Source organism: Streptomyces sp. NPDC001828 (genome assembly GCF_042892175.1).
Lineage (GTDB): Bacteria > Actinomycetota > Actinomycetes > Streptomycetales > Streptomycetaceae > Streptomyces.
The window spans coordinates 111,375-166,339 of sequence record NZ_JBIATV010000009.1 but is presented as its reverse complement, the minus strand read 5'-3'; the positions used below and the strand labels follow the sequence as shown (position 1 = coordinate 166,339).

52 protein-coding genes and 1 tRNA gene (2 of these 53 cut by a window edge) are annotated in these 54,965 nt (G+C 72.2%); 25 read left to right on the top strand and 28 right to left on the bottom strand.

What is annotated here, in order from left to right; translation table 11 throughout:
• Positions 1-447 carry the end of a magnesium/cobalt transporter CorA gene (corA, locus tag ACFYZA_RS24795; RefSeq protein ID WP_382599189.1) on the top strand. 552 nt of this gene lie to the left of the window's left edge, so only the last 447 of its 999 coding nucleotides appear in the window; its start codon lies off the left edge, out of view; its stop codon occupies positions 445-447.
• Here the strand turns inward: corA and ACFYZA_RS24790 are convergent, their stop codons facing one another.
• Together ACFYZA_RS24790 and ACFYZA_RS24785 are read right to left on the bottom strand one after the other, a co-directional pair.
• On the bottom strand, positions 448-1,236 hold the full coding sequence (locus ACFYZA_RS24790; protein ID WP_382599191.1) for a ferritin-like domain-containing protein: 789 nt from the start codon (positions 1,234-1,236) through the stop codon (positions 448-450). It abuts the gene before it with no gap.
• Between the two features lie 220 nt (positions 1,237-1,456).
• The gene (locus ACFYZA_RS24785; RefSeq protein WP_382599197.1) at positions 1,457-2,512 is read right to left on the bottom strand and encodes an LLM class F420-dependent oxidoreductase; all 1,056 of its coding nucleotides are present in this window, start codon (positions 2,510-2,512) and stop codon (positions 1,457-1,459) included.
• A 169-nt stretch (positions 2,513-2,681) separates the two neighbouring features.
• On the opposite strand from ACFYZA_RS24785, the gene ACFYZA_RS24780 reads away from it, so the two are divergent.
• Positions 2,682-3,665: an aldo/keto reductase gene (locus ACFYZA_RS24780; protein ID WP_382599193.1), complete on the top strand. Its 984-nt coding sequence runs from the start codon at positions 2,682-2,684 to the stop codon at positions 3,663-3,665.
• Positions 3,662-5,977 (top strand): helix-hairpin-helix domain-containing protein, encoded by a 2,316-nt coding sequence (locus ACFYZA_RS24775; protein WP_388492839.1) that lies wholly within the window; start codon positions 3,662-3,664, stop codon positions 5,975-5,977. The genes ACFYZA_RS24780 and ACFYZA_RS24775 overlap by 4 nt, the downstream gene beginning before the upstream one ends.
• A gap of 63 nt (positions 5,978-6,040) precedes the next feature.
• Here ACFYZA_RS24775 and ACFYZA_RS24770 read toward each other — a convergent pair whose 3' ends face one another.
• A complete protein-coding gene (locus ACFYZA_RS24770) occupies positions 6,041-6,709 on the bottom strand; it encodes a hypothetical protein (protein ID WP_382592809.1) in 669 nt (222 codons plus the stop codon).
• A 47-nt stretch (positions 6,710-6,756) separates the two neighbouring features.
• Between ACFYZA_RS24770 and ACFYZA_RS24765 the strand changes: the two genes are divergently transcribed.
• The gene (locus ACFYZA_RS24765) at positions 6,757-6,945 is read left to right on the top strand and encodes a DUF5703 family protein (RefSeq protein WP_005319466.1); all 189 of its coding nucleotides are present in this window, start codon (positions 6,757-6,759) and stop codon (positions 6,943-6,945) included.
• Positions 6,946-7,034: 89 nt separating this feature from the next.
• On the opposite strand, the gene ACFYZA_RS24760 is transcribed toward ACFYZA_RS24765, so the two are convergent.
• From ACFYZA_RS24760 to ACFYZA_RS24750, 3 genes are all read right to left on the bottom strand, one after another.
• Positions 7,035-7,967, bottom strand: a complete 933-nt coding sequence (locus tag ACFYZA_RS24760; protein WP_388492837.1) for a chaplin — start codon at positions 7,965-7,967, stop codon at positions 7,035-7,037.
• A gap of 139 nt (positions 7,968-8,106) precedes the next feature.
• Complete coding sequence (gene chpH / locus ACFYZA_RS24755) at positions 8,107-8,340, bottom strand: chaplin ChpH (RefSeq protein WP_161252022.1); 234 nt, start codon at positions 8,338-8,340, stop codon at positions 8,107-8,109.
• A 224-nt stretch (positions 8,341-8,564) separates the two neighbouring features.
• The gene (locus ACFYZA_RS24750; RefSeq protein ID WP_382592803.1) at positions 8,565-9,896 is read right to left on the bottom strand and encodes a M20/M25/M40 family metallo-hydrolase; all 1,332 of its coding nucleotides are present in this window, start codon (positions 9,894-9,896) and stop codon (positions 8,565-8,567) included.
• A 187-nt stretch (positions 9,897-10,083) separates the two neighbouring features.
• Here ACFYZA_RS24750 and ACFYZA_RS24745 point away from each other — a divergent pair.
• Positions 10,084-10,171: transfer RNA gene (locus ACFYZA_RS24745), tRNA-Leu, on the top strand.
• 49 nt (positions 10,172-10,220) lie between these two features.
• On the opposite strand, the gene ACFYZA_RS24740 is transcribed toward ACFYZA_RS24745, so the two are convergent.
• Positions 10,221-11,747, bottom strand: coding sequence for a beta-ketoacyl-[acyl-carrier-protein] synthase family protein (locus tag ACFYZA_RS24740; protein WP_388492836.1), 1,527 nt, complete (start codon positions 11,745-11,747; stop codon positions 10,221-10,223).
• A gap of 199 nt (positions 11,748-11,946) precedes the next feature.
• On the opposite strand from ACFYZA_RS24740, the gene ACFYZA_RS24735 reads away from it, so the two are divergent.
• Complete coding sequence (locus ACFYZA_RS24735) at positions 11,947-12,897, top strand: pseudouridine synthase (RefSeq protein ID WP_388492834.1); 951 nt, start codon at positions 11,947-11,949, stop codon at positions 12,895-12,897.
• 261 nt (positions 12,898-13,158) lie between these two features.
• Here the strand turns inward: ACFYZA_RS24735 and ACFYZA_RS24730 are convergent, their stop codons facing one another.
• From ACFYZA_RS24730 to ACFYZA_RS24715, 4 genes are all read right to left on the bottom strand, one after another.
• Positions 13,159-13,794 carry an MBL fold metallo-hydrolase gene (locus tag ACFYZA_RS24730; protein WP_388492832.1) on the bottom strand — a complete coding sequence of 212 codons (636 nt, stop codon included), beginning with the start codon at positions 13,792-13,794 and terminating at the stop codon, positions 13,159-13,161.
• The gene (locus ACFYZA_RS24725; RefSeq protein WP_382592790.1) at positions 13,794-14,879 is read right to left on the bottom strand and encodes an S-(hydroxymethyl)mycothiol dehydrogenase; all 1,086 of its coding nucleotides are present in this window, start codon (positions 14,877-14,879) and stop codon (positions 13,794-13,796) included. The genes ACFYZA_RS24730 and ACFYZA_RS24725 overlap by 1 nt, the downstream gene beginning before the upstream one ends.
• A 56-nt stretch (positions 14,880-14,935) precedes the next feature.
• Positions 14,936-16,579: an amidohydrolase gene (locus tag ACFYZA_RS24720; protein ID WP_388492829.1), complete on the bottom strand. Its 1,644-nt coding sequence runs from the start codon at positions 16,577-16,579 to the stop codon at positions 14,936-14,938.
• A 114-nt stretch (positions 16,580-16,693) separates the two neighbouring features.
• A complete protein-coding gene (locus ACFYZA_RS24715) occupies positions 16,694-18,241 on the bottom strand; it encodes an APC family permease (RefSeq protein ID WP_388492827.1) in 1,548 nt (515 codons plus the stop codon).
• A gap of 68 nt (positions 18,242-18,309) precedes the next feature.
• Between ACFYZA_RS24715 and ACFYZA_RS24710 the strand changes: the two genes are divergently transcribed.
• Entirely contained in the window at positions 18,310-19,017 is a 708-nt protein-coding gene (locus tag ACFYZA_RS24710; RefSeq protein WP_382592781.1) for a TetR/AcrR family transcriptional regulator, read from the top strand.
• A gap of 87 nt (positions 19,018-19,104) precedes the next feature.
• Here ACFYZA_RS24710 and ACFYZA_RS24705 read toward each other — a convergent pair whose 3' ends face one another.
• Positions 19,105-20,568 carry an amino acid permease gene (locus ACFYZA_RS24705; protein WP_388492825.1) on the bottom strand — a complete coding sequence of 488 codons (1,464 nt, stop codon included), beginning with the start codon at positions 20,566-20,568 and terminating at the stop codon, positions 19,105-19,107.
• Positions 20,569-20,797: 229 nt separating this feature from the next.
• Positions 20,798-21,499, bottom strand: coding sequence for a FadR/GntR family transcriptional regulator (locus ACFYZA_RS24700; protein WP_382592775.1), 702 nt, complete (start codon positions 21,497-21,499; stop codon positions 20,798-20,800).
• A gap of 138 nt (positions 21,500-21,637) precedes the next feature.
• Between ACFYZA_RS24700 and ACFYZA_RS24695 the strand changes: the two genes are divergently transcribed.
• Entirely contained in the window at positions 21,638-22,147 is a 510-nt protein-coding gene (locus tag ACFYZA_RS24695; protein WP_388492968.1) for a gluconokinase, read from the top strand.
• Between the two features lie 12 nt (positions 22,148-22,159).
• Positions 22,160-23,566, top strand: coding sequence for a gluconate:H+ symporter (locus ACFYZA_RS24690; RefSeq protein ID WP_382592769.1), 1,407 nt, complete (start codon positions 22,160-22,162; stop codon positions 23,564-23,566).
• Here ACFYZA_RS24690 and ACFYZA_RS24685 read toward each other — a convergent pair.
• The 3 genes from ACFYZA_RS24685 to ACFYZA_RS24675 form a co-directional block, all read right to left on the bottom strand.
• Positions 23,563-24,258 carry a cytochrome b/b6 domain-containing protein gene (locus tag ACFYZA_RS24685; RefSeq protein WP_388492823.1) on the bottom strand — a complete coding sequence of 232 codons (696 nt, stop codon included), beginning with the start codon at positions 24,256-24,258 and terminating at the stop codon, positions 23,563-23,565. The genes ACFYZA_RS24690 and ACFYZA_RS24685 overlap by 4 nt on opposite strands.
• Positions 24,200-24,865: a molybdopterin-dependent oxidoreductase gene (locus ACFYZA_RS24680; RefSeq protein ID WP_382592821.1), complete on the bottom strand. Its 666-nt coding sequence runs from the start codon at positions 24,863-24,865 to the stop codon at positions 24,200-24,202. Before ACFYZA_RS24680 ends, ACFYZA_RS24685 begins: the two co-directional genes overlap by 59 nt.
• A 149-nt stretch (positions 24,866-25,014) precedes the next feature.
• Complete coding sequence (locus tag ACFYZA_RS24675) at positions 25,015-26,505, bottom strand: APC family permease (RefSeq protein WP_388492821.1); 1,491 nt, start codon at positions 26,503-26,505, stop codon at positions 25,015-25,017.
• Between the two features lie 208 nt (positions 26,506-26,713).
• Between ACFYZA_RS24675 and ACFYZA_RS24670 the strand changes: the two genes are divergently transcribed.
• Positions 26,714-27,184, top strand: coding sequence for an ASCH domain-containing protein (locus ACFYZA_RS24670; RefSeq protein WP_382592760.1), 471 nt, complete (start codon positions 26,714-26,716; stop codon positions 27,182-27,184).
• Here ACFYZA_RS24670 and ACFYZA_RS24665 read toward each other — a convergent pair.
• Positions 27,181-28,836 carry an FAD-binding dehydrogenase gene (locus ACFYZA_RS24665; protein ID WP_388492819.1) on the bottom strand — a complete coding sequence of 552 codons (1,656 nt, stop codon included), beginning with the start codon at positions 28,834-28,836 and terminating at the stop codon, positions 27,181-27,183. The two genes, ACFYZA_RS24670 and ACFYZA_RS24665, sit on opposite strands and share 4 nt — an antisense overlap.
• 168 nt (positions 28,837-29,004) lie before the next feature.
• Here ACFYZA_RS24665 and ACFYZA_RS24660 point away from each other — a divergent pair, with 168 nt between their 5' ends.
• From ACFYZA_RS24660 to ACFYZA_RS24625, 8 genes are all read left to right on the top strand, one after another.
• Positions 29,005-29,901 carry a DMT family transporter gene (locus ACFYZA_RS24660; protein WP_388492817.1) on the top strand — a complete coding sequence of 299 codons (897 nt, stop codon included), beginning with the start codon at positions 29,005-29,007 and terminating at the stop codon, positions 29,899-29,901.
• Positions 29,902-29,975: 74 nt separating this feature from the next.
• Positions 29,976-30,722: a TetR family transcriptional regulator gene (locus ACFYZA_RS24655; RefSeq protein ID WP_388492815.1), complete on the top strand. Its 747-nt coding sequence runs from the start codon at positions 29,976-29,978 to the stop codon at positions 30,720-30,722.
• The gene (locus tag ACFYZA_RS24650; RefSeq protein WP_382592748.1) at positions 30,719-31,483 is read left to right on the top strand and encodes a glucose 1-dehydrogenase; all 765 of its coding nucleotides are present in this window, start codon (positions 30,719-30,721) and stop codon (positions 31,481-31,483) included. The genes ACFYZA_RS24655 and ACFYZA_RS24650 overlap by 4 nt, the downstream gene beginning before the upstream one ends.
• A gap of 131 nt (positions 31,484-31,614) precedes the next feature.
• The gene (locus tag ACFYZA_RS24645; RefSeq protein WP_388492813.1) at positions 31,615-32,130 is read left to right on the top strand and encodes an NUDIX hydrolase; all 516 of its coding nucleotides are present in this window, start codon (positions 31,615-31,617) and stop codon (positions 32,128-32,130) included.
• 25 nt (positions 32,131-32,155) lie between these two features.
• Positions 32,156-32,548: a YidH family protein gene (locus ACFYZA_RS24640; protein WP_100577397.1), complete on the top strand. Its 393-nt coding sequence runs from the start codon at positions 32,156-32,158 to the stop codon at positions 32,546-32,548.
• Positions 32,548-32,868: a DUF202 domain-containing protein gene (locus ACFYZA_RS24635; RefSeq protein ID WP_388492811.1), complete on the top strand. Its 321-nt coding sequence runs from the start codon at positions 32,548-32,550 to the stop codon at positions 32,866-32,868. Before ACFYZA_RS24640 ends, ACFYZA_RS24635 begins: the two co-directional genes overlap by 1 nt.
• A 128-nt stretch (positions 32,869-32,996) precedes the next feature.
• Entirely contained in the window at positions 32,997-34,019 is a 1,023-nt protein-coding gene (locus ACFYZA_RS24630) for a phosphotransferase family protein (protein ID WP_382592737.1), read from the top strand.
• Positions 34,020-34,028: 9 nt separating this feature from the next.
• Positions 34,029-35,243, top strand: coding sequence for an acyl-CoA dehydrogenase family protein (locus ACFYZA_RS24625; RefSeq protein ID WP_388492810.1), 1,215 nt, complete (start codon positions 34,029-34,031; stop codon positions 35,241-35,243).
• A gap of 18 nt (positions 35,244-35,261) precedes the next feature.
• Here ACFYZA_RS24625 and ACFYZA_RS24620 read toward each other — a convergent pair whose 3' ends face one another.
• The 3 genes from ACFYZA_RS24620 to ACFYZA_RS24610 all read right to left on the bottom strand — a co-directional run bounded on the left by ACFYZA_RS24620 (position 35,262) and on the right by ACFYZA_RS24610 (position 38,376).
• A complete protein-coding gene (locus ACFYZA_RS24620) occupies positions 35,262-35,858 on the bottom strand; it encodes a TetR/AcrR family transcriptional regulator (RefSeq protein WP_100577030.1) in 597 nt (198 codons plus the stop codon).
• 92 nt (positions 35,859-35,950) lie between these two features.
• Positions 35,951-37,606, bottom strand: a complete 1,656-nt coding sequence (locus ACFYZA_RS24615) for a class I adenylate-forming enzyme family protein (protein WP_388492808.1) — start codon at positions 37,604-37,606, stop codon at positions 35,951-35,953.
• On the bottom strand, positions 37,603-38,376 hold the full coding sequence (locus ACFYZA_RS24610; RefSeq protein ID WP_382592727.1) for an SDR family oxidoreductase: 774 nt from the start codon (positions 38,374-38,376) through the stop codon (positions 37,603-37,605). Before ACFYZA_RS24610 ends, ACFYZA_RS24615 begins: the two co-directional genes overlap by 4 nt.
• A gap of 361 nt (positions 38,377-38,737) precedes the next feature.
• Between ACFYZA_RS24610 and ACFYZA_RS24605 the strand changes: the two genes are divergently transcribed.
• Positions 38,738-39,970: an exo-beta-N-acetylmuramidase NamZ domain-containing protein gene (locus ACFYZA_RS24605; RefSeq protein ID WP_388492806.1), complete on the top strand. Its 1,233-nt coding sequence runs from the start codon at positions 38,738-38,740 to the stop codon at positions 39,968-39,970.
• A 106-nt stretch (positions 39,971-40,076) separates the two neighbouring features.
• Positions 40,077-41,387 carry a serine-threonine protein kinase gene (locus ACFYZA_RS24600; RefSeq protein ID WP_388492805.1) on the top strand — a complete coding sequence of 437 codons (1,311 nt, stop codon included), beginning with the start codon at positions 40,077-40,079 and terminating at the stop codon, positions 41,385-41,387.
• Between the two features lie 18 nt (positions 41,388-41,405).
• Here ACFYZA_RS24600 and ACFYZA_RS24595 read toward each other — a convergent pair whose 3' ends face one another.
• The gene (locus ACFYZA_RS24595; RefSeq protein ID WP_388492803.1) at positions 41,406-44,240 is read right to left on the bottom strand and encodes a penicillin acylase family protein; all 2,835 of its coding nucleotides are present in this window, start codon (positions 44,238-44,240) and stop codon (positions 41,406-41,408) included.
• A 540-nt stretch (positions 44,241-44,780) separates the two neighbouring features.
• On the opposite strand from ACFYZA_RS24595, the gene ACFYZA_RS24590 reads away from it, so the two are divergent.
• Both ACFYZA_RS24590 and ACFYZA_RS24585 read left to right on the top strand, forming a co-directional pair.
• Positions 44,781-45,392 carry a hypothetical protein gene (locus tag ACFYZA_RS24590; protein ID WP_382592715.1) on the top strand — a complete coding sequence of 204 codons (612 nt, stop codon included), beginning with the start codon at positions 44,781-44,783 and terminating at the stop codon, positions 45,390-45,392.
• A 101-nt stretch (positions 45,393-45,493) separates the two neighbouring features.
• Entirely contained in the window at positions 45,494-46,201 is a 708-nt protein-coding gene (locus ACFYZA_RS24585; RefSeq protein WP_388492801.1) for a 3-keto-5-aminohexanoate cleavage protein, read from the top strand.
• A gap of 144 nt (positions 46,202-46,345) precedes the next feature.
• Here ACFYZA_RS24585 and soxR read toward each other — a convergent pair whose 3' ends face one another.
• Positions 46,346-46,807: a redox-sensitive transcriptional activator SoxR gene (gene soxR, locus ACFYZA_RS24580; RefSeq protein ID WP_382592708.1), complete on the bottom strand. Its 462-nt coding sequence runs from the start codon at positions 46,805-46,807 to the stop codon at positions 46,346-46,348.
• A 197-nt stretch (positions 46,808-47,004) separates the two neighbouring features.
• Between soxR and ACFYZA_RS24575 the strand changes: the two genes are divergently transcribed.
• Positions 47,005-47,466, top strand: coding sequence for a MaoC family dehydratase (locus tag ACFYZA_RS24575; RefSeq protein ID WP_100577022.1), 462 nt, complete (start codon positions 47,005-47,007; stop codon positions 47,464-47,466).
• Between the two features lie 89 nt (positions 47,467-47,555).
• On the opposite strand, the gene ACFYZA_RS24570 is transcribed toward ACFYZA_RS24575, so the two are convergent.
• The 3 genes from ACFYZA_RS24570 to ACFYZA_RS24560 form a co-directional block, all read right to left on the bottom strand.
• Complete coding sequence (locus tag ACFYZA_RS24570; RefSeq protein ID WP_382592702.1) at positions 47,556-48,191, bottom strand: TetR/AcrR family transcriptional regulator; 636 nt, start codon at positions 48,189-48,191, stop codon at positions 47,556-47,558.
• A 72-nt stretch (positions 48,192-48,263) separates the two neighbouring features.
• Entirely contained in the window at positions 48,264-48,596 is a 333-nt protein-coding gene (locus ACFYZA_RS24565) for a YiaA/YiaB family inner membrane protein (RefSeq protein WP_388492800.1), read from the bottom strand.
• A 102-nt stretch (positions 48,597-48,698) separates the two neighbouring features.
• Complete coding sequence (locus ACFYZA_RS24560; protein WP_382592696.1) at positions 48,699-49,850, bottom strand: acyl-CoA dehydrogenase family protein; 1,152 nt, start codon at positions 49,848-49,850, stop codon at positions 48,699-48,701.
• 66 nt (positions 49,851-49,916) lie between these two features.
• Between ACFYZA_RS24560 and ACFYZA_RS24555 the strand changes: the two genes are divergently transcribed.
• Positions 49,917-50,597 (top strand): TetR/AcrR family transcriptional regulator, encoded by a 681-nt coding sequence (locus tag ACFYZA_RS24555; RefSeq protein ID WP_388492798.1) that lies wholly within the window; start codon positions 49,917-49,919, stop codon positions 50,595-50,597.
• Positions 50,598-50,663: 66 nt separating this feature from the next.
• On the top strand, positions 50,664-51,674 hold the full coding sequence (locus ACFYZA_RS24550; protein WP_388492796.1) for a DMT family transporter: 1,011 nt from the start codon (positions 50,664-50,666) through the stop codon (positions 51,672-51,674).
• 128 nt (positions 51,675-51,802) lie between these two features.
• Here the strand turns inward: ACFYZA_RS24550 and ACFYZA_RS24545 are convergent, their stop codons facing one another.
• The 3 genes from ACFYZA_RS24545 to ACFYZA_RS24535 form a co-directional block, all read right to left on the bottom strand.
• Positions 51,803-52,882, bottom strand: a complete 1,080-nt coding sequence (locus ACFYZA_RS24545) for a Zn-dependent alcohol dehydrogenase (RefSeq protein WP_388492795.1) — start codon at positions 52,880-52,882, stop codon at positions 51,803-51,805.
• 44 nt (positions 52,883-52,926) lie between these two features.
• Entirely contained in the window at positions 52,927-54,321 is a 1,395-nt protein-coding gene (locus ACFYZA_RS24540) for an aldehyde dehydrogenase family protein (protein WP_388492794.1), read from the bottom strand.
• Positions 54,322-54,413: 92 nt separating this feature from the next.
• A protein-coding gene (locus ACFYZA_RS24535) for a CitMHS family transporter (protein ID WP_388492793.1) crosses the window boundary here: on the bottom strand, positions 54,414-54,965 show its 3' portion. The gene runs 831 nt beyond the window's last position; the window shows 552 of its 1,383 coding nt (coding positions 832-1,383); the start codon falls outside the window, past its right edge; its stop codon occupies positions 54,414-54,416.

Here is a 54,965-nt window from a genome sequence, read left to right as displayed (position 1 = left end):
ACCAAGGACACCGCGTCGCGGATCTACACCTTCAAGCGGCAGCTGCTGGAGTTCCGCCGGGCGACCGGCCCGCTGGCGCAGCCCGTGCAGCGTCTCGCGAGCGCGGGCGTGCCGTTCGTGAACGCCAAGTCCCAGCCGTTCTTCCGGGACGTGGACGACCATCTGATGCGGGCCAACGAGGCCGTGGAGGGTCTGGACCGGCTGCTCTCGGACATTCTCTCGGCGCATCTGGCGCAGGTCAGCGTCCGCCAGAACGACGACATGCGGAAGATCTCGGCGTGGGCGGCGATGGCGGCGGTCCCCACCATGCTGGCCGGCGTCTACGGCATGAACTTCGACCACATGCCGGAACTCCACTGGGCGTGGAGCTACCCGGCGCTGATCGTCCTGATGGTGCTCCTGGAGTTCGGCCTCTACCGCCTGTTCAAGCGGCGCGGCTGGCTGTAGTCAGGCGAACCCGGGCGCGGGGACGGCGGGGCCGCCGAGCGCGTCGCGCCGCTCGGGCATGGTGAGGCCGACCATCCGCCGCCACCCCCCGAGCCGTTCGTAGGCGTACACGGCGTGGATGCCGGCGGCGAGGACGGCCCTCTTGGAGTCCGGCCAGCGCAGGATCCGCCCCATGTGGGCCGTCACGGCGAGGCTGACGTCGCGGTAGACGCGGATCTCGGCGAGCGCGCTCCGGCGCAGTTCGCGCTGGATGGCGGGCCCGTGTCCGGCGCGGGCCAGCCGCAGCAACTCCTCGTGGCAGTAGGCGAGATGGTTGTCCTCGTCGGCGGAGATCATCCGCACCGCCCGCCCCAGGTCGGGGTGGCCGCCGAAGTGCTTGCGCAGCAGCTCCATCTGTTCGGAGGCGCGCTGTTCGGTGACCCGGCTGTGCGCGAGGTAGACCACGACGTCCCGCTGGGTGAGCGGCTCCTCGCCCCTCAGCTGGGCATGGCCGAGGCCGATGCCCTGCCGTTCGAGCAGCATCGTGTAGTCGGTGTCGTGCGGTACGTCGACGGGGCGCAGGCCGCGTTTCTTGAGGAGCGCGTTGAAGATCCGCCCGTGCTTGTCCTCATCGGCGCCGTGCCGGGCCACCTTGGGGGCGAGGGCACGGCACTCGGCCGGCAGGAGCGCCGCGATCCGGCCGTTCTCCCAGCCACCCTGGGCCTCGCCGCTGGCCGCGATGGAGCAGAAGAGCCGGAACGACTCGTCGTCGTCGAGGATCTCCTGGAACAGGCTCTTGGCCGAGAGCATCGCCGTACCTCCGGGGTGCGCACAGGACTCTGCCGAACCGAGTCAAATGCGGCACAACGACCCCGGCAACAGGGATCGGGCCCCGCTGGGCCGAACGAAGGAATGTGCGGTGCCCCCACCGCCGTAACCGGGTGGTGCGGCCGGGCGTTGTCCGTCACGACGGCCGTGGCGGGGAAGACCCCCGAGCCCCCACCACGGCCGCGGAAACCCTTCGGTCCCCTTACGCGAGCCCGGCGCGCTCCAGCGCCTCGGTGCCCGCGCGCAGCGAGGCGAGCCGCTCGTCGAGCGTGAAGCCGGCCGGGGCCAGGGTCAGCGTGGTGACGCCGGCGGCGGCGTACGCCTGCATCCGGTCGGCGATCCGCTCCACCGAACCGAGCAGCGTGGTCGAGTCGATGAGCTGCTGTGGCACCGCGGCCCCCGCGCCCGCCTTGTCGCCGGCCAGGTACTTGTCCTGGATCTCGGCGGCCTCCTTCTCGTACCCCATGCGCTGCGCCAGCTGGTTGTAGAAGTTCTGCTTGCGGCTGCCCATGCCGCCGACGTACAGCGCGGTGTACGGGCGGAACATGTCGGCGAGCGCGGAGACGTCCGCGTCGGCGCCGAGCGAGATCGGCAGCGTCGGACAGACGTCGAAGCCGTCCATGGTGAGGCCGGCCTTCTCGCGGCCCGCGCGGATGTGGGAGATCGCGGTGGCCTCGATGTGCTCGGCGGCGGGGAAGATCAGCAGCGCGCCGTCGGCGATCTCGCCGGTCTGCTCCAGGTTCTTCGGGCCGATCGCGGCGATGTAGAGCGGGATGTGCTCGCGCTCGGGGTGCACGGTCAGCTTGATGGGCTTGCCGGGGCCGCCGGGCAGCGGCAGCGTCCAGTGCTCGCCCTCGTAGGAGAGCCGCTCGCGCGTCATCGCCTTGCGGACGATCTCGACGTACTCGCGGGTGCGGGCCAGCGGCTTGTCGAACTTGACGCCGTACCAGCCCTCGGAGACCTGCGGTCCCGAGACGCCGAGGCCGAGGCGGAAGCGGCCGCCGGACAGCGAGTCGAGGGTGGCGGCCGTCATCGCGGTCATCGCGGGCTGGCGGGCCGGGATCTGGAGGATCGCCGAGCCGACGTCGATGCGCTCGGTCTGCGCGGCGACCCAGGCGAGCACCGTCGGCGCGTCCGAACCGTAGGCCTCGGCCGCCCAGCAGACGTCGTAACCGAGCTTGTCCGCCTCCTTGGCGACGGCGAGGTTGTCGCCGTCCATTCCGGCGCCCCAGTAGCCGAGGTTGATGCCGAGCCGCATGGCCGATCCCCTTACTCGTCGGGACGCGCACGCACGCGTCCACTCCCGCGTCTTACTCATGAGTAACGTTCCTGTGCCGGGGACTCTAGCGCGCGCGGGCGGGATGCGGCAGGGTCGAGTTGTCCACAGGCTCTCTCCCCGCAGGCCCTTGGCCAGTAATCTCGCGCCCATGGAGCAGAGGCATCTCGGCCGCACGGGCCTGCGCGTATCCCGGATCGGGCTCGGCACCCTGACATGGGGCCGGGACGTCGGCGAGCAGGACGCCGCCGATCTCCTGAAGGGGTTCTGGGACGCGGGCGGCACCCTGATCGACACGGCGGACGTGTACGGAGGCGGGGATTCCGAGTACCTGCTCGGCCAGTTGATGGAACGGCTCGTGCCGCGCAGGGACTTGGTCGTCGCGACCAAGGCGGGCAGCGTGCCCGATCCCGACCGCCGCTTCGACGGCTCGCGCGGCCACCTCCTGAACGCCCTGGACGCCTCGCTCGAACGGCTTCGCACCGACTACGTGGACCTGTGGCAGGTGCACGCCTTCGACCGCGGTACGCCGCTGGAGGAGACCCTCCAGGCCCTCGACATCGCGGTCAGCAGCGGGCGGGCGCGCTATGCGGGCATCTCCAACTTCAGCGGCTGGCAGCTCGCCAAGGCCGCGACCTGGCAGCTCGCCGCGCCCGGTGTGCGCACCCGCCTGGCCAGCACCCAGATGGAGTACTCGCTGCTCCAGCGCGGCGTGGAGCGGGAGGTGCTGCCCGCCGCGCTGGACCTGGGCCTGGGGCTCCTCCCGTCGTCGCCGCTGGGCCGGGGCGTGCTGACCGGCAAGTACCGGCACGGGACGCCCGCGGACTCGCGGGGGGCGTCCGACGGGTTCTCGGCGTTCGTCGCGCCCTATCTCGACGACGCGGCGAGCCGGATCGTCGAGGCGGTCTCCATAGCGGCGGACGGACTCGCCGCGACACCCCTTCAGGTGGCGCTGGCCTGGGTGAGGGACCGGCCGGGAGTGGTGGCGCCGATCGTCGGCGCGCGCAACGCGCAGCAGCTCGCGGCGGCATTGTCAGTGGAGGCCCTTAGTCTTCCTGACGAGATCTGCCAGGCGCTCGACGACGTGTCGGCGCCCGTGCACCGCTATCCCGATCAGGACTGGAGCACGCTGTGACTGCGCTTCCCCAGGGCTCGGCCCCTGGATCCACGGCCGACGAATCCGCCGAGGCGGAGGTGGCGCCCGAGACCGTTCAGGCGCCCGCCGAGGAGCCCGAGGGCGCGGAGCCTGCCGACGGAGCGGGGGCCGGAGCCGAGGGTGCCGGGCCCGACGGCGAGGCCGACGGCGAGGACGGGGGTGCCGAGACCGCCGGGGCCGACGGCGAGGCCGAGGACGACGGCGAGGCCGACAGCGCCGACGCGGGCATCGAAGGGGCCGAGCCGGCAGCCGGGTCCGAGGCCGCCGAGGCGAAGACGGCCGAGGCGGCCCAGGTCTCCGAGGCGGCGGCCGAGCTCGCGGCCCAGCGGGAGTTGCGGGCCAGGATCGAGCAGCGCAAGGCGGAGAAGGAGGCGCCGATCCCGGCCGGCACCAAGCTGAGCGGGCAGGCGGCCGATCTCCTCGCGGCGGTACGGGCCGTGGAGAGCGGCGCGAAGTCGGGGACCGCGTTCTTCTCGGGCCCCCCGCCGGCCCCGCGCAAGCCGGCCCCCGGCCCCGCCCAGGAGGCGGCCCCGGCACGGCCCCGCGCCCCCGAGCCCGCCCAGGCGCCCGCCACTTCGGCCGAGGCCCTCTCCTCCGTACGGGAGGTGCTGACCCGGGGCGGCGCCCCTGAGGCGCTGGCCGCCCAGGTCACCGGCGCCCTCGGCGAGCAGGCGGCCGAGTGGCTCGGCGCGGACCCCTGGCAGCTCCTGGCCGTGCCCGGGGTGCGCCCCGAGCAGGCCGACGGCTTCGCGCGGGCGCTGCTCGGCGCCGAGTGCCGGCCGGACGACGAGCGCAGGGCGGCCGCCCTCGTCGGCTGGATCCTCGAACAGGCGGCGGTGCGGGGCCACACGGCGCTCGCCGCCGACGACGTCCGCAAGGCGCTGGCCGGGCGTTCCGTGCCGGATCCCGACGAGGCGGTCCACCAGGCCGTCGCCGAGGGCGTGGTGCTGGTCTTCCAGGACGGCCTGGCGGACGAGCCGGAAGCCGCCGACGACGGCGTGGACACCGAGGAGGCCGAGGAGGCGGCGGAGCCCGCCGAGCCGGTCGAGGTGCTGCTCGGGCTCGACCGGTACGCGCTCGCCGAGGAGAGCCTGGCCGACGGCCTGGCCCGGCTGCTCAACTCCCCGGTGGGGGACGACGGTTCGGTGTGGCCCGAGGGCGGCGAGCTGATCCGCGCGGTCGCGGGCAGCGGCCTGGTGGCGCACACCGGCGGCGAAGCCGCGCGCGCCGAGTCGGCGGCGGTGGTGACGGCGGCCGCCGCGGCCGGACTGCGAGCGGCAGGCGCGGCCCACACCGACGACGGACAGCGCCGACTGGCCGAACTGACCGGCCCACTGGCCGCGTTCACCCTCGCCGGGCTGCTGTCGGGCGAGGGCCCCGGCCGGGACGCGGACGGCGCGCTCGCGCTCGACGTCCTGGTGGTGCAGGACGCGGCGCAGCTCGACGTGGAGAGCGCGGCGATCCTGGTGGAGTCGCTGGCCGACGGCTGCCGTCTGGTGCTGAGCGGGGATCCGGGGGTGCTCGGCCCGGCGGGCGCGGGCCAGGTCTTCCAGGATGTGCTTTCCGCCCGCGTCTGCCCCGTCGTGGCATCGCGGCTGCCCGACCCCGGCCCGGTCGGCGAGCTGGTCTCGGGCATCGGCATCGGCGAGCTGAACCAGGTGGAGGCGCCCGGCAAGGAGGTCGTGATCGTCCCGGTGCGGGACGCGGGCGAGGCCGTGCACCGCTGTGTGCAGCTCCTGGCCGACTCGATTCCCCGGGCGTTCGGCATCCCGGCCGAGCAGGTCCAGGTCATCACGGTGGGCCACGGCGGCTCGGCGGGCACCCGCGCCCTCAACGCGGCAGTGAAGCAGCGCCTCAACCCCGGCCCCGGCCGCTTCGGCGGCTTCGACCCGGGCGACCGGGCGGCGTACGCCCAGGCCCCGGGGCGTACGGTCCTGGGCACCGTCGTGGAGGCGGACGCGGAGGGCCTGCGCCTCGACTGTGCCGGCACGCCCGTGCTGGTACCGAAGGAGCGGGTCGAGTCCGCGCTGCGGCACGGCTGGGCGCTGACCGCGCACCAGGCGATCGGGATGCGCTGGCCCGCCGTGGTCGCGGTGCTGCCGGGTGACGCGGCGCAGGGGCTCAACCGGGCCTGGGTGTATACCGCGTTCGGCCGCGCCGAGCGGCATCTGTCCGTCGTCCACGGGGTGGACCAGGCACTGCCCCGGGCCGTGGCGGAGGTCCTTCAGGCGCCGCGTACGACCCGGCTCGTCCCGCTCCTGCACGGCCTGATGAAGCCCGCGGAGCAGTAGGCGCATACGGCGGAGGCCGCGCACCCCGCTCGGGGTGCGCGGCCTCCGCCGTGTGCGGCCGGGTCAGGGGGTGGTCCGCAGGCCGTCCTCCTCGTCGAGGTCGTCCTCCAGCTCCTCCTCGTCGAAGACCGCGCTCACGTCGAAGCGGCACACCACGTGCTCCGGGTCGGCGTGGTCGAACGGCGTGCTCAGCCACTCGCCGGGTTCGGGGAGCTCCTCGGAGGCCGACACCCACAGCGTGGAGTCACCCTCCTCCAGGCCGAACTCCTTGTGCCGGGAGGCGATTTCATCGGGCTCGTACTCGCCGAAGAGCACCCCGAGCGCGGCGTGCACGCTGCTGCCGACGACCGGGGCCGTCCGCTCGCCCTCGTCCGTCTCGGGATCGAGGTCGGTGATCCGCTGGGCCTGGGCGAGCAGCCGCTGGGGCTCGGCCACCGCGTAGTCGCGGCGGATGAGGACGCTCAGGGCGTTGGGCTCCTCGGGGCCCGCGTAGGGCGGCAGCGAGTCGTCGGCGCCGGGGATCTCGAAGGGGGTCACCTCGTCGTAGCGGTCGTAGAGCCGCTCGTCGTACGCCTCGGCGGCCGCCGCGAGCGCGTTGAAGGCCTCGTACACATCGGGATCGTCGTCCCCCGTGCGGCGTTCCACCGCATCGAGGTGACGGTCCAGCGCGGCTTTGACCGCCTCGGCGGCGGCACGTACCTCGGCAGCGGTGGGCTGCGCAGCATCAGACATAGTGCAGACGCTATCCGTACCGGGCCTCTGCCCGCACAATAGATGCGATGCCGGAATACGAATTTGTCGACGTGTACGTCCCCCGCGGGGTGTCCCGCAAGGAGGCGACGCGTCTGCTGACCGACCACGCCGAGTACGGACACTGGGAGTTGGACCGACTGAGTCTGCACCGGGACGGCAGCCGCAGAGTGCGGCTGCGCAGGCGGATCATCCGCCAGGTGCGAGCCACGTGGTGAACGTGGACACATGACGGAGCGGGCCCCGCACGCCCGGGGCCCGCTCCGTCATGACAGCCGTACGGGACGGCCTGCCGGGACCGCTGCGGCTACTGCGCGGCGCGTCCGCGGCGGTAGAGCACCGCTCCGCCGAGCAGCAGACCCGCGGCGGCCGGAACGGCGAAGCCGATGCCCTCGGAGCCGGTGTGCGCGAGCTGCGGGGCCCCGGCCGGGACGGCCTGCGCCGCGGCGGCCACCGTGCCCGTGACCGGGGTGCCGGGCGTACCAGGCAGACCGGGCGCGGCAGGCTGCCCGGGCTTGGCCGGGTGGTGCGCGATCGGGCCGACCGGGTGCTGCGGAACACCGGGGTGCTGCGGCTGACCGGGCTGCCCCGGGTGCTGCGGCTGACCGGGGTGGCCCGGGTGCCCGGGGTGGCCGGGCTGACCCGGGTGGTGCGACTGCCCGGGGTGGTGCGGCGGGCAGGGCTGCTGGTGGCCGCCCGGGTGGCCGGGGTGCCCCGGGTGCTGCGGGGTGCCCGGGTGGTGGGGCTGACCGGGGTGGTGGGGCTGACCCGGGTGCTGCGGCTGGCCGGGGTGGCCCGGGTGCTGCGGGGTGCCGGGGCGGCCGCCCTCGACGTTGGCGCAGTCGTTGCCGAACGCGGGGTTGCCGATGCCGATCACGCTCACGCTGTTCCCGCAGAGGTTCACGGGTGCGTCGATGGGCGCCTGGATGTGGTTGCCGGAGCCCACGCCGGGCGAGTTGACGGCATGGCCGTTCGCGGCCGCCCCGCCGCCCTGGTGCCCCTTGTTGGCGCAGCCGTTGGCGAACGCCGGGCTGAGGGCGCCGATCACGTTCACCGTGTTGCCGCAGATGTTCACCGGCGCGTGCACCGGGAGCTGGACGGCGTTGCCGGACAGCACGCCCGGCGAGTTCGCGGCGCCGCCCCGGGCCGCCGAGTCGGCGTGTGCCGCGCCGCTGCCCATCGCGATGACGCCGCTGGCGGCCGCCATGGTGATCAGTCCCTTGCGGGTGACCTGTCGCATAGATTCGTTCCCTGCCTTCTGCCTTCCGGAAAGCCCGGCTGCGCCGTTGCGCCCGGGCTGAAATGCCCGGCGGCCCCGGAGTGCATGGCGCGCACTCCGGGGCCGCCCGGCTCAGACCCTCACGGGTTGAGGCACAACGTCACTTGTTGACGCAGGTGTTGCCGAAGGCGGGGTTCAGCAGCCCGATCACGGAGACCGTGTTGCCGCACAGGTTCACGGGGATGTGCACGGGGACCTGGATGACATTGCCGGAAGCGACACCCGGGGAGTGCACGGCGGCACCCTGGGCACCCGCGTCCGCGACAGCCAGACCCGCACCCGCCAGAACCAGACCACCAGTGACAGCCGCAGCAGCGACGACCTTCTTGATCATTACTTCCTCCTTGTTGGCATATGTGCGGTCCCAGCCGCGGACCGCACACCCTGTAACGAGGGGGAAGTTATGGGGCTACGAGCATATGAGTGCATTCACTCTTTTCAGTCGGATACGTACGTTCAAACGATTAGCGGAGCGCCACCCCGGCACGTGGTGACCGCTGCTCGCGGGCCCGGCCGCGCCCCAGGAGGCACCTGTGGCCCCAGGAGGCGTCCATGACCTCAGGAGGCGTCGATGAACCGGTCCAGGACCCGCACGCCGAACTTCAGGCCGTCGACCGGAACCCGCTCGTCCACGCCGTGGAACATTCCGGCGAAGTCCAGCTCCGGCGGCAGCTTCAGCGGCGCGAAGCCGAAGCCGCGGATGCCCAGGTCGTCGAAGGACTTGGCGTCGGTGCCGGCCGACAGCATGTACGGCACGGCACGGGCGATCGGGTCCTCGGCCTGCAGCGCGGTCTGCATCGCGTCCACCAGGGCGCCGTCGAACGTGGTCTCCAGGGCCTTGTCCGCGTGGACGTCCTCGCGCCTGACGCGCGGGCCCAGGATCCGGTCCAGGTCGGCGAGGAACTCCTCCTCGTACCCCGGCAGGAACCGCCCGTCGACGTGCGCGGTGGCCTGACCCGGGATGACGTTGACCTTGTAACCGGCGCCCAGCTGCGTCGGGTTGGCGGTGTTCTGCAGGGAGGCGCCGATGAGCTTGGCGATGCCGCCGAGCTTGGCGAGGGTCTCGTCCATGTTCTCGGGGTCGAGCTCGGTGCCGAGCGCGTCGCCGAGCTCGTCGAGGAAGTGGCGCAGCGTCTTGGTCACCCGCACCGGGAACTTGTGCCGGCCGAGGCGCCCCACCGCCTCGGACAGCTCGGTGATGGCGTTGTCCTTGTGGATCATCGAGCCGTGTCCGGCGGTGCCGTCCACGGTCAGCTTCATCCAGTGCATGCCCTTCTGGGCCGTCTCGACGAGGTAGAGCCGCAGCTTCTCGTTGACGGTGAAGGAGAAGCCGCCGACCTCGCTGATCGCCTCGGTGACGCCCTCGAAGAGCTCGGGGTGCTTGTCGACGAGGAAGCGGGCCCCATAGGTGCCGCCGGCCTCCTCGTCCGCGAGGAAGGCGAGGACGATGTCGCGCGGGGGCTTGCGGCCGCTGCGCAGCCGGTCGCGCACGACCGCGAGGGTCATCGCGTCCATGTCCTTCATGTCGACCGCGCCGCGTCCCCACACACAGCCGTCGGCGATCTCGCCGGCGAAGGGGTCGTGGGTCCAGTCGTCGGCGTTAGCCGGCACGACGTCGGTGTGGCCGTGGATGAGCAGCGCGGGCCGCGACGGGTCCTCGCCCGCGATCCGGGCCACCGTGGAGGCGCGGCCCTTGTGGGACTCGAAGATCTTCGGCTCAAGGCCGACCTCCGCGAGCTTCTCCGCGACGTACTCCGCGGCCGCACGTTCGCCGGGGCCGGAGTGGTCGCCGTAGTTGCTGGTGTCGATCCGGATGAGGTCGCGACAGAGGTCGACGACCTCGTCCTCACCGGTCACGCCGCCGGTCCGGGTCGTGCTCGACTCGCTCACGCTGCTTCCTCCCGCTGTCGCTCCGCTTGGTCCTCCCCCATCCTCCCCCCGCGCCCCCTCGGCACCCAAGGGCGGCTTCCCGCCGACATCCGGAGTTCACGCAGGCCAGGGGGGTGATCGAGCACCCCCGGATGTTTGCTATTGTTTTCCACGTCGGAACGGGCACGGCCCGCGAGACAGACACCTTGTCCGGGTGGCGGAATGGCAGACGCGCTAGCTTGAGGTGCTAGTGCCCTTTATCGGGCGTGGGGGTTCAAGTCCCCCCTCGGACACCAGCGAGAACCCCACTTCGGTGGGGTTCTTTCGCGTTTCCGGCAGGGCTGATCACATCCTGCGGAGGGCCAGCACCGCGTTGTGGCCGCCGAAACCGAAGGAGTTGCTGAGGACCAGGTCGCCGCACGGCGGCAGGGGGCGGGGGGTGTCGCGGACTATGTCCAGGCCCAGGCCCTCCTCGGGGTGGTCGCAGCCGACGGTCGGGGGGATCAGGCCGTCCCGCAGGGTGAGGACCGAGGCGACGGCCTCCACGCCGCCCGCGCCGCCCTGGAGGTGGCCCAGGGCGCCCTTGTTCGCGGTGACGGGGATGTCCCGGATCTGGCTGCCGAAGAGGCGGCCGAGCGCGACGGCCTCCGTGCGGTCGCCCTCGACGGTCGCCGTGGCGTGTGCGTTGACATGGGCCACGTCGTCGGGCGTCGCCCCGGCGTCGGTGAGGGCCGAGCGCAGCGCGGCCTCGATGCCGCGCCCGTGGGGTTCGGGCGCGGCCATGTTGAAGGCGTCCGCCGACAGGCCCCAGCCGGCCGCCTCGCAGTAGATGCGGGCGCCCCGGGCCCGGGCGTGCTCCTCGTCCTCCAGGACCAGTACGCCGGCGCCCTCGCCCAGGACGAACCCGTCGCGGGCGTCGTCGAACGGCCTCGACGCGTGCTCGGGCTGGTCGTTGCGCGTCGAGACGGCCCGCATCGCGGCGAAGGCGGCGAGGATCTCCGGTGTGATCACGGCCTCGGTGCCGCCCGCGAGCACGAGGTCGAGGCGCCCGCCGCGGATGGCGTCGACGGCCTGCCCGATCGCCTCCGTACCGGAGGCGCAGGCGGACACGAAGGTTCGCGCCTCGCCGCGGATGTCCAGGTCCTTGGATATCTGGGCGGCGGAGGCGGACGGCACGGTCATGGGCGTGGTGTGCGGGGAGACCGCTCTCGGCCCGCGTGCGATGAGCGTGAGCCGGCTCTCGACCATGACGGGCGCGCCGCCGATGATCGTGCCCATCGAGACTCCGGTACGGGTCGGCCGCAGCCCGGCGGCGACCGTTCCCCCGGGGTCGAGCCCCGCGTCCCGCCAGGCTTCGCGGGCGGCGAGGAGCGCGAACTGGGCGGACCGGTTCATCCGCCGCGCCAGCGGCCTGGGCAGCAGCTCCGCGGGTTCGAGGGCGGCCCGGGCGGCAAGGCGTACCGGAAGCCCGTCGAAGTCGGGTCCCTCCATGAGGGAGACCCCGCAACGGCCTTCGAGCAGGCCCTGCCACAGTTCGGGCACGTCGGCGCCGAGCGGGCTGACCGCGCCCAGGCCGGTCACCACGACCCGGCGTCGCCGGGGGACGGCCCACTGCGCGGGGTCGGGCAGCTGGGCCGGGTCCACCCGTGTGGTGCGCACGACCTGACGTTCGTAGCGGGGCAGCACGCGTTCCACGTCGGGGCCGCCGGTCAGGGGGCGCAGGTGCAGCCGGGTCTTCGTCTCGGTCGCGGGCGCGGTGCGCACCACCACGAGCCAGGGGCCGTCCGGGTCCGTCGCGATGACGTCTCCGGGCACCAGTTCACCCGTGGTGAGCAGACAGCACTTGCCTCCCATGACCGACTCGTCGCTCATCCTGGATCCTTGCTCCTCATTCACGACAGAAGCGGAGATCTCGTACGCAACCTCCTCAGGCAGCATGCCTCCCGGTGGGGACACCCGCAGGCCAGGGCGGTCGGCGGCACTGGCCGACTCCCCCAGGGCCCGGCATACCTACGGGCTCTGACCTGGGATTCTCTTGCCCCGGACGGGTTCGGTGGGGTTCTCTTGTTGCGTGAGACGCAGATCCAGGACCCCGGACGCCCCGCTCGCGCAGCGCGACGGCATCGATCCGGTGCGTGTGCGGCTGCCCGCCGACCCGGCGGGGGCCTGGGCCACCGTCGGCGATCACCTGCGGGGGCGGTTCGAGGGGGCGATCGGCGCGGAGCGCGTGGCCGCGATGCTCGGCGAGGGGCGGTTCGTCGGGGCCGAGGGGGCGCTGAGCGGGGCGGAGGCGTACCGGGCGGGGATGTACGTGTGGTTCCACCGGGACTTCGCGCCGGAGGTGGCGGTGCCGTTCGGGATCGGGATCGTGTACCGCGACGAGCGGATCGTGATCGCGGACAAGCCGCACTTCCTCGCGACCACACCGCGCGGCCGGCACATCACCGAGACCGCGGTGGCGCGGCTGCGACGGGACCTGGCCCTGCCCGCGCTCCAGCCCGCCCACCGCCTCGACCGTCTGACGGCGGGTCTGGCCCTGTTCGTCGTGCGGCCCGAGGACAGGGGCGCGTACCAGAACCTGTTCAGCGGGCGCCGGGTGCGCAAGGAGTACGAGGCGGTGGCGCCGTACGACCCCGGGGTCGCCCTGCCCGTGACCGTACGCAGCCGGATCGTCAAGGAGCGCGGGGTGATCGCCGCCCGTGAGGAGGCGGGCGAGCCCAATGCGGAGAGCCGGATCGAGCTGGCCGAACGGCGCGGCTCCCTCGGCCGCTACCGCCTGCTGCCCGCGACCGGCCGGACCCATCAGCTGCGGGTCCACATGAACCGGCTCGGTCTGCCGATCCTCAACGATCCGGTGTATCCGGTGGTCCTGCCGGAAGCCGATGCGGACCACTTCGAGAGGCCCCTCCAACTGCTCGCCAGGGTGCTTGAGTTCACCGATCCGGTGGACGGACGGCTGCGCGGGTTCGAGAGCCGGCTTCGACTGGAGTCCTGGCCGAGCCCGCAGACATGGGACCAATAGGGCCTCTACGTACGGAAATTGCGGCTCCGAGGTGCCCAGGGCCAGCAAAGGTCCGATAGGCCACCTCGCTGGGTGCGGGCCGCTCCCCGGTGACCGCCCCGTACCCGGTGCCGCCAAGGGGCGCGGGGAACTGCGCGACCAGCCACGCACGGTGGACGGACGAAGGGGGCCGGGGCCGGGGCCCCGGAGCGGGCGGCGCCTCGGCCCCGAGGGGCCGAGGCGCGGGGCCCCAGAGGGGCGGCCCGCGCCCGGGGCGGGGGCTCAGTGGCCGCGGGTGATCCACTCTGCCAAGTGAGGGGCCTCCGCCGCGACCGTCGTCGCGTCGCCATGCCCCGTACGCACCACCGTGTCCCCCGGCAGCGTCAGCACCCGGTCCCTGATCGAGTCGATGATCGTCGGGAAGTCCGAGAAGGAGCGGCCCGTCGCGCCGGGGCCGCCGGCGAACAGGGTGTCGCCGGTGAAGACCGTGCCGAGGGCCGGCGCGTGGAGGCAGACCGCTCCCGGCGCGTGGCCCGGGGTGTGGATGACCTCGAACTCCACGTCCGCGACCGACACCCGCTCCCCGTCGGTGAGTTCACCGTCCGGCAGCCGGTCGGGGTGCGTCTGCTTCCACAGCGGGAGGTCGTCCCGGTGCAGCAGGATCGGCGCGCCCGTGGCCTCCGCCAGGGCCGGCGCCGCGTCGATGTGGTCGTTGTGGGCGTGCGTGCACAGGATGGCCCGCAGGGTGCGGCCGCCCAGGGCCGCCAGGATCGCCCGCGCGTCGTGCGCCGCGTCGATGACGACGGCCTCCTCGTCGTCCCCGACGATCCACACGTTGTTGTCGACGTCCCACTCGCCCCCGTCGAGAGCGAACGTGCCGGACGTGACCAGATGGTCAATGCGTGCGCGAACGGTCATCAGAACTCCACCACCGAACGCAGCACGTCACCCTCGTGCATCCGCTCGAAGGCCTTCTCGACCTCGTCGAGCGCGATCGTCTCGGTGACGAACGCCCCGAGGTCGATCCGCCCCTGCTGGTGCAGGTCGACCAGCATCGGGAAGTCCCGCGAGGGCAGGCAGTCGCCGTACCAGGAGGACTTCAGGGCGCCGCCCCGGCCGAAGACGTCCAGGAGCGGGAGTTCCAGGGTCATGTCGGGGGTCGGCACGCCGACCAGGACGACCGTGCCGGCCAGATCTCGGGCGTAGAACGCCTGCTTGTACGTCTCGGGGTGGCCCACCGCCTCGATGACGACGTCCGCGCCGTTGCCGCCGGTCAGCTCGCGGATCGCCTCGACGGCGTCCTGGCTGCGGGAGTTGACGGTGTGCGTGGCGCCCATCGTCTTGGCCGTGGCCAGCTTGCGGTCGTCGATGTCCACCGCGATGATCTTCGCCGCGCCCGCGAGCCGGGCGCCGACGACCGCCGCGTCGCCGACGCCGCCGCAGCCGATGACGGCGACGGAGTCGCCCCGGCCGACGTTGCCGGTGTTGATGGCCGCGCCGATGCCGGCCATGACCCCGCAGCCGAGCAGCCCCGCCACCGCCGGGGAGACCGCCGGGTCGACCTTGGTGCACTGGCCCGCAGCGACCAGGGTCTTCTCGGCGAACGCCCCGATGCCGAGCGCCGGGGACAGCTCCGTACCGTCGAGCAGCGTCATCTTCTGCTGCGCGTTGTGCGTGTTGAAGCAGTACTGCGGGCGGCCCCTCAGACAGGCGCGGCAACTGCCGCACACCGCACGCCAGTTGAGGATCACGAAGTCGCCGGGCGCGACATCGGTGACGCCCTCGCCGACCGACTCCACGATGCCGGACGCCTCGTGGCCGAGCAGGAACGGGAAGTCGTCGTTGATGCCGCCCTGCTTGTAGTGCAGATCGGTGTGGCAGACGCCGCAGGCCTGGATCTTCACCACGGCCTCACCGGGGCCCGGGTCGGGCACCACGATGGTCTCCACCCGTACGGGCTGGTTCTTCCCCGGTGCGATGACCCCTTGGACCTGCTGCGACATGCCGCCACTCCCTGCTTCGTACCGTCGGCTGTATGCGGGTGTATCAGGAATACACCTTATGAGGTGGCTTCGTGCACCCGTCGACCGCCGACATAGGTCGCGAGCACCCGGGTCGCGCCGATCTCCTCCGGCGGCCCCGCGTACGGGTCGCGGTCGAGCACCGCGAGGTCCGCGAGCGCACCCGCCCGGATCGAGCCCGTGTCGTCGAGGTGGTTCACGTACGCGGTCCCCGCGGTGTACGCGGCGAAGGCCGCGGTCAGGGTGATGCGCTGCTCCGGCAGGAAGGCGGGCCCCTTCTCGCCGGGGGCGACCCGGTTGACCGCCGTGTGGATGCCCCGCATCGGGTCGGGGCTGCTGACCGGCCAGTCGGAGCCCGCGGCCACCGTCGCCCCGGAGCGGAGCAGCGCCGCGAACGGGTACTGCCATCCGGCCCGCTCGGCGCCGAGGAAGGGGATGGTCAGCTCGTCCATCTGGGGTTCGTGGGAAGCCCACAGGGGCTGGATGTTGGCGGTGGCGCCGAGCGCGCGGAAGCGGTCGATGTCGTCGGGGTGGACGATCTGGAGGTGGGCCAGGTGCGGCCGGGTGTCGGTCCACCCGTTGGCCTCGCGGGCGGCCGCCACCGCGTCGAGCGCCTCGCGCACCGCCCGGTCGCCGAGCGCGTGGAAGTGGGCCTGGAAGCCGAGGGCGTCCAACTGTGTGACGTAGCCGCGCAGTTCGGCCGGGTCGACGAAGCTGGTGCCGGTGTTGGCGGTGGCGCAGCCGCAGGCGTCGAGGTAGGGCCCGAGCAGCGCCGCGGTGCCGGTCTCCGCGACCCCGTCCTGCATGATCTTCACCGATCCGGCGGTGAACCGGCCTCGGCTCAACTGCCGTCGGCGCTCGACCAGTTCGGGGATCTGCTCGGCGCCGCGCTCGCGGTCCCACCACAGCGCGCCGGCCACCCGGGCGGTCAGCGAACCGTCGCGGGCGGCGGTCACATAGGCGTCGGCGGGATCGTCCATCGAGCCGAAGTTCCCGACGATCGCGTCCTGCCAGGCGGTGATGCCGTACGAGTGGAGGTGGGCCTGGGCGCGCAGCAGGGCCGCGAGGCGTTCGGCCGGGGTCGAGCGGGGCGTGAGCCGGCCCACCAAATCCATGGCGCCCTCCTGGAGCAGCCCGGTCGGCTCGCCGGAGGCGTCGCGTTCGATGCGGCCGTCGGCCGGGTCGGGGGTGTCCCGGGTGAGGCCGGCGAGGGCCAGGGCCCGGGAGTTGACCCAGGCCCCGTGGTGGTCCCGGTTGGGGAGGTAGACGGGCCGGTCGGGCACGACCCGGTCCAGGAGTTCCCGGGTGGGGCTGCCGCCCTCGAAGGCCTCCATCGACCAGCCTCCCCCGGTGATCCACTCCTGTCCGGGGTGGGCGTCGGCGTAGGCGCGTACCGCGGCCAGCGTGTCGGTCGCCGTCCGCAGGCCCGTGAGGTCGCAGCGGGCCAGTTCGATGCCCGCCGAGACCGGGTGGACATGGGCGTCCTGGAAGCCGGGGATCAGCAACTTGCCCGCCAGGTCCACGACTTGGGTCTTCGGGCCGATCAGTTCGCGCACCTCGTCGTGGCCGACGGCGGTGACGCGGTCCCCGGTGACGGCCACGGTGGTGGCGCGGGAGCGGGCGGCGTCCAGGGTGAGGACCGGGCCGCCGGTGAAGACGAGGTCGGCGGGGTCGTGACGCATGGGTGGATCCGTTCTGTGAGGAGTGGCGCAGGGTGGGTCGGTCGTCCCGGACGGCTTCGGGGGCCACGCGGGTGCGGTGCGGGTGCCCAGCCGGCTTCGGGCGGTGCGGGTCGCTCAGACGGCTTCGGGTGAGGCACCGAGCGGTGCCGGTTCGGTGTCCGTGGTGGACAGGCCGGTGACGAAGTACGGTGATTTCCTTACCCACTTGGCCCAGGCCGCCGCGACGAAGCCGCTGAGCAGCATCGCGGCGGGGCAGGCGAGCATGAACCAGCCGTTGTCCGGGCTGACTTCGAAGTGGTCGGCGGAGGTGTAGAAGGTCCAGGCGAGGTAGCCGCCGAGGCCGAGCAGGAACAGGGCGCTCAGGACCGGGATCACCACGGCACGCACCGCCTCGACCACGCTCTCCCGCAACGCCCCCCGGAAGCGGCTCGCGGCGGCGAGGGCGGTCAGCGCGTAGTAGAGGGACACGACGATGCCGATGGCATTGACGGAGGCGAGGATCAGGTCGCCGATCTTGGGGATGAGCAGCGAGAGCACGGCGATGGCCACCGCGACGGCGCCGATGGCGATGGTGCCCGCCGCCGGGGTCCCGTACCGGGGGCTGACCCTGAGCCAGAGCGGGCCGAGGGTGCGGTCGCGGCTCATCGCGAACATGCCGCGCACGGTGGGGATGACACCGGACTGGAGCGAGGCGACGGCCGAGAAGGTCAGCGCGACCAGGGGCAGTGCGGCGAGCGGCCGGGTGGCGAGCCGGTCCCCGAAGAAGGTGAGGCCCTGGGCTCCGTGGCCCACCAACTCGTCGGCGGAGAGCACCCGTTGGAAGGCGAACGAGCCGAGCAGGAAGAGGCCGAGCATGGTGAACAGGGTGATGAGTCCGGCCTTGGAGGCGTCCTCGGGGTCCTTGACCTCCTCGTTCACGCTGAAGGTCGACTCGAATCCCCAGTAGCAGAAGACGGAGAGCAGCAGCCCCTGGGCGAGTGCCTGGCCGGAGGGGATGGTGAACGGGTTCAGCCAGTCCAGGCTGAAGGGGTGCGGGCCCGCGAAGAGGCCGTAGCCGCAGAAGCCGAGCAGCACCGCGTACTCGAAGACCAGGAGCCACTTCTGGAGGGCGGCCGCCGAGCGGGTGCCGACGACCGCGGTGAAGGTGACGGCGGCCAGGATCACGATGCCGATGGCGGTGGACTGGGCCGTGGAGTCGGGGTCAAGGCGCAGCCCGCCGACGCTCACCAGGCCTGCCTCGCCCGCCAGTTGGAGCAGGGCGGAGCCGGTGACGGCGGTGGTGTAGGCGAGGAAGACGACGGTGGAGACGATGCCGATCCAGCCGGTCAGGAAGCCCAGCCAGGGGCTGAGCGAGCGGCCCACCCACACATAGCCGCTGCCCATGTTGGGCTCGACCTTGTTGAGCCGGGTGTACGCGCTCGCGATGCCGAGGATCGGGATGAACGCGAGCAGCATCACGATCGGGAGGTGCAGTCCCACGGCGCCCGCCGTGACGCCGAGTCCGATGCCGATGCTGGTGGTGGCCGCCGTGGAGGAGGCGGCGATGGCGACGCCGTCGAGGACGCCGAGGCTCTTGCGCAGCACGGGTGGGTCACTGCCGTAGGGAGTGCGCACGGACTCTCCTTCGCCGAGGGGCGCTTTTCGGCCCCGATGGCGGCACATCGAACTCCGGGTGGAGCCAGTGCGTCAACGCCGTTGTCATAAGGTGCGCCGGTCCGTAGGGTGCGGCCATGAGCGAGCGAGTCGTGGCGGACGGGGAGCGGCGCCGGCGCCGGCCCACCAAGCGGGGCACGGTGCTTTCCGAGGAGCTGATCGTCGAGACCGCACTGCGGCTGATCGGCGAGCACGGGGCGGCGGCGCTGACCGTGCGCCGGCTCGGCACGGCGCTCGGCGCGGACCCGAGCGCGCTGTACCGGTACTTCCAGGACACCGACGACCTGCTGCTCGCGGTGGCGGACGAGCTGATCGGGCGCACCCTGCGCTCCTGGCGGGCGACCGGCGAGTGGCGGGCCGACCTGCGCTCGCTCGGCCTGCGCATCCACGCCGACTACCAGGCCCACCCGCAGGCGGCGGTGCTGACGTGTACGCGGGTGACCGGCCGGGTGCACGAGATGCGCTCGGTGGAGACGATCCTGGGGATCCTGCGCGGGGCCGGGTTCCCGGACGCCGAGGCGGTGCGGATCTACCACGTGTTCGTGGACCAGACCCTGGCGTTCGCGGCCCTCGACGCGACCGTGCTCACCCTGCCGAAGGAGTCCCGGGTCCTGGAGGAGCGGGCCTGGCGGGAGAAGTACGCGCGGCTCGGTGCGGACACCCATCCGCATGTGGCCGCGACGGCGCCGACCCTGGTGGCGGAGATGGGCCGCAGCGCCTATCCGGCCGCCCTGGAGATGATGCTGGCGGCGGCCGAGGCCCGGCTGCGGCACGTGCGGGCCTGAGCCGTACGGGGACGGCCTGGCGCGGCAGGACGTGAAGAAGGGCGGCGCCCCCGTGGTCCGGGGTGCCGCCCTTTCGCAGATCCGGGGTTACGGCTGGGGCTTGGCCGCGGCGATCGCGCCGACCCGCTTGCGGACGACGTACCAGCCGCCGACGAGCAGCGCCGCGATGACCGGGAGGCAGTAGATCGTGGTGCGGCCGACGCCGCCGCCGTACCACATCAGGAAGGCGACGGTCGCGAGGAAGACCAGCGTCACGATCTGCGTGTAGGGCGCCCAGGGCAGCTTGTAGGAGGGGCGCTCCAGGTGGCCCTGCTGTGCGCGGCGCCAGAAGAGCAGCGAGCAGACCATGATCATCGCCCAGGTGCCGAGGATGCCGATGGAGGCGAAGTTCAGCACGATCTCGAAGGCGTCGTCCGGCACGACCTTGTTCAGGGCGACGCCGAGGACGCCGAAGAAGGCGGTGAACAGGACGCCGCCGTACGGCACCTTGCCCTTGTTCATGACGCCGACGAACTTGGGCGCCGAGCCCGCGAGGGACATCGAGCGCAGGATGCGGCCGGTGGAGTACAGGCCGGAGTTGAGGCTGGAGAGGGCCGCGGTGAGGACCACCAGGTTCATCACGCCGGCCGCGCCCGGCACGCCGATCTTGTCGAGGACGGTGACGAACGGGCTCTGGTTCTCGGAGTACTCGGTGTACGGCAGCAGCAGCGCGAGCAGCACCACGGAACCGACGTAGAAGATGCCGACCCGCCACATGATCGAGTTGATCGCCTTGGGCAGGATCTTCTGCGGGTTCTCCGTCTCGCCGGCGGCGACGCCGCACAGCTCGACCGAGGCGTAGGCGAAGACGACGCCCTGGATGACGAGCAGCATGGGCAGCATGCCCATCGGGAAGATGCCGCCGTGGCTGGTGATGTTGGCGAAGCCCGGCGTGGAGCCGTCCACGTCGTGCTGGGTCACCACCAGGTAGATGCCGACCAGCATGAAGGCGACGAGCGCGACGACCTTGATGATCGCGAACCAGAACTCCATCTCGCCGAAGTACTTCACGGAGATGAGGTTGGCGGCGAGGACGACCGAGAGGGCGACGAGCGCGCAGACCCACTGCGGGACGTCGCTGAACATGGCCCAGAAGTGGGCGTAGGTCGCGGCCGCGGTGATGTCGGCGACGGCCGTGGTCGACCAGTTCAGGAAGTACAGCCAGCCCGCCGTGTAGGCGCCCTTCTCTCCCATGAACTCACGGGCGTAGGAGACGAAGGCGCCCGAGGAGGGGCGGTAGAGCACGAGCTCACCGAGGGCCCGTACGACGAAGAAGGCGAAGACGCCGCAGACCGCGTACGCGATCGCGAGGGAGGGTCCCGCGCCCGCCATCCGGCCGCCGGCACCGAGGAAGAGACCGGTGCCTATCGCGCCGCCGATGGCGATCATGTTGATGTGGCGGGACTTGAGGTCCTTGCTGTAACCGGCGTCACCGGCGTCGATGTGGGGGGTGCCCGTCGTCGCCCCCGCGGGGGCACTCTGGGTCTCGGCCGCAGGCATGCGGTCACTCATGGAGTAGTTCGCCTTTGTGAGGGGTCATGCGGTCGTGCGGGACCGGTCGTGCCGGTGACGCAGGTCGTCACCGTGGCGGGGACTAGCGTCACCATGGCACGGACCAGCGGCCCATAGTTCCGCCTGGCGGCACAGTTTGGCAGTGGCCAATGTCACGTAGAGACAGATTTGAGGTGTTTCTGAGGTAACTGAAAGGTATCCGGCGAGCGGAATTCGTTGCTCAGGGTACCTATGGTGCGAGGACGTCCAGCTCCTGGAGTGCGCCCACGGCGATCTCCCGGGTCAGCCGCTCGGCCTCCGCCGCGTCCCGCGCGCGGACCGCCTCGGCGACCCGCACATGCAAAGTGACGGCGGCGGGATCGGGGTCGGGGAACATCACCTGGTGGTGGGTGCGGCCGGCCAGGACCTCGGCCACCACATCGCCGAGCCGGGCGAACATCTCGTTGCCGGAGGCGTTGAGCACGATCCGGTGGAAGGCCACGTCGTGCACGAGGTACGCCTCCAGTTGCCGCCCGCGCGAGGTGGCGACCATGCCGAGGGCCTGCTCGGTGAGGTCCGCGCACTGGGCGGGGGTGGCCCGCAGGGCCGCGAGGCCCGCGGCGACCGGCTCCACGGCGGAGCGCAGCACGGTCAGCGAGCGCAGCTGGCGCGGGCGGTCGGCGCCCGCCAGGCGCCAGCGGATGACCTGCGGGTCGTACACGTTCCACTGCTCGGCCGGCTGCACGGTCACGCCGACCCGGCGCCGGGACTCGACCAGGTACATGGACTCCAGGACCCGGATCACCTCGCGCACCACCGTGCGCGAGACGTCGAAGCGCTGGGCCAGCTCATCGGTGCGCAGCACGCTGCCGGGCGGGTACTCGCCCGCGGTGATCGCCAGACCCAGGCTTTCGAGCACATGCGTGTGGAGCCCCCGGGCCTGAGTCGTCATGGCCCAAGCCTACGGGCCGCCAATGAGGCTTCAAAAGTATGACTTTTAAATCACGAACTCTTGAATATGTCGTACCTAATGAGTTTGAGTGTGCGCGAGGACATCGATGTCGAAGAGGACAGCGAGGCACCACCCGCAATGAACACTCCCCTGACCATCGTCGTGATGGGCGTTGCCGGGACCGGCAAGACCACCATCGGGCCGCTGGTCGCAGAACGGCTCGGCGTCCCCTACGCCGAGGGCGACGACTTCCACCCCGCGGCCAACGTCGCCAAGATGTCCGCGGGCATCCCCCTGGACGACGACGACCGCCTGCCCTGGCTGGACGCCATCGGCGCCTGGGCACACGGCCGGGCCGGGCTCGGCGGGGTGGTGAGCAGCTCCGCGCTCAAGCGGAGCTACCGCGACCGGCTGCGCGCGGCCGCCCCCGGAGCCGTCTTCCTGCACCTGACCGGCGACCGGGCGCTCATCGAGCACCGGATGGCCGAGCGCAAGGGCCACTTCATGCCGGCCGCGCTGCTCGACTCGCAGTTCGCCACCCTCCAGCCGCTGGGCCCCGACGAGGCGGGCGTCGCCGTCGACGTGTCCGGCACCCCCGAGGACATCGCGGAGCGGGCCGCCGCCGCGCTGCGCACGCTCACCAAGTAAGGAATCCCCACCGTGACCAGACTCAGCGTCGAGTTCCTGGCAGCGGACGCCACGCAGCCGATCACCTCGGCAGGCCACGCCCAGCTGGGCATCGCCGTACTCGCGGGCATCGCCGTCATCGTCCTGCTCATCACCAAGTTCAAGCTGCACGCCTTCCTGTCCCTGACCATCGGCTCGCTGGCGCTCGGCGCCTTCGCGGGCGCCCCGCTCGACAAGGTCATCACCAGCTTCAGCGCGGGCCTCGGCAGCACGGTCGCCGGCGTGGGCGTGCTGATCGCGCTCGGGGCGATCCTCGGCAAGCTGCTCGCCGACTCCGGCGGCGCGGACCAGATCGTCGACACCATCCTGGCCAAGGCCGGGAAGTCCGGCGGGCGGGCGATGCCCTGGGCGATGGTGGCCATCGCCTCGATCATCGGGCTCCCGCTGTTCTTCGAGGTCGGCATCGTGCTGCTGATCCCCGTGGTGCTGCTCGTCGCCAAGCGCGGCAACTACTCGCTGATGCGGATCGGCATCCCGGCGCTCGCCGGCCTGTCCGTGATGCACGGCCTGATCCCGCCGCACCCGGGGCCGCTCGTCGCCATCGACGCGATCGGCGCCAACCTCGGGGTGACCCTCGCGCTCGGCGTGGTCGTCGCCATCCCGACGGTGATCATCGCGGGCCCGGTGTTCTCGAAGTACGCGGCCCGCTGGGTCGACATCCCGGCCCCGGACAAGATGGTCCCCAGCCGTCCCTCGGAGGACCTGGAGAAGCGCCCCAGCTTCGGCGCGACCATCGTCACGGTGCTGCTCCCGGTGGTCCTGATGCTGGCCAAGGCGCTGGTGGACATCGTGGTCGACGACCCGAAGAACCACGTCCAGCGGGTCACCGACGTCATCGGCTCGCCGCTGATCGCGCTGCTCGCGGCGGTCCTGGTCGCCATCTTCACGCTGGGCCGGGCGGCCGGGTTCACCAAGGAGCGGATCTCGACGACCGTCGAGAAGTCGCTCGCGCCGATCGCGGGCGTCCTGCTGATCGTGGGCGCGGGCGGCGGCTTCAAGCAGACGCTGATCGACGTGGGCGTCGGCCAGATGATCCTGGACTTCTCCAAGGACTGGGCGATCCCCTCGCTGCTGCTCGCCTGGCTGATCGCGGTGGCGATCCGGCTCGCGACGGGCTCCGCGACGGTGGCGACGATCTCCGCGGCGGGCCTGGTGGCACCGCTCGCGGCCGACATGTCGACCGCGCACGCGGCCCTGCTCGTGCTCGCCGTCGGCGCCGGTTCGCTCTTCTTCAGCCATGTGAACGACGCCGGGTTCTGGCTGGTGAAGGAGTACTTCGGGATGAGCGTCGGCCAGACGATCAAGACCTGGTCGGTGATGGAGACGATCATCTCCGTGGTGTCGCTCGGCTTCGTCCTGCTCCTGTCACTGGTCGTCTAGCCCGCTTCCGACCCCTCGCCGTCCCGTCGGACGTCGTCCGGCTCCGGCTCCCACAGAGGGTGTTCGCGCTTCGCCCACGGCCGGTCGACCGACCCGGTGCGCATGCCACGGCGTGCCACCGGGTCGCCGATCGCCATCCACACATGCCCGGCGATCACGACGCCCACGGCCAGCGAGAGCCAGTCGTGCACGAACGTGGACCCGATCCGCACCTCGATGGGCGCCAGGTGCGTGAACCACATCAGCAGCCCGGTGCCCAGCATCACGAGGGCGGCCCCCGCGATCCAGCCCGAGTACACCTTCTGCCCGGCGTTGAACTTCCCCGCCGGCCGCGGCTCCCGCTCCCGGCGCAGGGCCGTGCGCAGCCAGGTGCGGTCGTACGGGTGGAAGCGGTTGAGCCGCCCCAGGTCGGCCCTGAACGCGCGCGAGACCAGGCCGAGCAGGACCGGCACGGGAAGCAGCGCCCCGCAGATCTCGTGCACCCGCACCACCAGTTCGCGCCGGCCCACCGCTTCGGCGAACTGCGGGACGTAGAGGACCGCCGCGGTGACCACGCAGGCGCCCATCAGCCAGGCCGTGGTCCGGTGCACCCAGCGCACCGCCGGAGTGAACCGCTTTACGGTATGCGGGAGTTCAGGAGGTGGGGTGGTCCTCGCGTCCGTTGGACCGGCCGACCCAGGCGTCGATGTCATAGCCCCGCTCCTCCCAGAATCCCCGCTCGACCTTCTGTGTCACGGTGATCCCGGACAGCCATTTCGCCGACTTGTAGAAGTACATGGGCGCCACGTACAGACGGACCGGACCGCCGTGGGCGTGGCTGACCGGCTTGTCCTGCATGCTCAGGGCGATCAACACGTCGTCGCGGCGCGCCTGTTCGAGGGTGAGGCTCTCGCTGTACGCCCCGTCGAAACAGGTGAAGCGGACGGCGCCGGCGCCCGGCCGCACCCCCGCCGCGTCCAGGAGGCGGGACAGCTGGACGCCCGCGAACGGGGTGCCGGGCACCCGCCAGCCGGTCACGCACTGCACATCGCGCACCAGCCGGGTCTGCGGCAACGCGCGCAGCGCGTCCAGGGTGTAGGTGGCGGGCTTGGTGACGAGGCCGTCGACGGTGAGCCGGTAGTCGGCGGCGCTCTTGTCGGGCACCGACGAGGCGACCGAGTAGTAGCGGAAGCCACCGCCGTTGGGCAGCAGGTTGGTGAGCCCGGTGGGGTCCTTGTCGGCGGCGGCCCCGAGGAACGATTCGAGGCCGCCCTGGACGTAGCGCGCCGAGGCCACCCCGGCCACGCCGAGGCCGAGCATGCCGAGCACGAGCCGGCGCCCCACGGGTGTGCCCCGCCTGGGCGACGGCGTTGGTTCTGGTGTCACGCGTCGATTCGAACACCCCGCGGCCGGTCCTGCCAGGGGCCACGGCCGTACGTCACCGTTCCGTCAGAAATCGCGCAGCCGGCTCACAGCTGGGCGCCCCGGCCGATCCCGGCGTGCACCTCGGGCCTGCGCGCCCGCAGCACGAGCCCCTGGACCAGGCCCGCGAGCAGCGCGAGGACGACGGTCCCGGGCAGTACCCAGTTCACCGCGTCGCCCGGGCCCGCCCCGACAAGGACGTGGAACTGCCGGACGGTGTACGCGGCGATGCCGAGCAGCGCGATGCCCGCGGCGCCCGTGGCGAGCAGCCGCCACATCCGGGCGCGGGCCGCGCCCCGGCGTACGAGGAGGACGATCACGGCGAGCGACGAGGCGGCCATCAGCAGGATCACGCCGAGCGCGCCGAGGCCGGCCGTCCAGGTGAGCAGGTGCGTGACCGGGGCGGTCGGGTCGCCGGCCGGCCAGTGGTCGGTGAGCGCGAAGGCGGCCACGAGGGCCACCGAGATAACGGTCTGGAGCAGCGAACCGGCCGCCGGGGCGCCGCTGGTGGGGCTCGTCCGGTCGAGGCCGCCGGGCAGCAGGCCTTCGCGGCCCATGGCGAAGGCGTACCGGGCGACCACGTTGTGGAGGCTGAGCAGCGCCGCGAACATGCCGGTCACGAACAGGACGTGGAGGAGCTCGGCGAAGGTGGACCCGAGGTTCTTCTCGGCGAGCGCGAACAGCAGCCCGGAGCCCTGCTTCTGGGCGGAGTCCACGATGTCCCGCGGGCCGGCCGCGAGGGTCAGCGCCCAGGAACTCAGCGCGGCGAACACGGCCACGAAGCCGACGGCGAGGAACAGGACACGCTTGACGACCGTATGCGGACGGCCGGTCTCCTCCGCGTACACCGGGGCCTGCTCGAAGCCCAGGAACGCGGTGACGCAGAAGCACACCGCGATGCCGACGCCGCCCGCGCTCAGGGTGTGCGGGTTGAAGGCGTGCGGCGAGAGGTGGCCGGCGGCCGGATTCACGAGGGCCGCGATGTCGAAGACGACGACGAGCGCGACCTCGACGGCCAGGAGCACGCCGAGCACCCTGGCGTTGAGGTCGATCCTCAGCCGGGCGAGCGCGCCGGCCAGGGCGACCGCGAGCAGCGCGGGCGCCCACCAGTCGATGGTGACGCCGCCGTAGGTGTCGAGCAGCCCGGACACCTCGAAGCCGAACAGGCCGTAGATGCCGGCCTGGAGCGCGCTGTAGGAGACGAGCGCCACATGGGCGGCGGCGGCGCCCGCGGTCGGACCGAGGCCGCGCGCGATGTACGCGTAGAACGCGCCCGCGTGGCGCACCTCGCGGCTCATCTCGGCGTACCCGACGCCGAACAGGGCGAGCACGGCACCGAGGCCCAGGAAGAGCAGCGGCTGGCCGACGGCGCCCGTCGCCGCGAACGCCGTGGGCATCACCCCGGCCACGGCCGTCAGGGGCGCGCTCGCCGCGAGGACCGCGAGCAGCAGTGCCGGGGTGCCGAGGCGGCCGGCGCGCAGCGCCCCCTCCCGTTCCTCGTAGGAGCTGATCTCGGGTTCGCTGGTCCGGCTCGCCATGCGGGGTCTGCCCTTTCGGTACTGCCTGGGATACGGGGCGCCCCTGCACCGGCCGGCCCCCTGCCGCGGTGAGTTGCCTGCGCGTGGTCGCCGTCAGCAAACCCGCACCCGGCGCTTCGCGTCAAGGCCGTTCGGCCCTTGCCGCACCGCTCAACATGCGCCTCGCGCAACGGAGTTGGGCAGGCAACGACCGGCTTAGGGTGGGCCCATGACGGATCAAGAAACCCTGCCCGAATTCCTGCTGGCCTTTCCGGGTCCCCTGCGTGACCGGCTGGTCGCGGCCGTCCTCAGCGGCGCCAAGACCTCGACGACCGGCCTGCTCGCCGACTACGAGCACGCGGGCGATCCGCTGCCGTACGTCGGGGAGCGCAGCCGCGTCATCGACTCCGCGGGCGAGGCCGTCGCCGTGATCGAGGTGACCGGGGTACGGGTCCTCCCGCTGGCCGAGGTCGACCTCCAGCACGTGATCGACGAGGGCGAGGGGGACGAGAGCGTGGCCGGGTGGCGCGCCGGCCACGAGGGGTTCTGGCGCAGCCCCGAGATGCTGGAGGCGCTCGGCGACCCCTCCTTCGAGGTCACCGACGCGACGCCGGTGATCGCCACCCGCTTCCGCGTGGTGGAACGGCTGGGGCGGGACCGGCCCGGCGGGCCCGGGCCGGCGGAACCGCCCCTGGCCTAGGACACGGCCTTCGCCGCCGCCCGGCCCGCGGCCCGGCCCGAGAAGATGCAGCCGCCGAGGAACGTGCCTTCCAGGGAGCGGTAGCCGTGCACGCCTCCGCCGCCGAACCCGGCCGCCTCGCCCGCCGCGTACACGCCCGGCAGGGGCTCGCCGCCCGGGGTGAGCACGCGCGAGGACAGGTCGGTCTCCAGGCCGCCGAGCGACTTGCGGGTCAGGATGTGCAGCCTGACCGCGATCAGCGGGCCGGCCTTCGAGTCGAGGACGCGGTGCGGGGGCGCGGTGCGGATGAGCTTGTCGCCGAGGTAGTTGCGCGCGCCCCGGATCGCGGTGACCTGGAGGTCCTTGGTGAACGGGTTGACGATCTCGCGGTCGCGGGCCACGATCTCGCGGCGCAGCGCGGCCTCGTCGATGAGGGGTTCGTCGGTGAGCGCGTTCATGCCGCGCACCAGCGAGGCGAGGTCCTTCTCGACGACGAAGTCGGCGCCGTGGTCCATGAACGCCTTCACCGGACCCGGCACATCGGCCCGGGCCCGCCCGAGGACACCGCGCACGGACTTGCCGGTCAGATCGGGGTTCTGCTCGGAGCCGGAGAGCGCGAACTCCTTGCCGATGATCTTCTGGTCGAGCACGAACCAGGTGTAGCCGTACCCGGTCTTCATGATGTGGTCGAGGGTGCCGAGCGTGTCGAAGCCGGGGAAGAGCGGGACGGGCAGCCGGTTGCCGCGCGCGTCCAGCCAGAGCGAGGAGGGGCCGGGCAGGATGCGGATGCCGTGCCGGGCCCAGATGGGGTTCCAGTTCTGGATGCCCTCGGTGTAGTGCCACATGCGGTCGCGGTTGATGTGGTGGGCCCCGGCGCGCTCGGTGATGCCGAGCATGAGGCCGTCGACATGGGCGGGGACACCGGAGAGCAGGTGCTCCGGCGGGGTGCCGAGCCGCTCGGGCCACTGGGCCCGCACGAGGTCGTGGTTGCCGCCGATACCGCCGCTGGTCACGATGACCGCCTGCGCCGTAAGCTCGAAGGATCCGGTGACGGTCCGGGTCGACGCCGTCCCGCGCCCGGCGCCGGACGGCTCCAGGATCTCGCCCGTCACGGTGTCGACGGCCCCGGCACTGCGCCCGAGGCCCGTCACGCGGTGCCGGAACCTGAACTGGACGAGCCCCCGGGCGGCGGCCTCCCGCACCCTCCGTTCGAACGGGGCCACGATGCCGGGTCCGGTGCCCCAGGTGATGTGGAAGCGGGGAACGGAGTTGCCATGCCCGTTGGCGTCGTAACCGCCCCGCTCGGCCCAGCCCACCACGGGGAAGAACCGGACTCCCCGGGCATGCAGCCACGCCCGCTTCTCGCCGGCCGCGAAGTCGACGTACGCCTCGGCCCACTGGCGCGGCCAGTGGTCCTCGTCGCGGTCGAAGCCGGCCGTTCCGTACCAGTCCTGGAGAGCGAGTGCCCGGCTGTCCTTGATCCGCATGCGGCGCTGCTCGGGCGAGTCCACCAGGAAGAGCCCGCCGAACGACCAGTGGGCCTGGCCGCCGAGCGACTGCTCGGGTTCCTGGTCGAGCAGGATCACCTTCTTGCCGGCGTCCGCCAGCTCCGCCGTGGCCACCAGGCCCGCGAGCCCCGCCCCGATCACGATCACATCGGCGTCGTACGCCATGGGCCGCTCACTCCGCTCGTCCGCCAAGTTACCCGTGCGTCAGATCTTGGGCGGGCCGTCACCCGGCGTCAACCGCCGGGGTCGGGTCACCCGGGAGGCGGCCGCGGGCCCGGGGCGCTAGGGTCGGCCAAGTCGACGCCCCCCGGCCGTACTTGAGGTGTGTACGTCGTGTCGGTTCTGGTCCTCGTCCTCGCCGTGAGCGCAGCGTGCTGTCTGGGCTCGGGTTTCGTGCTGCAGCAGAACGCGGCGCAGCACGCCCCGATCGGCGACTTCCTGTCGCCCCGGCTGCTGCTCGACCTGGTGCGCATGCCGCGCTGGCTGGCCGGGATCGGCCTGATGGTGGCGGGCATGGTGCTGAGCGCGCTGGCGCTGGGCTGGGGCGAGGTCTCGCTGGTCGAGCCGCTGGTGGCGACCAATCTGTTCTTCGCCATGTGGCTCTCCAGACTCTGGACCCGCCAGCCGCTGGGCCGTCAGGGCTGGGCCGGGCTCGCGCTGCTCGCCGGCGGGGTCACCGCGTTCATCGTGGCGGGCCAGCCGCACGGCAGCGTCTCGGAGGCCGGGGCGCTGCGGCACTGGCTGATCGTGGGTCTGGTGGTCGGCATCGCGCTGCTCCTGGCCGGCCTCGCCAAACACGACCGGCTCAGCGTGGCGGCCCCGGTCATGCTGGCCATCGCGGCGGGCCTACTGTACGGCCTCCAGGACGCGCTGACCCGGATCAGCGGCCAGCGCCTGTCGGCCGGCGGCTGGCCGGAACTCATGTCGAGCTGGCAGCCGTACGGGGTGATCGCGCTCGGCGTGACCGGGCTCGTCCTGGTGCAGAGCGCCTTCGAGACGGCCCCGCTGCGGATGTCGCTGCCCGCCCTGACGGCCGCCCAGCCGCTGGCCGGGATCGCCTGCGGGGTCGGCTTCCTCGGGGACCGGCTGCGTACCGACGCGGGCGCGCTCGCCTGGGAGGCGGCGGGCCTCGCGGCGATCGTGGCGGGCATCGTGCTGCTCGGGCTGCACCCCGCCATGCCGTCGGGCACGGCGTCGAGGGAGGAGACCCGCGACCTCCAGCCGCACTGAGGCGCGGCGCGTACCGCGTTCGGCGGATCGTGTGGCACTGGCTTTTTAATAATGCCCAGCATTAGCATGGGGGCATGGCACGGACATCGGGACCCGAGACCCGGGAGAAGCTGATCCGCGCGGCCGAGGAGGTCTTCGCGGCCCAGGGCGTGGACGGCGCCCAGCTGCGCGACATCGTCAAGCTGGCCGGGCAGAGCAACCCTTCGGCGGTGCAGTACCACTTCGGCTCGCGCGCGGGGCTGCTCGACGCGGTGATGGCCGGGCGCCAGCGGCGTACCGAGGGAGTCCTCGAAGCGCTCCTCGCGGAGGCGGTGGAGGGGACGGGCGCCTCGCAGGCCCCTCCCGACCGGAGCGGCCCGCACGGGTCGGGCGGCCCTGACCATCGGACCGGCCCGCGCGAGCCGCACGGGCGCCCGCAGGATCTGGGCGGCCTCCTCGCGGCGCTCGTCGCCGCCGAGGCGAGCGAGCTGCGCACCGGGCGCGGCCGGCGCTGTCTGCGGATCTCGGCACAGCTCAGCCACGAGAGCGGAGTCCGCACCCGGGTGCCCCATCCGACGCTGGCCGGCACCGTCTACTGGCACCTCATCGGCCGGATCGAGGACTGCCTCGCGGAGCTGCTGCCCGAGCCGGTCCGCCTGGAGCGGATCGACCTCGCGCTCACGCTCATCGGCGCCGCGATGGCCGACCGGGCCCGCCAGTACCTGGCCGGTACCGAGCCGCTGACCGGCGAGGAGCTCTTCCGCGCCGACCTCGTGGCGACCACGAACGCCCTGCTCACGGCTCCCCCACCCGCACTCACCACCCCTAAGGACGCGAAATGAACGACCTCACCGGCAAGACAGTGATCATCACGGGCGGCGCCCGCGGGCTCGGCGCCGAGGCCGCCGGCCAGGCGGTCGCGGCCGGCGCCCGCGTGGTGATCACGGACGTCCTGGACGAGGAGGGCCGGGCCACCGCCGAGGCCCTGGGCGCGAACGCCCGCTTCCTGCACCACGACGTCACCTCCGAGCGGGACTGGGCGCGGGCCGCCGAGTTCGCGGTCGCGGAGTTCGGCGCGCTCCACGGCCTGGTGAACAACGCGGGCATAGCCGCGGGCACCCTCCTGGAGGCCGAGTCCGTCGACTACTTCCGCAAGGTCCTCGACATCAATCTCACCGGTGTCTTCATCGGCATGAAGACGGTGGTCCCCGCGATGAGGGAGAGCGGTGGCGGCTCGATCGTCAACATCTCCTCGGCCGCGGGCCTGATGGGCCTGGCCCTGACGGCCGGTTACGGCGCCTCCAAGTGGGGCGTGCGCGGCCTGACGAAGATCGGCGCGGTGGAGCTCGGCACCGACCGGATCCGGGTCAACTCGGTGCACCCGGGCATGACGTACACCCCGATGACCGCCGCGGTCGGCATCGAGAAGGGCGAGGGCAACTATCCGAACACCCCGATGGGCCGGGTGGGCGAGCCGGACGAGATCGCGGGCGCGGTCGTCTTCCTGCTCTCGGACGCGGCGTCCTACGTCACCGGCGCGGAGCTGGCGGTGGACGGCGGCTGGACCACCGGGCCGACCGTGAAGTACGTGATGGGCCAGTGAGCCGCGCCGGGGCCCTCGCCGGTGACCCGCGCCGGCGGTGACGTCCGCCGGCGGTGCCCAGCATGGCCAGTGACGTGCGCCGGCGGTGACGTGCCGGCCGGGTGCCGCGCGGCCGGTGCTTTCATGGCCCCATGAATCCGGCTGACGAAATCCTGGACATCGTCGACGAGCACGACACCGTGACCGGGCAGGCCCGGCGCGCCGACGCCTACGCGCGCAACCTGCGCCACCGCTGCGTGTTCATCCTGGCCCGCGACGCGACGGGCCGGATCTTCGTGCACCGCCGCACCCCGGACAAGCTCGTCTTCCCCTCCCTGTACGACATGTTCGTCGGCGGGGTGGTCGGCGCGGGCGAGTCGTACGACAGCGCGGCGCTGCGCGAGGCCGAGGAGGAGCTCGGTGTGTCCGGACTGCCCCGGCCGGTGCCGCTGTTCAAGTTCCTCTACGAGAACGGCGAGCAGAGCTGGTGGTCGTCGGTGTACGAGGTGCGCTGCGAGCTGCCGGTGAACCCGCAGGTGGAGGAGGTCGCCTGGTACGACTTCCTGCCGCTCGCCGAGCTGGAGGGCCGCATCGGCACCTGGGAGTGGGTGCCGGACGGGCTCGCGGCCTGGCGGCGGCTGTGCGACTCGGGGCTCGGCCTGTCCTGAGGGGCCGCCGGGTAGGGTGCGGCGAGTGATCACGATCGTGCAGACCCTGCGGCTGTGGTTCGCGCCCCAGCGCATCGGCGAGGAGGGCGAGACCCCCGACTACCGGTTCTCGCTCGCCAACGAGCGGACCTTCCTGGCCTGGATCAGGACGTCGCTGGCGCTGGTCGGGGGCGGCTTCGCGGTCGATCAGTTCCTGCCGGACCTGCGCTGGGGCGTCCGGGTCGCGCTCGCCCTCGCGCTGCTGGCGGCGGGGGTGCTGTGCGCGCTGCGGGCGGTGAACCACTGGGTGCGCTGTGAGCGCGCGATGCGGCGCGGCGAGGACCTGCCGGTCTCGCGCTTCCCCACCCTGCTGAGCCTCGCCGTCGCGGTGGTCGCCGTGGTGATGGTGGTGGTCGTCGTCTTCGGCTGGGCCGGCTGATGCCGTCGCCGGCTCCGGCCCGCGACCCCGGCCTCCAGCCGGAGCGGACCCGGCTCGCCTGGCGGCGCACCACCCTGTCCTGCACGGTGGCGGCCGTGCTCGCCGCCAAACAGGCGCTGCACCAAGGGAGTTCACCCCTCGCGCTCGTGGCGGTGACGCTCAGCGGCCTCGTGTGGCTCGGCTTCCTGGCCGTGGCGCACCGGCGCATCCAGACCCTGAGCGGCGACGGGCGGCCCCGGGTGCTCGGGGTGCGCGCCGCCCTCGCCGCGGCGGCGTGCACGGTGGCCCTGGCCTGTTTCGCCGTCGCCATGCTCTTCTGAACCCACCTCTCGTGAACGGCGCGGCCACGCGGCGCGCGCCGGAATTCGAGGGTCGGCCTGGACGGCATACCGACTGGTCGGTAGCGTGTCTTCGACACGATGCCCGACCCGTTCCGGAGGTGCCGCAGATGAGCACAGTCCCCCCGCCAGGCCTCGACCCGGAGCGGCTGCGGGCCCACCTCGACCGCGTACGGCCGGGACTTGTCAGCGGACCGCTCCAGGGCCGGCTGATCGAGGGGGGCCGCTCGAACCTGACGTACGTCGTCACCGACGGGACCGGCCGGTGGGTCGTGCGGCGGCCGCCGCTCGGCCACGTCCTCGCCACCGCGCACGACATGAAGCGCGAGCACCGGGTCATCAGCGCCCTGCACCCCACGGCCGTCCCGGTGCCCGAGCCGGTGCTGCTCTGCGAGGACGAGTCGGTGCTCGGCTCGCCGTTCTACGTCATGGAGTACGTGGCCGGCACGCCGTACCGCACCGCCGAACAGCTCGCCCCGCTCGGCGCCGAGCGGACCAGGGCGGCCGTGCTCGCCCTGGTCGACACACTCGTCGAACTGCACGCGGTGGACCCCGGGGCGGTCGGGCTCGGCGACTTCGGGCGGCCCGAAGGATTCCTCGACCGGCAGCTGCGCCGCTGGGGCAAGCAGCTCGACGCCTCCCGCAACCGCGAGCTCGGCGGCATCGACGAACTGCACGCGGCCCTCGGGCGCGAACTCCCCGTCTCGCCCGCGCCCACCGTCGTGCACGGCGACTACCGCCTCGACAACGTCCTGATCGGCGACGACGACCGGATCAAGGCGGTCCTCGACTGGGAGATGTCCACCCTGGGCGACCCGTTGACCGACCTCGGCCTGCTCGTGATGTACAGCGCGCGGCTGGAGGTCGCGGACTCGCCGGTCTCCACCACGGCCGGCGCCGCCGGACACCCCTCCCCCGCCGAGCTGATCGAGCGCTACGCGGCCGGCTCGGGGCGCGACACCTCCGCCATCTCCTGGTACACGGCGTTCGCCTGGTTCAAGCTCGCCGTGATCCTCGAAGGCATCCACTACCGCTACACCCTCGGCCAGACCGTGGGCGCCGGCTTCGACCGCATCGGCGAGCTGGTCCCGGTCTTCATCGAGCACGGCCTCACGACCCTTCAGGAAGGCTGAACGCCCCTCATGGACTTCGCATTCGACGCCCGCACCGAAGAACTGCGGACCACGCTCCTCGCCTTCATGGACACGCACGTCCACCCCGCCGAGACCACCGCCCACGAGCAGCGCGCCCTGCTCGCCTCGCCGTGGGACACCCCGCAGGTGGTGGAGGACCTCAAGGCCGAGGCGCGTCGCCAGGGTCTGTGGAACCTGTTCCTGCCCGACGCGGAGTACGGTGCGGGGCTCACCAACCTCCAGTACGCCCCGCTGGCCGAAATCACGGGCCGTTCCCCGCACTTGGCGCCCACCGCCCTCAACTGCGCGGCCCCGGACACCGGGAACATGGAGGTGCTCTCCCAGTTCGGCTCGGAGGAACAGAAGAAGCAGTGGCTGGAGCCGCTGCTCGCCGGGGAGATCCGCTCCGCCTTCGCGATGACCGAGCCGGAGGTCGCCTCCTCGGACGCCACCAACATCGAGACGCGGATCGAGCGGGACGGCGACGACTACGTCATCACCGGGCGCAAGTGGTACATCTCCGGCGCGATGAACCCGGACTGCAAGATCTTCATCGTGATGGGCAAGACCGACCCGGCCAACGCCGACGTGCGCCGCCAGCAGTCGATGATCCTGGTCCCGCGCGACACCCCCGGCGTCGAGATCCGCCGCGCCATGCAGGTGTACGGCTACGAGGACCACTACCACGGCGGCCACGCCGAGGTCGTCTTCCACGGGGCCCGGGTGCCCGCGAGCAACCTGGTCGGCGAGGAGGGCGGCGGCTTCGCCATCGCCCAGGCCCGCCTGGGGCCGGGCCGGATCCACCACTGCATGCGCCTGATCGGCATGGCCGAGCGGGCGATCGAGCTGATGTGCCGCAGGGCCGTGTCCCGTACGGCGTTCGGCAAGCCGATCGCTCAGCAGGGCGTGGTGCGGGAGTGGATCGCGGACGCCCGGGTCGCGGTCGAGCAGCTGCGGCTGCTCGTCCTGAAGACGGCCTGGCTGATGGACACCGTGGGCAACCGCGGGGCGCACACCGAGATCCAGGCCATCAAGATCGCCACCCCGCGCACCGTCGTCGGCATCATCGACAACGCGGTGCAGCTGTACGGCGCGGGCGGCGTGAGCCAGGACTTCCCGCTGGCCGAACTGTGGGCCGCGGCAAGGACGTTGAGGCTCGCGGACGGTCCCGACGAGGTGCACCAGCGCTCGCTCGCCCGCCGCGAACTGAAGAAGTACCTCTAGCGGCGCGGCAGTTCGGGTTCAGGGCCGCAGCGCGCGGAGCAGCAGGTCGGCGAGGTGATCGGCGACCTGCTGCTGGGTGAGCGGCCCGTCCGGCCGGTACCAGGTGGACAGGTGGTGGACCGAGCCGAAGTGGTAGTCCACCACCAGGTCGGCCGGGGTCGCGGTGGAGAACACCCCGGCGGCCTGGCCCTCCTCGATGAGCGCCCGGAACCGCTCGTGGTAGCGGCGGCGCTCGGCACGCACCTGCTTGTTCTTCTCGGGGCTCAGCTGGTGCATCGAGCGGAAGAAGATCGCGGCGTCGTCGAGGTTGTCGATGGTGGTGACCACCACGTCGGCGGCCGCCTCGCGCAGCCGCTGCTCGATGGGCGCGTCCGCGCCGGCGAACGCGTCGAGCCGCTCCTGCTGGAGGCGCAGGACCCGGGCGTACACCTCCTGGAGGAGGTCCTCCTTGGAGCCGAAGTAGTGGTAGAGCGCGCCCTTGGTGACGCCGGCCGCCTCGACGATCTCCTGCACGGAGGTGCGGTCGTAACCGTTCTCCGCGAACAGGCGGGTGGCGGCGGCGAGGAGCCGCTGGGGGACGGGGGTGGTGCCGCTCGTGTCCGTCGCCTTGGCCATCGCCGCCGCCTTTCTCTCGTACGTGCGCGCGGGGCCGTGGCCCCTCGCCCTGTTCCGGTCCTGCTGTGTCCCGCTGTGTCCCGCGCCGGTCGCTACGCCTGGGTGCGCAGTTCCCGCCTGAGGATCTTCCCACTCGTGGTCTTGGGAAGCTCCGCCAGGACCTCCACCTCGCGCGGGTACTTGTAGGCGGCGAGCCGCTCCTTGCAGTACGCGGCGAGCTCGGCCGGGTCGGCCTCGGCGCCCGGGCGCAGGCTGACGTACGCCTTCACGCTCTCGCCCCGGTAGGCGTCGGGGATCCCCACGACGGCCGCCTCGCGGACGGCGGGGTGGGTGTAGAGGACGTCCTCCACCTCGCGCGGCCAGACCTTGAAACCGGACGCGTTGATCATGTCCTTCATCCGGTCGACCACGTAGAGCCAGCCGTCGCGGTCCATGAAGCCGATGTCGCCGGTGCGCAGCTCCCCGTCGGGGAACGCCTCGGCGGTGGCGTCGGGGCGGCGCCAGTAGCCGGGCACCACCTGGGGTCCGCGCACCACGATCTCGCCGTGCTCGCCGAACGGCACGTCGTTGCCTTCGAGGTCGACGATCCGCACCACCGTCTCGGGCCCGGGCACACCGACGGAGAGCGTCCCGGAGACCGGGTCGACGGGCGCCTCCTTCTCGGGCGGGACCGAGGCACAGGGGGCGGTGCACTCGGTCAGGCCGTAGCCGTTGCGGATGTACGGTCCGAAGCCCTCGCGGAACTTCTCGACGAGCGCGGGCGGCAGGGGCGCGCCGCCCGACGAGATGACCTCGAAGGAGGCGAAGTGCTCCCGGGTGACGCCGGGGGTGGCCGCGAGCGCCATGAAGGCCGTGGAGGGTCCGACCGTGTAGGCGGGGCGGTGTTCGGCGAACGCGTCGAGGACGACGCCCGGGTGGAAGCGGTAGGCCAGGATCAGGGTGCCCGCGTTGGCCACGCAGGCGGCGAGTTCGCAGACCATGCCGGTGATGTGGAAGAGCGGCGCGAGCGCGAAGTAGCCCGAGCCTTCGGCTATCGGATGTCCAGTGCGCTGCCTCTCCGCGTTGTAGGTGATGCCGCGATGGGTGTTCATCGCGCCCTTGGGCGTCCCGCTGGTGCCGGAGGTGTAACTGATCAACGCCGTGTCGGCGGCGGAGAGTTCCCGGTCCGAGGGAGCTTTCAGTCCCTGCCGCGCGACGGTGACGAGATCGTCGGCGCCGGCCGGTACGGGGAGCCGCTCGTGCCCGCCGAAGACCCGTTCGTCGTCGAGGCTCTGGAGGTCGAGCTCGCAGGCCGTGAGCGCGATACGGACCGTCGACCCGGCGGCCGTGTCCCGCAGGTACCCCTCCCAGGCGCGGTCGGAGCAGACCAGGGCGGTGACCTCGGCGTCGCGCAGGACGTGGGCGACCTCGCCCGACTTGTACATCGGGTTGAGCGGGACGACGGTGGCCCCGGCCTTCCACGCGCCGAGCAGGGCGATCACGAAGTGCGGGGTGTTCTGGAGCATGAGCGCGACGCGCTCGCCGGGGACCAGGCCCCGGGCGACGAGGTGGCCGGCCACCGAGTCGGACAGCGCGTCGGTCTCGGCGTAGCTGAGACGGCCGTCGAAGTAGACGAGCGCGGTGTGTTCGGGGGCGCGAGCGACGGCCGCCCGGAAGGAGTGCAGCACCGTCTCGGGCGGGCTTATGTCCGCCCGCTGGGCCTCACTGAGCTGGGCGAGCCAGGGCTTGGCCGCGTAGATCGAGGTCATTCGGCGTCGGCCTCCCACTTCTGCTGGAGGTGGTTCATGCTGGTCAGCCAGCGGTCCGGGGTGGCGGCCCGGGCCGTGTAGTAGTCGGCGACCTCGGGGTGGGGCAGCACCAGGAAGCGGTCCTCGGCCATCGCGGCGAAGAGGGCGTCGGCCACCTGGTCCGGTTCGATCGCGGTGGGCCGTAGCACGAGGTCGCCGGCCGTTCCGGTGGCGGCCAGCATGTCGGTGCGGACCCCCTGCGGGCAGATGGCGTGCACCTTCACGCCCCGGTGGCGGTAGGTCAGCGACAGCCACTCGGCGAAGGCGAGCGCGCCGTGCTTGGTGACGCTGTACGGGGCCGCGCCGATCATGGTGAGCAGCCCGGCGGCCGAGACGGTGGACACGAAGCGTCCGCTGCCGCGCTCCAGCCAGTCGGGCAGCAGTTCCTTGGCCGCGCGGACGTGGGCCATGACGTTGACGTCCCAGGCCGCGGCCCATACGTCCTCGGGGGCGGCCTCCGAACCGCCCGAGCCCAGGCCCGCGTTGGCGCAGTAGATGTCGATGGTGCCGCCGAGCGCGTCGCGGGCGGGGCCGACGATCGCCGAGGCGTCGCCGGGTACGGCGATCGCGCCGATCTCCTCGGCGGTTCCGCGCGCCTTGTCCGCGTCGAGGTCGTTGACGACCACGCGGGCGCCCTCCGCCGCGAATCTGCGGGCGAGGGCGGCTCCGATGCCGCCGCCCGCGCCGGTGACGACGACTGCGGGGCTGTGCCCCGGCTGTCCCGTGCTCATCTGGACCCGCCTCTCTGCGTGCCGAATGCTCCGACAGACTAACCAGTCGGTATGCCCGGGGGAACCCCCGCCCGCCGCACGTGGCCGCTCGTCCGTCCACCGTGCGTGGCTGGTTGCGCAGTTCCCCGCGCCCCTAGCGGCGCTGGGTGCGGGGCATCTTCAGCCCGTCATGGGGGCCCCCTGGCCCTTGAGGCCTTGGGGGAGTTTGAGGACGAGCGGCCTTAAGGCGCGATACGGGGTCCGGGGCGGCGCCCCGGGCAACCAGCACCCCCCTTCCCGCCGCCCCCGGAGGGACGCGGCGCGGGGGATTCCGGTCCGGCAGCGCGACGGCTAGCGTTCGGTCGAACCGAGGAGGTTGGGGATGGATCTGTCCAGACGGGGCGTGCTCGCGAGCGCCCTGGCCGCAGGAGCCCCCGGCACGGGCAGCGCACGCCCCGCCCGGGCCCCAGGCATCCGTACCGGCTTCGACCGCCTCGCGGCCGAGGGCTACACCACCCTGGCCGGCCAGAGCGTCGGCATCGTCACCAACCCCACGGGCGTGACCCGGGACGTCCGCCACATCGTGGACGTCCTGCACGCCGACCCCCGCGTGAAGCTCACCGCCGTCTTCGGCCCGGAACACGGCTTCCGCGGCACCGCGCAGGCCGGCGGCTCCGAGGGCCGCTACGACGACCCGGCCACGGGCCTGCCCGTCTACGACACGTACACCAAGAGCGGCCAAGCCCTCGCCGACGTCTTCACCGCCTCAGCCGTGGACACCGTCGTCTTCGACATCCAGGACGTCGGGGCCCGCTTCTACACCTACATCTGGACGCTCTACGACTGCATGGAGGCCGCCGCCCTGGCCGGCAAGCGGTTCGTCGTCCTGGACCGGCCCAACCCGGTGACCGGCCGGGCCGCGTACGGCCCGGTCCTGGACCCCGCGTTCGCCACGTTCGTCGGGCGCGAGCCCATCGCGCAGGCCCACGGAATGACGGCGGCCGAACTCGCCCGGCTCTTCAACGCCGAGTTCCTCGGCGGCAGGGTCCGTCTGACGACCGTCGCGATGGCCGGGTGGCGGCGGTCCGACTTCTACGACCGCACCGCGCTGCCCTGGGTGCCGCCAAGCCCCAACATGCCCACCCCGGACACCGCCCTCGTCTACTCCGGCACCTGTCTCTTCGAGGGCACCAACCTGTCGGAGGGGCGGGGCACGACACGGCCCTTCGAGCTGCTCGGCGCCGAGGGGATCGACGGCCGTTGGGCGGCCGCCCTCCAGCAACTCGCCCTGCCCGGCGTCCGGTTCCGCGAGGCGTACTTCGCCCCCACGTTCTCCAAGTTCGAGGGCAAGACCGTCGGCGGCGTACAACTCCACGTGTTCGAGCGCGAGTTGTACGATCCGGTACGCACCGGCATCGCGCTCCTGGTGACCGCCAAGCGGGTGTGGAGCGGTTTCGCCTGGCGGTCGGACCACTGGATCGACAAACTCACCGGCTCGGCCCTGGTGCGGACGATGATCGACGCCGGTGCCACCACGGACGAGGTCGTGGCCGCCTGGCAGCCGGGGCTCGAAGCGTTCCGCACCGTACGCCGCGAGTACCTGATGTACGGCTGAGCCGGACCGGGTAGCGCACGAGTCCGCCGTGTCCCGCATATGGCCAGCCCCACCTCCCGGCGGGACGATGGTGGCGCTCATCGTCGAGCGGACCGGAGGTCGGGTCATGACGGACATCGGAGTCGAGCCGTACCGGGAGATCACCTTCGACGCGGACGGCGACGCCGATCCCGCCGAGCGCACGGCCCTCACCGGCGTGGACGTCACCGATCTGGTGCTGTTGGCGCACGGCTGGAACAACACCCCCGACACGGCCAGGAGCCTGTACCGGGCCTTCTTCGCGGCGTTCCCCGCGCTGCTCACGGGCGCGGCCGGGGTGCGGCTCGGGTACGGCGGAGTCACCTGGCCGTCGATCCGCTTCACCGACGAGACGATCCCGAACTTCCCGCACGCCACGGCGGCCCCCACCGGCCCCGGGCTCGACGACGCGACCGTCTCCGCGCTCAAGGGGTTCTTCCCCGGACAGGACGCCGCGATCGACCGGATCGCCGCCCACTTGGACCAACGCCCCGACGACGAGGCCGCGTTCACCGATTTCGCGCGGCTGACCCGGCAGCTGGTGACGGAACCGGCGGGCGGTTCCGGAGCCCTCGGCGACCTGGGCGCGGAGGACGGACCCGGCGTGTCGCCCGCGCTCCTGACCGACGACATCCTGGCCCTGTGCCAGCGGTTCACGACCGCCCTCGCCGACACGGGCCTGGCCGTACAACCGGGCCCGCCGGGGCCCTCGTTCTCGATCGGCGGCTCCCTCAAGCACCTCTGGGACGGCGCGAAGGAGGTGCTGCGCCAGACGACGTACTACGAGATGAAGCACCGGGCGGGCACGGTGGGACAGCTCGGGCTCGGCCCGCTGATCGGTCAACTCGCCGCCGCGCGGCCGGACTTGCGGATCCATCTCGTCGGGCACAGCCAGGGCGCGCGGCTTGTCGCCTTCGCGCTGAAGGGGCTGCCGGGCGGGGCCCGCAATGTGAAGTCGGTGACGCTGCTCGAAGGCGCCTTCTCGCACTACGCCTTCGCCGAGCGGCTGCCGGACGGCCTCTCGGGGGCGGGTGCGCTCAGTGACGCGCAGGGCCGGGTCGACGGCCCGGTCGTGTCCTGCTACTCGCACTTCGACACCGCGCTCGGCGTCATCTACCCGCTTGCCTCCGCGCTGTCCGGGGACTACGCGAGCGCGCTGCCCGGCCTCGACCGGCGGTGGTGGGCGATCGGCCACGACGGGATCCAGGGCGTGAGCCCCTGCACCACGCTCACGCTCGCCGAGGCGCTGCGCGACGGCGTGCCGGACTCGGGCTGCGTCAGCGTCGACGCGGCCGCGGTGGTGAAGCAGGGCGGGCCGCCGTCCGGCGCGCACAGCGACATCTGCCACCCGGAGCTGGCCCGGGTGGTGCTGGCCGCGGGCCGGATCCTTCGACCCTGACCCGCGGCCGCGCGTTCCCTAGCGGTGGCTGGGGAACTCGACCACCTGCTGATAGGTGGGCCGGTTCTGCCAGTTGATGGCGGACTGGGTGATGCCGCCGAGCGGGCGCTGCACGATGCTGTCGGCGCACCACTGGTCACCCGCCGAGCAGCCGGCGTCCCCGGGATAGACCTGGGCCGGGGTCTTGGCGGCGGCCTGCTTGAGCGTGCCGAGCAGGCTGTCGCGGCAGGCGGCGAGCTGGCCGCCGCCGCAGTAGGCGCGGGCCAGCGGTCCCTGCACGTTCTCGCCGAGGACCGTCCTCAGGTCCTTGTCGACATAGCTCCACCAGCCGTACTGGAAGGCGGATCCGGCGTGCGAACCGGTCGGCCCGTGCCCGGCCGAGGGCGCTTCGTCGATGCCGAGGTTGGCGGTCAGGGCGTTGTAGAGCGGGTCGCCGAGACCGGGCCGGAACTCGCCCTCGACGAGCAGCGGCCACCAGGCGTCCATCAGACGCACCGCGTCGGGGTGGGTGTAAGTGTGCGAGCCCTGCGAGGTCTCGCGGCGCTGAGTGCCGTCGGCCTGCCATGCCTCCAACTGCTGTACCGCTGTCGCCAGTTGGGGATCGGTGATGGGCGTGCTGCGCAGCACCTTGAGGAGCTCGGGCAGCACGTCCTCGCCGCGCAGGTCGGTGACGGCGGCCTGGGCCATGGCCCGGGTGAGCGAGGAACGGGTGACGCCGCCCTGGGCGACCAGGGCCTTCACCCGGTCGTCGAGGAGGTCGACGCGGTGCACGGAGCCGTCACCGAAGCCGGCCGTGGAGTAGTCCTTGGCCTGCTTGTTGTTCCAGGACACGTAGTAGTCCTGGCCCACCGACTGGGGGTGCTGGGCGGGCGGTGTGTAGGCCGCCGTGTTGGCGGCGGGGTCGAAGCCCTGCCATTCGTAGGCCTGTTCCGCCTTGACGGGCAGCGAGGGGTCGACGTCCGGATCGCGCACCGGGTTCAGGCCGCTGTTGTAGTACGCGGCGGTGCGGGAGTCCGCGTAGAACCAGTTGAAGGTGTAGTCGACGGACTGCGCCGCTTCCTGGAAGCTCTTGGCGTCCTTGACGAAGGAGGGGTCGTTCATCATCTGGAAGCCGATGATCGAGTCGGCGTCGTGGCGGTAGGTCGAGCGCAGTGAGGTGTACGCGACGGGCTTGCCGCCGACGGTCGCACGGGCCGTGACGATGCCGTAGTTGGTGCGCCACACCTGCATCCGGTAGGAACCGGCCGCGGTGGTGTCGGCGACGGTCGGCTTCCAGCTGTTGGTCTTCTCCAGCTTCTCCATCGGCGTGCACACGCCGCGGTAGACGTAGTGGGTGGCGTCCTGGCACAGCTCCACCGCATAGGTATCGGTGATGTCCTGGCCCGCGGAGGTGGCCGACCAGGCGTAGTCCTGGCCGCGGCCGAGCTGGACGTACATGCCCACCCCGGCGAAGGAGGCGCCGCGGGCGCTGATGCCGGGGCCCTGGATCTCTTGCAGCATCAGCAACTGTGGCGCGAAATAGCCGGTTTGGGGACCGAACACCGCGACAGGGTTACCGCTCGCCGTGTGCGAGCCCGACACCACGAGCGCGTTGGACATGCCGCGCGGCTTGCCGAGGTCGACGCCGGGCAGCACGCCGTTGTCGTACACGCCCTTCAACGGCTTCAGCTTCTGCGGAACTTTGACGTCGGCCTTGGCATTGGTGTTCGCCGAGCCGGTGCGGTCGTAGACGAGCTGCTCGGGGACGACGGAGCCGGGGTCGGGCAGCGCGGCGCCCTGGGCGTTGGCGGGCTTGCCCGCGTACGGGAAGCTGGTGCCGTCGTGCACGGTGAGCGTGGCCTCGGGGTCGTTGCGCTCGCGGAAGGACTCCCAGACCTTGGTGCCGTCGGCGACGCCGTACTTGGCCTGGGCCGCCTGGAGCGAGAGCGCGGCCTGCACCTCGCCGCCGCCTCCCCCGCCGAAGAGCCCGCCCACCACGGAGGCGAGCGCGATCAGGTCGGTGAGCTTGAAGGGCTGGATCTCCCCCACGTTCGTAATGGAGTCGATCTTGCCGGTCAGGACGTACTCGCCGGGGAAGTAGCGGCCGTCCTTGGACTGCTTGGCATAGGCGTTGATGCCGTCCACATAGGCCTGCGCGTCGGCCATGGCCTGCTCGCCGCGGGCGCCGTTGCCGGTGCGGATGCGGTCGACCTGGGCCTGGAGGTCGGCCTCGGTGTACGGGGCCTGCGGCCAGAACTCCTGCTCAAGGCCCTGGTTGGCGAGGGCGCCGCCCGCGAAGGAGGTCAGCTCGCCGCGGCCGATGTGCCGGAAGAGGTCCATCAGCCAGAGCCGGTCCTGCCCGGCCGCGTACCCGGCGCCGTACTCGGTGCCGTAGCGCGTGGTGCCCTTGATGTGGGGCACGCCCGTCGCCTTGTCCCGGGTGATGGTGACGTCGGGGCGGGGCGAACTGGTCGACTGCGCCTGGCCGCTCGGCACCCCGAAAGAGGCGTCGTTGAAGAAGGTGTTGAGCTTGTCGTCGGTGAGCGAGGACTGCCCCGCCACCAGCGCGTCGTACTTGCCGAGTTCGTCGTCGCTGTGCGCGGGGTGGGTCCCGAACACCTTGTTGCCGAGGATCTCGACGAGCGTGGCGTTGCCGTTGGCGCCGGGCGGCAGGATGTCGGAGCACTGCCCCTGGCAGTGGTCGCCGTCGGTGGGCTCGGCGGCGCCGGCCGGGATGGCGGGGCCGAGCAGGGCGGCGGAGAGGGCGATGACGGTGGCGGCGCAGGCGGCGGCTCTGCCGCGTCCGATACCGGTCACGCGTCGAAGTCTGCTGGATTTTCCGGGTGTTGTGAGCCTTGCGGTGCGTCGTCGCATGCGCGCTCCTAGTGGGGGCCGATGCGCGGGAGGCTACTGGGGGGTACGGCGCGCCGTAAGGTGAACATGCGTCACCTTCTCCGAATCCCCACATGCCCGCCCGATCGGCTCCGCGAGCGCGGCGGCGTACCACCGGAAGCTGTGCCCTTTCGGCCTCCGTCGGCGCGCGTATTCCTTCCGGGCTTCGCAGGGTTATGTGGGGCGGATGAATGCGGGCCATGCGGATGATGCGCAAGTGCCCAGAGGGATCGGATGGGTTGAAGGGATTCGGGAGGTGCCGGGTGACCTCGCCCACAGCCGCCCCGAGGCCGCCCCCGGCACGCCTTCAGCCTGGTACTTCGCGTGTTGTCGCAGGTCGATGGGGTAACCGTTGCATACGGGCCACGTTGTGAGGAGTTCCTGAGAATCGGATTCCAACCCTTGGGACAGGGTAGGCGAATCCCCCGTAATGGACTCCATCGGAATTTCGATGGAGCCGGATCGCCTTCCGGTACGTCCATTCCTCGACGCCGAAGTACGAGCGACGGAGGTGGCAGGGCCATGGCTGGTTTCCGCAGTCTGGCGAGACAGGTGCGCGACCCGAGGAACGACCTCGCGTTGCGGCGCTATTCGCTGCGCAAGTGTCTGGAGAGGTTCGCCCCGTACGGGCACCGGGCGACCTGGGACCATCTGTGCGGCAGGCACCGCATCGGGCCCGAGGACCGGGCCCCCGATCCGGCGCGGCTGGTGGCCGCGCTGGAAGAGCTGGAGGCGGCCAGGACGGTCTGGCTCGCCTATGAAGTGGAGTTCGCGGCGCGCAGGAAGCGCGAGAAGCACGCGGGGCTGCGGCGCCCGGGCTCCTTCGACGACTGGCACCGGCGCACCTGGGGCGGTTTCGGGGTGGCGTGGTGCGACGATCCGGGTACGCACCCCACCGAGCCGCTGGCCGAGGTGCTCGGCCGCATGATCGCGGCGCTGCGGACCACGCCCGGCGCGGTGTGTCCGGTGTGCGGCGCGAACCGGCTGGTGTGGAGCCAGGACCTGTCCCACGAACCGTGGTTCGGGCCGGTCTGCTCGGGCTGCGGCATTCTGGTCCCGCGTCCCGTGCTGACCACCGAGGCGCTGACGCGGGCCAAGGCGGTACGGCGCGGAGAGCTGGCATCGGTGGCGTGAGCGGCGCGGGGGCGAGCCGACTCTCCCCCGCGTTGCCAGGAGACCGTCCGCCGGCCGTGGGCCCCGGGCGGCTGTCAGTGGGCTCTGGCACCATCGAACGCATGATTCAGGTCTGTCTGAACGGCGCACGCGGTGCGGGCGACGGCGCGGCGGTGCCAATGTCCCCGGCCGCTCTCGCCGAGTCCGCGGCGGCCGCCGTGGCGGCGGGCGCGGCGGAGGTCCATGTCCATCCCAAGACCCCGTGCGGCAGCGACTCGCTCTCCCCGCGCGTGGTGGGCCCGGCGGTCGAGGCGATACGGGCCGTGGTGGACGTACCGGTCGGGGTGACCACGGGCGCCTGGGCGGAGCCGGATCCGGCGCGCCGCGTGGAGCGCGTCCGGTCGTGGACGGTGCTGCCCGACTACGCCTCGGTGAACTGGCACGAGGACGGCGCCGAAGAGGTGGCGGCCGCCCTGCTCGACCGGGGCATGGGCATCGAGGCGGGCATCCGGTCCGGCACCGACGGGGCCCGCCTCTTCCTCAACTCTCCTTACGCGTCAAGGGTGTTGCGCGTGCTGGCCGAGGTGGTCGACCCGTCGGCCGAGACCGCCGGGCCGACGGCTCACGCCCTGCTCGCCGAGCTGGGCGGCGCGCACGGCAGACCCGTGCTGCTGCACGGCCAGGAAGCCTGCACCTGGCCGGTGCTGCGCCTGGCCCGCTCGCTCGGCCTCGACACACGCATAGGCCTGGAGGACGTCCTGGTACTGCCGGACGGCGAACGGGCCGCATCCAACGCCCAGTTGGTGAGGGCGGCACTGGCCGGCGCGTGAGCTCGGCACGGGCGTACAGGTGAGGACGGCACGGGCGTACAGGTGAGGACGGCACGGGCGTGCGGGTGAGGACGGCGCCGGCGTGGACGTGCGGGCCGGGCCGGGTCGTGCCGCTTGCCCACCCTTACCGATCCGCCCCCGCCCTCAGTCCTTGCGCTCGGCGAGCAGCCGGGAGCCGACCCGGGTGGTGCCGAAGACATCGTCCGGGTTGGACAGGACGCAGTTGTCCAGAGACAGGCAGCCGCAGCCGATGCAGTCCGAGAGGTGGTCGCGCAGGCGGCCCAACTGGCTGATGCGCCGGTCGAGTTCGGTGCGCCAGTTCTCGGAGAGCCGCGCCCAGTCCTCCTTGGTGGGCGTGCGCTCCTCGGGGAGTTCGGCCAGGGCGTCCCGGATCGTGGCGAGCGGAATGCCGACGCGCTGCGCGGCCCTGATGAAGGCGACGCGGCGGAGGGTGTCCCGGCTGTAGCGGCGCTGGTTGCCGGAGGTGCGGCGACTGCCGATCAGGCCCTTGGACTCGTAGAAGTGCAGGGCGGACACGGCGGCTCCGCTGCGTGCGGACAGCTGCCCGACCGTGAGCTCGTGGATCTTCTCTGGAATCTGCGGCACCCCTCGAACCCTACTGTCCCCGCCTCCGCCGCCGGCCGCCGCCTTCGGCCGTGCCCGCTGCCGCACCCGCTGCCGTACGTCGTTGACAGGACCGGCGGCCCCAACCATGCTGAGCTAGCTGAGCAAGCGCTTGTACATGTGCTTGCGCATGCTTGTAGATGACGGCGAGAGCGTCGCGAGAGGCAGGGACCAGGGACATGGCAGAGCCGAGGATCTTCACGTCCGCCGAGGAGCTGAAGGCCGGTGTGGGCGAGCAGCTCGGGCACAGCGACTGGCTGGAGATCGACCAGAAGCGCATCGACCTGTTCGCCGACGCCACCGGTGACCACCAGTGGATCCACGTCGACCCGGAGCGGGCCGCGTCCGGACCCTTCGGGACGACGATCGCGCACGGCTACCTCACGCTGTCGCTGCTGCCGACCCTGGTGCCGCAGGTGCTGCGGGTCGAGGGCATGAAGATGGGCATCAACTACGGCACCAACAAGGTCCGCTTCCCCTCCCCCGTGCCGGTCGGCTCGCGGCTGCGCGCGACGGCGGAGCTGACGGAGGTCGTGGAGGCGGGCGGCGGCGTCCAGGTCACGGCGAAGGTCACCGTCGAGCGCGAGGGCGGCGACAAGCCGGTGTGCGTGGCCGAGTCGGTCTCGCGCTACTTCTTCTGAGCGGAGCCACCGGATCAGCTTGGAGCCACCGGATCCGCGCGGCTGCCCCGGGCCCGGCCGGTCTTCACGACGCGGCCGGGCCCGGTCCGCTACTTCTGGGCCCCCACCATCCGCAGGACGAGGTCGGCGTAGAGCGCGCCGACCTCGTCGGGCGTCCGGCGGCCCTCGGTGTTGAACCAGCGGGCCACGTCGATGCAGAGCGAGAGCACGGCGAGCGTGGTGCCGGGCACGTCCGGCACGTCGAACTCGCCCGCCGCCACCCCCTCGTTGAGGATGCGGCGCACCGCGGCGTCGCTCTGCCTGCGCAGTTCCACGATCTCGGTGCGGTGCTCGGCGCCGAGCGCGTCGAGCTCGTACTGGACCACGCGGGCCGTCATGTGGTGCCCCGCGTGCCAGCGGACGAAGGAGCGCACGGCGGCGGAGAGCCGGTCGGAAGCGCTGCCCTCGCCCTCGGCCGCTGACCGCAGGATCTCCAGGGCCTTGTCGTGCCCGATCCGGCTGATCCGGTGGAGCAGCTCTTCCTTGGTCTTGTAGTGGATGTAGAGCGCGGCCGGGCTCATGCCGGCCCGGCCCGCGATGTCCCGGGTCGTGGTGGCGTGGTAGCCGCGCTCGGCGAACGCCTCGACGGCGGCGACGAGCAGCCTCCTGGCGGCCTCGGGCGTGACCTCGCCCCACGGCTTCTCCTCGCCGCCGGCCGTCTCTTCGGTCACATCAGCCGTATCCATCGCTCGCCCCTTCCGTCCGTCAGCGCTTTTGTTCAGCGGGACGAACACCATACCCCGAGGGTGAGCAAGCGCTTAGAGCCTGTCCGGCGGGTCCGGCCGCCTCCCGGACGGCCCGGCCTGGAGCTTCTGGAAGGGGTCGTGCTCGGCGAGGAGCTTCTCCAGCCGGGCCTGGTCGACGCGGCTGACGATCTGGCCGGCCTCCTGGCGGTCCCTGATCACCTTGGCCAGGGTGAATGCGGAGGTGACGAGGTAGAGGACCGCAATGGCGAGGAACGCGCGGACCCAGGAGTCCGCCTGGAGGCGGAGGATGCCGATCGCGGTGGCGCCGAGCGCGATCGCGAAGGCGGCGACGGCCTGTCCGTAGTACGCCGCGGTGTTCTGCTGCTTGACCGGTGTCTCACTCATGGCGACAGCATGGAGCGGATGGGGCACGCGCCCCATCCGCTCTCGTACTCAGTACGTACTCAGCCGCCCGGGCCCCGCGGGACGCGGCGGGCGCGCCTGGGGTCAGAAGGCCGAAATCCCGGTCTCCGCACGGCCGATGATGAGCTTCTGGATCTGGCTGGTGCCCTCGTACAGGGTCATCACGCGGGCGTCCCGGAGCAGTTTTCCAACCGGGTACTCGTCGATGTAGCCGTAGCCGCCGAAGACCTGGAGGGCGTTGTTGGCGGCCCGTACCGCCGCCTCGGAGGCGAACAGCTTCGCCTTGGACGCGGCGGTCGCGAAGTCCTGGCCCCGGTCGACGAGGTCGGCGACCCGCCAGGTCAGCAGCCGGGCCGCGTCCACGTCCACCGAGATGTCGCTGATCAGCTCCTGGACGAGCTGGTAGTGCGCGATGGACTTGCCGAACTGCTCCCGTTCACCCGCGTACCTGACGGCCGCGTCCAGGGCGGCCTGCGCGATGCCGACACAGCCCGCCGCGACCGACATACGGCCCTTGGCGAGCGCCGACATGGCGATGGAGAAGCCCTTGCCCTCGGGGCCGAGCAGCGCGGCCGCCGGGACCCGAACGTCCTCCAGGACGAGCTCGGCGGTGGCCTGGCCGCGCAGGCCGAGCTTGCCGTGGATGGTGCGCCGGGTGAGGCCGGGGGTGTCGGTGGGGACCAGGAACGCGGAAACGCCCCGGTGGCCCGGGGTGTCGTTGGTCCGGGCGAAGAGCAGCACCACATCGGCCCAGGTGCCGTTGGTGATGAACATCTTGGCGCCGTTGATCACGTAGTCGTCGCCGTCCCGGACCGCCCTGGTGGCGAGGTTGCCCGCGTCCGAGCCCGTGCCCGGCTCGGTGAGGCCGAAGCAGCCGATGGCGTCGCCGGAGGTGAGCCGCGGCAGCCAGGCGCGCTTCTGCTCCTCGCTGCCCCACGACGCGATGGTCTTGGTGACCAGGCCGAGCGAGACCGAGACGATGCCGCGGACCGACGAGTCGCCGCGGCCGAGTTCCTCGGTGACCAGGCAGTAGGCGAGGTGATCGCCGCCCGAGCCGCCGTACTCCTCGTCGATGGTGAGCCCGAGGAAGCCGAGCGCGCCCAGCTTCTTCACGATCGACTTGTCGACGTTCTCGGCGCGGTCCCACTCGATGACGTGCGGGGTGATCTCGCGCTCGACGAACTCCTCGGCGAGCTGTCGGACCGCCGCCTGTTCCTCGCTCAGCTCCAGGTTCATGCTCGCTGCACCCCAAATTTAATTACCACTGCTAGTTTTTGGTTGGCAGGCCCTACTATGTGCCGCATGGCCCGACCGCGCAAGCCCCTCCTGAGCACCGACCGCATCGTCGCGGCGGCGAGCGCGCTCGTGGACGCGGAAGGCCTCTCGGCCGTGTCGACCCGGCGCCTCGCCGCGGAGCTCGGAGTCAGCGGGCCCTCGCTCTACAACCACTTCCGCACCAAGGACGAGATCCTGGAGGCCGTGGCCGACGCCACCTCCGCCCAGGTCGACCTGTCGATGTTCGACGCGGACGACCGGCGCGACTGGCGTACGTCCCTGCACGACTGGGCGCTCGCCTACCGCTCGGTGCTCACCCGCCACCCCAACATCGTTCCGGTGCTCGCCCAGGGACCCGGCCGCCGCCCGGCCGGGCTCCGGCTCGCGGACGCGGTGTTCGGCGAGATGGTCGCGGCGGGCTGGCCGCCGGCCCAGGCGACCCGGATCGGCGCGCTGATGCGGTACTTCATCATGGGCTCGGCGCTCGGCTCGTTCGCCCGCGGCTTCGTGGACGACGAGGCCGCGTACGACCCGGCGGACTATCCGCACCTGGGCCAGGCGCACCTCCTCGCCGAGCGGCAGCAGGAGATCGACGAAGGCGCCTTCGAGACGGGGCTGCGGGCCCTGCTCGACGGGCTCCTCCTCCAGTACGAGGCGCTGGACGATCAGCCGCACCCGTCGAACTCGGCCCTGCCGAAAGGGAGTTAGGGGCACCCCCCTGGGCCGCCCGGAAATTCGGCCGGGTTCTCGGCACCGTGCGCCTACTGTCCTCGCATGACCATGACGAACTTCTCGCCCGAGCGCCGTTCCGCCCGGCTCGCCCTGGCCGCGGTGGCGGTCTCCGTGGTGCTGTGGGCCTCGGCCTTCGTGTCGATCCGCAGCGCGGGCGCCGCCTACTCCCCCGGCGCGCTCGCCCTCGGCCGGCTGCTCGCCGGCACGCTCGTGCTGGGCCTCCTGCTCCTGATACGCCGTGAGGGGCTGCCGCCACGGGGTGCCTGGCCGGGCATCGTGGCGTCCGGCGTGCTGTGGTTCGCCTGCTACATGGTGGCCCTGAACTGGGGCGAGCAGCAGGTCGACGCCGGTACCGCGGCGATGATCGTGAACATCGGGCCCATCCTCATGGCGCTGCTCGCGGCCCGCTTCCTCGGCGAGGCGCTGCCGCCCCGGCTGATCGCGGGAATGGCCGTCTCCTTCGCGGGCGCGATCACCGTGGGGCTCTCGATGTCGGGCGACGGGCACGCGTCGGTGCTCGGGGTGGTCCTGTGCCTGGTCGCGGCGGCCACCTACGCGGCCGGGGTCGTGCTCCAGAAGCCCGCGCTGCGGCACGGCAGCCCGCTCCAAGTGACCTTCTTCGCCTGCCTGGTGGGCACCCTGGCCTGTCTGCCCTTCAGCGGGCAGCTCGTCTCGGAGGCCTCGCACGCGCCGGCCTCGGCGACCCTCAACATGGTCTACCTCGGCGTGTTCCCGACCGCGCTCGCCTTCACCACCTGGGCGTACGCGCTGGCCCGCACCTCGGCGAGCCGGATGGGGGCGACGACGTACGTGGTGCCCACGCTGGTCGTCCTGATGTCCTGGGCGGTCCTGCACGAGGTTCCGGCGGGGCTCACGCTGGTGGGCGGCGCGGTGTGCCTGGCGGGCGTGGCGGTCTCCCGCTCCCGGCCCCGGCGCGCCGCCGGGGCCGCGGTGGGGCCCGTCGCGGCCGCCGGGGGGCCCTCCTTGCCCTCGCCCGAGAGCTCGGGGCAGCCCGGCCCCGTGGAGCCCGGTCCTGGCGAGCGGGTCAACTGAGGTTTTCCTGAAGGCAGTTGTCGGGGTGCGGACCGTGCGCGACTGGTCACGCCGACGCGGCGGAGCCGCACATGTCACGGCCCCGCACTCCTCAGGCGCTGGGGCCGCACCCCTGGAACACCGCGCCCCTAGAACACCACCAGCGCGCGCCCTCCCTTGCCCGCCAGCATGTTGTCGAAGGCTGCCGGGATGCCGTCCAGGGCGATGCGCTCGGAGACCAGGGAGTTCAGGTCGAGGCGGCCCGCGCGGATGTGGTCGGCCAGGACCGGGAGGTCGGTCGCGGGGTCGCAGTTGCCGTAGACGCAGCCCGCGAGCGTGCGGCCCCAGTGGAAGATCTCCAGGGCGTTGAAGGTGACCTGCTGGTCCTTGCCGCCGATGCCGACGACCGTCGTGCGGCCGCCGCGCCGGGTCGACTCCCACGCGGTACGGATCGTGACGGCGCGGCCCACGCACTCGATGGCCACGTCCGCGCCCTGGCCGCCGGTGAGCCCCCGGATGTCCTTGGCCGTGGTCCCGGACGCGACGACGAAGTCGGTCGCCCCGGCCTCGCGGGCCAGTTCCTCCTTGTCCGGGGAGACGTCGACGGCGATGATCTGCCCCGCGCCCGCGATCCGGGCGGCCTGGAGGGTGGCCAGGCCCACGCCGCCCGCGCCGAACACCGCGACCGTCTCGTCCGGCCGCACCTTCGCCGAGTGGTGGATCGCCCCGTACCCGGTGAGCACCGCGCAGCCGAGCAGCGCGGCCTCGGTGAGCGGGACGCCGTCGGGGAGCGGGATGAGGCAGTTCTCCGCGACGACGGTCTCCTCGGCGAACGCGGCCACGTTCAGGCCCGGGTGCAGCTCGGTGCCGTCGGCGGTGTGCGCGTACACCGAGCCCGCGCCGTTCAGCGCGTTGACGCAGAGCCACACCTCGCCGAGCGAGCAGGGGTGACAACTTCCGCAGGACGGAGCCCAGTTGAGGACGACCTCGGCGCCGGGCGCGACGGAGGTCACGCCCTCGCCGACGGCGACGACCGTGCCCGCGCCCTCGTGGCCGAGGACGGCCGGGACCGGCACCCGCATGGTGCCGTTGGTGAGGGAGAGGTCGGAGTGGCAGACCCCGGCGGCGGCCAGGCGGACCCGCACCTGGCCGGGGCCCGGCGCGGGCAGGTCGATGTCGGTGATCTCCAGCGGAGAGCCGACGGCGGGCAGTACGGCGGCGCGAACCATGGCGTGCGTGCTCCTGAGCGGTGGGAAGGGAGGCGGAGTGGGCTTCAGAACTGGAGCGACTTGGTCTGGAGGTACTCGGTCAGACCGTGCACGCCGAGCTCGCGGCCCACGCCCGACTGCTTGTAACCGCCGAAGGGGGCAAGGGGGTTGAAGCGTCCGCCGTTGATGTCGACCTGGCCGGTGTCCATGCGCCGGGCGAAGGCCACGGCCTCCGCGTCGTCGCCCGCCCAGACCGCGCCGGCCAGTCCGTACACGGTGCCGTTGGCGATGCGCAGGGCGTCGTCCTCGTCCTCGTACCGGATGATCGAGACGACCGGGCCGAAGATCTCCTCCTGGGCGATGGTCATCTCGGGGGTGACGTCCGCGAACACCGTCGGCGAGACGTAGTAGCCCTGTTCCAGGGGCGCATCGGCGCCGCCCGCGACGACGCGCGCGCCTTCCTGGACGCCCTTCTCGATGTAGCCGCGTACGCGCGCCAGCTGCTTGGCGTTGACGAGCGGGCCGACGCGGTCGCCGACCGGGTACTTGGCCGCGGCGGCCGATGCCAGCTCCACGGCCTCGTCGTACCGGTCGGTGTGGACCAGCATCCGCGTCCAGGCGCTGCACGTCTGGCCGGAGTTGCTCATGACGTTGGCGACGCCGACGTTGACGGCCTTCGCGAGATCGGCGGAGGGCAGGATGACGTTGGCGGACTTGCCGCCCAGCTCCAGGGCGACCCGCTTGACGGCGGACCCGGCCGTGGCGCCGATCCGCTTGCCGACGGCGGTCGAGCCGGTGAAGGAGACCAGGTCGACCCCCTCGTGCTCGGCGAGCGCCTGGCCCGCGACCGGGCCGAGCCCGGTGACCAGGTTGAACACCCCTGCGGGCAGGCCGGTTTCATGCACGGCCTCGGCGAAGAGCTGCGCGGTCAGGGGCGTGTCCTCGGCGGGCTTGAGGACGACCGTGCAGCCCGCCGCCAACGCGGGGGCCACCTTGTTGACGATCTGGTGCAGCGGATAGTTCCAGGGCGTGATCGCGCCGACGACGCCGACCGGCTCCTGGTAGACGGTGGAGTTCCCGACCTTCTCCTCGAAGGCGTACGAGGCGGCCAGGTCGGCGTAGGAACCGGCGATCGCGATCGGCAGGCCCGTCTGCACGGCCTGCGCGAACGGGAGCGGGGCGCCCAGTTCGGCGCTGATGGTCTCGGCGATCTCGTCCTTGCGCGCGACCAGGCGGTCCCGCAGCGCCGCGAGCCTGGCGGCGCGCTCGGCGGGCGGCGTCGCGGCCCAGGCCGGGAGGGCCGCGCGGGCGGCGCGTACGGCCGCGTCGACGTCCTCGGCCGTACCGGCCGGGACCTCGCCTATGACCTGCTCGTCGACCGGGTTGAGCACCGCGATGGTGTCGCGCCCCGCGGCGGCCCGCCATTCGCCGTCGATGTACATGCCGTCGTGGGCGTTCATCACATTCCTCCCGAGCTGAGCCGGCGTCGTCGTCCGCCGCTCAAACTAGCGCCGTTAGTTTTCTGACGCCAGGGGCCCCCGTCGGGCCCGGCTCAGATGATGCCGAAAAGGATGCCCGAGCCGAGCACCACCAGACAGGTCAGGGCCGCCCATTTCACGGTGAACCGGGTGTGGTCGCCGAACTCCACCTTGGCCATGCCGACCAGGACGTACACGGCGGGGACGAGCGGGCTGGACATGTGCAGGGCCTGGCCGGCCAGGGAGGCGCGGGCGATCTCCAGCGGGGAGACGCCGTGTGCGGCTCCGGCCTCGGCGAGGACGGGCACGACGCCGAAGTAGAAGCCGTCGTTCGACATGAAGTAGGTGAGCGGCAGGCTGAGCACCCCGGTCACCAGGCCCATCTGCGAGCCCATGCTGTCCGGCACCACGCCGACCAGCCAGTCCGCCATGTGCTTGACCATGCCGGTGCCGTTGAGGACACCGGTGAAGACGGCCGCCGCGAAGACCATGCCGGAGACGTTGACGACGTTGTCGGCGTGCGCGGCGATCCGGGCCTTCTGCGCCGGGATGTGCGGGAAGTTCACGGTCAGCGCGAGGGCCGCGCCGATGAGGAAGAGGACCGGGATCGGCAGCCACTCCATGAT

Bases quoted from the DNA above. Each gene is read 5' to 3' on its own strand.
- ACFYZA_RS24790 (WP_382599191.1), bottom strand. From the start codon at position 1,236: ATGCTCTCGGCCAAGAGCCTGTTCCAGGAGATCCTCGACGACGACGAG.
- ACFYZA_RS24785 (WP_382599197.1), bottom strand. From the start codon at position 2,512: ATGCGGCTCGGCATCAACCTCGGCTACTGGGGCGCCGGAATGGACGGC.
- ACFYZA_RS24780 (WP_382599193.1), top strand. From the start codon at position 2,682: ATGGAGCAGAGGCATCTCGGCCGCACGGGCCTGCGCGTATCCCGGATC.
- ACFYZA_RS24770 (WP_382592809.1), bottom strand. From the start codon at position 6,709: ATGTCTGATGCTGCGCAGCCCACCGCTGCCGAGGTACGTGCCGCCGCC.
- ACFYZA_RS24765 (WP_005319466.1), top strand. From the start codon at position 6,757: ATGCCGGAATACGAATTTGTCGACGTGTACGTCCCCCGCGGGGTGTCC.
- ACFYZA_RS24760 (WP_388492837.1), bottom strand. From the start codon at position 7,967: ATGCGACAGGTCACCCGCAAGGGACTGATCACCATGGCGGCCGCCAGC.
- chpH (WP_161252022.1), bottom strand. From the start codon at position 8,340: ATGATCAAGAAGGTCGTCGCTGCTGCGGCTGTCACTGGTGGTCTGGTT.
- ACFYZA_RS24740 (WP_388492836.1), bottom strand. From the start codon at position 11,747: ATGAGCGACGAGTCGGTCATGGGAGGCAAGTGCTGTCTGCTCACCACG.
- ACFYZA_RS24730 (WP_388492832.1), bottom strand. From the start codon at position 13,794: ATGACCGTTCGCGCACGCATTGACCATCTGGTCACGTCCGGCACGTTC.
- ACFYZA_RS24725 (WP_382592790.1), bottom strand. From the start codon at position 14,879: ATGTCGCAGCAGGTCCAAGGGGTCATCGCACCGGGGAAGAACCAGCCC.
- ACFYZA_RS24720 (WP_388492829.1), bottom strand. From the start codon at position 16,579: ATGCGTCACGACCCCGCCGACCTCGTCTTCACCGGCGGCCCGGTCCTC.
- ACFYZA_RS24715 (WP_388492827.1), bottom strand. From the start codon at position 18,241: ATGTGCCGCCATCGGGGCCGAAAAGCGCCCCTCGGCGAAGGAGAGTCC.
- ACFYZA_RS24710 (WP_382592781.1), top strand. From the start codon at position 18,310: ATGAGCGAGCGAGTCGTGGCGGACGGGGAGCGGCGCCGGCGCCGGCCC.
- ACFYZA_RS24705 (WP_388492825.1), bottom strand. From the start codon at position 20,568: ATGAGTGACCGCATGCCTGCGGCCGAGACCCAGAGTGCCCCCGCGGGG.
- ACFYZA_RS24700 (WP_382592775.1), bottom strand. From the start codon at position 21,499: ATGACGACTCAGGCCCGGGGGCTCCACACGCATGTGCTCGAAAGCCTG.
- ACFYZA_RS24695 (WP_388492968.1), top strand. From the start codon at position 21,638: ATGAACACTCCCCTGACCATCGTCGTGATGGGCGTTGCCGGGACCGGC.
- ACFYZA_RS24685 (WP_388492823.1), bottom strand. From the start codon at position 24,258: ATGACATCGACGCCTGGGTCGGCCGGTCCAACGGACGCGAGGACCACC.
- ACFYZA_RS24680 (WP_382592821.1), bottom strand. From the start codon at position 24,865: ATGCTCGGCCTCGGCGTGGCCGGGGTGGCCTCGGCGCGCTACGTCCAG.
- ACFYZA_RS24675 (WP_388492821.1), bottom strand. From the start codon at position 26,505: ATGGCGAGCCGGACCAGCGAACCCGAGATCAGCTCCTACGAGGAACGG.
- ACFYZA_RS24670 (WP_382592760.1), top strand. From the start codon at position 26,714: ATGACGGATCAAGAAACCCTGCCCGAATTCCTGCTGGCCTTTCCGGGT.
- ACFYZA_RS24665 (WP_388492819.1), bottom strand. From the start codon at position 28,836: ATGGCGTACGACGCCGATGTGATCGTGATCGGGGCGGGGCTCGCGGGC.
- ACFYZA_RS24655 (WP_388492815.1), top strand. From the start codon at position 29,976: ATGGCACGGACATCGGGACCCGAGACCCGGGAGAAGCTGATCCGCGCG.
- ACFYZA_RS24650 (WP_382592748.1), top strand. From the start codon at position 30,719: ATGAACGACCTCACCGGCAAGACAGTGATCATCACGGGCGGCGCCCGC.
- ACFYZA_RS24645 (WP_388492813.1), top strand. From the start codon at position 31,615: ATGAATCCGGCTGACGAAATCCTGGACATCGTCGACGAGCACGACACC.
- ACFYZA_RS24635 (WP_388492811.1), top strand. From the start codon at position 32,548: ATGCCGTCGCCGGCTCCGGCCCGCGACCCCGGCCTCCAGCCGGAGCGG.
- ACFYZA_RS24630 (WP_382592737.1), top strand. From the start codon at position 32,997: ATGAGCACAGTCCCCCCGCCAGGCCTCGACCCGGAGCGGCTGCGGGCC.
- ACFYZA_RS24625 (WP_388492810.1), top strand. From the start codon at position 34,029: ATGGACTTCGCATTCGACGCCCGCACCGAAGAACTGCGGACCACGCTC.
- ACFYZA_RS24620 (WP_100577030.1), bottom strand. From the start codon at position 35,858: ATGGCCAAGGCGACGGACACGAGCGGCACCACCCCCGTCCCCCAGCGG.
- ACFYZA_RS24615 (WP_388492808.1), bottom strand. From the start codon at position 37,606: ATGACCTCGATCTACGCGGCCAAGCCCTGGCTCGCCCAGCTCAGTGAG.
- ACFYZA_RS24610 (WP_382592727.1), bottom strand. From the start codon at position 38,376: ATGAGCACGGGACAGCCGGGGCACAGCCCCGCAGTCGTCGTCACCGGC.
- ACFYZA_RS24605 (WP_388492806.1), top strand. From the start codon at position 38,738: ATGGATCTGTCCAGACGGGGCGTGCTCGCGAGCGCCCTGGCCGCAGGA.
- ACFYZA_RS24600 (WP_388492805.1), top strand. From the start codon at position 40,077: ATGACGGACATCGGAGTCGAGCCGTACCGGGAGATCACCTTCGACGCG.
- ACFYZA_RS24595 (WP_388492803.1), bottom strand. From the start codon at position 44,240: ATGCGACGACGCACCGCAAGGCTCACAACACCCGGAAAATCCAGCAGA.
- ACFYZA_RS24590 (WP_382592715.1), top strand. From the start codon at position 44,781: ATGGCTGGTTTCCGCAGTCTGGCGAGACAGGTGCGCGACCCGAGGAAC.
- ACFYZA_RS24585 (WP_388492801.1), top strand. From the start codon at position 45,494: ATGATTCAGGTCTGTCTGAACGGCGCACGCGGTGCGGGCGACGGCGCG.
- ACFYZA_RS24575 (WP_100577022.1), top strand. From the start codon at position 47,005: ATGGCAGAGCCGAGGATCTTCACGTCCGCCGAGGAGCTGAAGGCCGGT.
- ACFYZA_RS24570 (WP_382592702.1), bottom strand. From the start codon at position 48,191: ATGGATACGGCTGATGTGACCGAAGAGACGGCCGGCGGCGAGGAGAAG.
- ACFYZA_RS24565 (WP_388492800.1), bottom strand. From the start codon at position 48,596: ATGAGTGAGACACCGGTCAAGCAGCAGAACACCGCGGCGTACTACGGA.
- ACFYZA_RS24560 (WP_382592696.1), bottom strand. From the start codon at position 49,850: ATGAACCTGGAGCTGAGCGAGGAACAGGCGGCGGTCCGACAGCTCGCC.
- ACFYZA_RS24555 (WP_388492798.1), top strand. From the start codon at position 49,917: ATGGCCCGACCGCGCAAGCCCCTCCTGAGCACCGACCGCATCGTCGCG.
- ACFYZA_RS24550 (WP_388492796.1), top strand. From the start codon at position 50,664: ATGACCATGACGAACTTCTCGCCCGAGCGCCGTTCCGCCCGGCTCGCC.
- ACFYZA_RS24545 (WP_388492795.1), bottom strand. From the start codon at position 52,882: ATGGTTCGCGCCGCCGTACTGCCCGCCGTCGGCTCTCCGCTGGAGATC.
- ACFYZA_RS24540 (WP_388492794.1), bottom strand. From the start codon at position 54,321: ATGAACGCCCACGACGGCATGTACATCGACGGCGAATGGCGGGCCGCC.